The organism is Kosakonia sp. WA-90, assembly GCF_039871955.1.
Taxonomy (GTDB): Bacteria; Pseudomonadota; Gammaproteobacteria; order Enterobacterales; family Enterobacteriaceae; genus Kosakonia; species Kosakonia oryzendophytica.
In genome coordinates this window covers 632043-688011 of record NZ_JBDPLJ010000002.1, presented here as the reverse complement: position 1 = coordinate 688011, position 55969 = coordinate 632043, and the positions used below count along the sequence as shown (strand labels likewise).

Annotated in this window: 52 protein-coding genes, 3 tRNA genes and 2 pseudogenes (1 of these 57 running past the window's edge); 35 read left to right on the top strand and 22 right to left on the bottom strand. The window is 53.0% G+C overall.

All coding sequences use genetic code 11. The annotated features are described in order from the left end of the window. Positions 1–333, bottom strand: a pseudogene (locus tag ABGA49_RS06470) (flagellin FliC); the annotation flags it as partial. A 244-nt stretch (positions 334–577) separates the two neighbouring features. On the opposite strand from ABGA49_RS06470, the gene fliD reads away from it, so the two are divergent. The 4 genes from fliD (at position 578) to amyA (ending at position 4476) form a co-directional block, all read left to right on the top strand. Continuing rightward, complete coding sequence (fliD, locus tag ABGA49_RS06465; RefSeq protein WP_347665320.1) at positions 578–1999, top strand: flagellar filament capping protein FliD; 1422 nt, start codon at positions 578–580, stop codon at positions 1997–1999. A 21-nt stretch (positions 2000–2020) separates the two neighbouring features. After that, positions 2021–2431 (top strand): flagellar export chaperone FliS, encoded by a 411-nt coding sequence (gene fliS, locus ABGA49_RS06460; RefSeq protein WP_061494301.1) that lies wholly within the window; start codon positions 2021–2023, stop codon positions 2429–2431. Then, positions 2431–2790: a flagella biosynthesis regulatory protein FliT gene (fliT, locus tag ABGA49_RS06455; RefSeq protein WP_061494300.1), complete on the top strand. Its 360-nt coding sequence runs from the start codon at positions 2431–2433 to the stop codon at positions 2788–2790. The genes fliS and fliT overlap by 1 nt, the downstream gene beginning before the upstream one ends. Positions 2791–2988: 198 nt before the next feature. Beyond that, on the top strand, positions 2989–4476 hold the full coding sequence (amyA, locus tag ABGA49_RS06450) for an alpha-amylase (protein ID WP_347665319.1): 1488 nt from the start codon (positions 2989–2991) through the stop codon (positions 4474–4476). Positions 4477–4513: 37 nt separating this feature from the next. Here the strand turns inward: amyA and yedD are convergent, their stop codons facing one another. Beyond that, entirely contained in the window at positions 4514–4924 is a 411-nt protein-coding gene (yedD, locus tag ABGA49_RS06445) for a lipoprotein YedD (protein WP_347665318.1), read from the bottom strand. A gap of 194 nt (positions 4925–5118) precedes the next feature. Between yedD and yedE the strand changes: the two genes are divergently transcribed. Together yedE and yedF are read left to right on the top strand one after the other, a co-directional pair. Further along, positions 5119–6324, top strand: a complete 1206-nt coding sequence (gene yedE / locus ABGA49_RS06440) for a selenium metabolism membrane protein YedE/FdhT (protein WP_088237974.1) — start codon at positions 5119–5121, stop codon at positions 6322–6324. Beyond that, a complete protein-coding gene (gene yedF, locus ABGA49_RS06435; RefSeq protein ID WP_061494296.1) occupies positions 6321–6551 on the top strand; it encodes a sulfurtransferase-like selenium metabolism protein YedF in 231 nt (76 codons plus the stop codon). Before yedE ends, yedF begins: the two co-directional genes overlap by 4 nt. A 71-nt stretch (positions 6552–6622) precedes the next feature. Here the strand turns inward: yedF and ABGA49_RS06430 are convergent, their stop codons facing one another. Together ABGA49_RS06430 and fliE are read right to left on the bottom strand one after the other, a co-directional pair. Further along, entirely contained in the window at positions 6623–7018 is a 396-nt protein-coding gene (locus ABGA49_RS06430) for a VOC family protein (RefSeq protein WP_347665317.1), read from the bottom strand. 191 nt (positions 7019–7209) lie between these two features. Further along, positions 7210–7521: a flagellar hook-basal body complex protein FliE gene (gene fliE / locus ABGA49_RS06425; RefSeq protein WP_061494294.1), complete on the bottom strand. Its 312-nt coding sequence runs from the start codon at positions 7519–7521 to the stop codon at positions 7210–7212. Between the two features lie 226 nt (positions 7522–7747). Between fliE and fliF the strand changes: the two genes are divergently transcribed. From fliF to rcsA, 14 genes are all read left to right on the top strand, one after another. Then, positions 7748–9451, top strand: coding sequence for a flagellar basal-body MS-ring/collar protein FliF (fliF, locus tag ABGA49_RS06420; protein ID WP_061494293.1), 1704 nt, complete (start codon positions 7748–7750; stop codon positions 9449–9451). Next, positions 9441–10439, top strand: a complete 999-nt coding sequence (gene fliG / locus ABGA49_RS06415) for a flagellar motor switch protein FliG (RefSeq protein ID WP_061494292.1) — start codon at positions 9441–9443, stop codon at positions 10437–10439. Before fliF ends, fliG begins: the two co-directional genes overlap by 11 nt. Next, the gene (gene fliH / locus ABGA49_RS06410) at positions 10432–11139 is read left to right on the top strand and encodes a flagellar assembly protein FliH (RefSeq protein WP_061494291.1); all 708 of its coding nucleotides are present in this window, start codon (positions 10432–10434) and stop codon (positions 11137–11139) included. The genes fliG and fliH overlap by 8 nt, the downstream gene beginning before the upstream one ends. Further along, positions 11139–12509 carry a flagellar protein export ATPase FliI gene (gene fliI, locus ABGA49_RS06405; protein ID WP_061494290.1) on the top strand — a complete coding sequence of 457 codons (1371 nt, stop codon included), beginning with the start codon at positions 11139–11141 and terminating at the stop codon, positions 12507–12509. The genes fliH and fliI overlap by 1 nt, the downstream gene beginning before the upstream one ends. A gap of 19 nt (positions 12510–12528) precedes the next feature. Continuing rightward, the gene (fliJ, locus tag ABGA49_RS06400) at positions 12529–12972 is read left to right on the top strand and encodes a flagellar export protein FliJ (protein WP_061494289.1); all 444 of its coding nucleotides are present in this window, start codon (positions 12529–12531) and stop codon (positions 12970–12972) included. Further along, positions 12969–14234, top strand: coding sequence for a flagellar hook length control protein FliK (fliK, locus tag ABGA49_RS06395; RefSeq protein WP_347665316.1), 1266 nt, complete (start codon positions 12969–12971; stop codon positions 14232–14234). The genes fliJ and fliK overlap by 4 nt, the downstream gene beginning before the upstream one ends. 103 nt (positions 14235–14337) lie before the next feature. Then, positions 14338–14808 carry a flagellar basal body-associated protein FliL gene (gene fliL / locus ABGA49_RS06390; RefSeq protein ID WP_061494287.1) on the top strand — a complete coding sequence of 157 codons (471 nt, stop codon included), beginning with the start codon at positions 14338–14340 and terminating at the stop codon, positions 14806–14808. A 4-nt stretch (positions 14809–14812) separates the two neighbouring features. Next, positions 14813–15817, top strand: coding sequence for a flagellar motor switch protein FliM (gene fliM, locus ABGA49_RS06385; protein ID WP_061494286.1), 1005 nt, complete (start codon positions 14813–14815; stop codon positions 15815–15817). Beyond that, complete coding sequence (fliN, locus tag ABGA49_RS06380; protein ID WP_061494285.1) at positions 15814–16233, top strand: flagellar motor switch protein FliN; 420 nt, start codon at positions 15814–15816, stop codon at positions 16231–16233. Before fliM ends, fliN begins: the two co-directional genes overlap by 4 nt. A gap of 7 nt (positions 16234–16240) precedes the next feature. Continuing rightward, positions 16241–16615, top strand: coding sequence for a flagellar biosynthetic protein FliO (gene fliO, locus ABGA49_RS06375; RefSeq protein ID WP_061494284.1), 375 nt, complete (start codon positions 16241–16243; stop codon positions 16613–16615). After that, positions 16615–17352, top strand: coding sequence for a flagellar type III secretion system pore protein FliP (gene fliP / locus ABGA49_RS06370; protein ID WP_061494283.1), 738 nt, complete (start codon positions 16615–16617; stop codon positions 17350–17352). The genes fliO and fliP overlap by 1 nt, the downstream gene beginning before the upstream one ends. Positions 17353–17361: 9 nt before the next feature. Beyond that, a complete protein-coding gene (fliQ, locus tag ABGA49_RS06365) occupies positions 17362–17631 on the top strand; it encodes a flagellar biosynthesis protein FliQ (RefSeq protein WP_061494282.1) in 270 nt (89 codons plus the stop codon). Positions 17632–17639: 8 nt separating this feature from the next. Continuing rightward, positions 17640–18437, top strand: a complete 798-nt coding sequence (fliR, locus tag ABGA49_RS06360) for a flagellar biosynthetic protein FliR (RefSeq protein ID WP_061494281.1) — start codon at positions 17640–17642, stop codon at positions 18435–18437. Between the two features lie 275 nt (positions 18438–18712). After that, positions 18713–19336, top strand: coding sequence for a transcriptional regulator RcsA (gene rcsA / locus ABGA49_RS06355; RefSeq protein ID WP_061494280.1), 624 nt, complete (start codon positions 18713–18715; stop codon positions 19334–19336). A 45-nt stretch (positions 19337–19381) separates the two neighbouring features. Here rcsA and dsrB read toward each other — a convergent pair whose 3' ends face one another. Next, the gene (gene dsrB / locus ABGA49_RS06350) at positions 19382–19570 is read right to left on the bottom strand and encodes a protein DsrB (RefSeq protein WP_061494279.1); all 189 of its coding nucleotides are present in this window, start codon (positions 19568–19570) and stop codon (positions 19382–19384) included. A gap of 127 nt (positions 19571–19697) precedes the next feature. On the opposite strand from dsrB, the gene yodD reads away from it, so the two are divergent. Both yodD and ABGA49_RS06340 read left to right on the top strand, forming a co-directional pair. Next, the gene (yodD, locus tag ABGA49_RS06345; RefSeq protein WP_061494278.1) at positions 19698–19928 is read left to right on the top strand and encodes a YodD family peroxide/acid resistance protein; all 231 of its coding nucleotides are present in this window, start codon (positions 19698–19700) and stop codon (positions 19926–19928) included. Between the two features lie 308 nt (positions 19929–20236). Next, positions 20237–21073 carry a mannosyl-3-phosphoglycerate phosphatase-related protein gene (locus ABGA49_RS06340; protein ID WP_088237977.1) on the top strand — a complete coding sequence of 279 codons (837 nt, stop codon included), beginning with the start codon at positions 20237–20239 and terminating at the stop codon, positions 21071–21073. Here the strand turns inward: ABGA49_RS06340 and dgcQ are convergent. The 3 genes from dgcQ to ABGA49_RS06325 all read right to left on the bottom strand — a co-directional run bounded on the left by dgcQ (position 21031) and on the right by ABGA49_RS06325 (position 24023). Beyond that, positions 21031–22722 carry a cellulose biosynthesis regulator diguanylate cyclase DgcQ gene (dgcQ, locus tag ABGA49_RS06335; protein WP_245191390.1) on the bottom strand — a complete coding sequence of 564 codons (1692 nt, stop codon included), beginning with the start codon at positions 22720–22722 and terminating at the stop codon, positions 21031–21033. The two genes, ABGA49_RS06340 and dgcQ, sit on opposite strands and share 43 nt — an antisense overlap. A gap of 127 nt (positions 22723–22849) precedes the next feature. Beyond that, a complete protein-coding gene (locus tag ABGA49_RS06330) occupies positions 22850–23032 on the bottom strand; it encodes a DUF2158 domain-containing protein (RefSeq protein ID WP_061494276.1) in 183 nt (60 codons plus the stop codon). A gap of 79 nt (positions 23033–23111) precedes the next feature. After that, positions 23112–24023 (bottom strand): DUF808 domain-containing protein, encoded by a 912-nt coding sequence (locus ABGA49_RS06325; protein ID WP_061494275.1) that lies wholly within the window; start codon positions 24021–24023, stop codon positions 23112–23114. A gap of 197 nt (positions 24024–24220) precedes the next feature. Here ABGA49_RS06325 and yedA point away from each other — a divergent pair, with 197 nt between their 5' ends. Next, a complete protein-coding gene (gene yedA / locus ABGA49_RS06320) occupies positions 24221–25132 on the top strand; it encodes a drug/metabolite exporter YedA (protein WP_347665315.1) in 912 nt (303 codons plus the stop codon). A gap of 28 nt (positions 25133–25160) precedes the next feature. On the opposite strand, the gene ABGA49_RS06315 is transcribed toward yedA, so the two are convergent. The 6 genes from ABGA49_RS06315 to ABGA49_RS06290 all read right to left on the bottom strand — a co-directional run bounded on the left by ABGA49_RS06315 (position 25161) and on the right by ABGA49_RS06290 (position 36717). Continuing rightward, complete coding sequence (locus tag ABGA49_RS06315; RefSeq protein ID WP_061494273.1) at positions 25161–25643, bottom strand: very short patch repair endonuclease; 483 nt, start codon at positions 25641–25643, stop codon at positions 25161–25163. Between the two features lie 12 nt (positions 25644–25655). Further along, complete coding sequence (locus tag ABGA49_RS06310; protein WP_347665314.1) at positions 25656–26354, bottom strand: phosphohydrolase; 699 nt, start codon at positions 26352–26354, stop codon at positions 25656–25658. Between the two features lie 702 nt (positions 26355–27056). Continuing rightward, positions 27057–32672 (bottom strand): hypothetical protein, encoded by a 5616-nt coding sequence (locus ABGA49_RS06305; protein ID WP_347665313.1) that lies wholly within the window; start codon positions 32670–32672, stop codon positions 27057–27059. Positions 32673–33106: 434 nt separating this feature from the next. Continuing rightward, positions 33107–33748 (bottom strand): DUF4255 domain-containing protein, encoded by a 642-nt coding sequence (locus tag ABGA49_RS06300; RefSeq protein ID WP_088237981.1) that lies wholly within the window; start codon positions 33746–33748, stop codon positions 33107–33109. 27 nt (positions 33749–33775) lie between these two features. Next, the gene (locus ABGA49_RS06295) at positions 33776–35866 is read right to left on the bottom strand and encodes an ATP-binding protein (RefSeq protein WP_061494268.1); all 2091 of its coding nucleotides are present in this window, start codon (positions 35864–35866) and stop codon (positions 33776–33778) included. A 761-nt stretch (positions 35867–36627) separates the two neighbouring features. Then, positions 36628–36717: transfer RNA gene (locus tag ABGA49_RS06290), tRNA-Ser, on the bottom strand. A 93-nt stretch (positions 36718–36810) separates the two neighbouring features. Here ABGA49_RS06290 and mtfA point away from each other — a divergent pair. Next, positions 36811–37605, top strand: coding sequence for a DgsA anti-repressor MtfA (gene mtfA, locus ABGA49_RS06285; RefSeq protein ID WP_061494267.1), 795 nt, complete (start codon positions 36811–36813; stop codon positions 37603–37605). A gap of 100 nt (positions 37606–37705) precedes the next feature. Further along, positions 37706–37781: transfer RNA gene (locus tag ABGA49_RS06280), tRNA-Asn, on the top strand. Between the two features lie 38 nt (positions 37782–37819). Here ABGA49_RS06280 and cbl read toward each other — a convergent pair. Next, on the bottom strand, positions 37820–38770 hold the full coding sequence (cbl, locus tag ABGA49_RS06275) for an HTH-type transcriptional regulator Cbl (RefSeq protein WP_061494266.1): 951 nt from the start codon (positions 38768–38770) through the stop codon (positions 37820–37822). A gap of 101 nt (positions 38771–38871) precedes the next feature. After that, the gene (gene nac / locus ABGA49_RS06270; RefSeq protein ID WP_061494265.1) at positions 38872–39789 is read right to left on the bottom strand and encodes a nitrogen assimilation transcriptional regulator NAC; all 918 of its coding nucleotides are present in this window, start codon (positions 39787–39789) and stop codon (positions 38872–38874) included. 331 nt (positions 39790–40120) lie between these two features. On the opposite strand from nac, the gene ABGA49_RS06265 reads away from it, so the two are divergent. Next, positions 40121–40196 (top strand) — tRNA-Asn (locus ABGA49_RS06265). A 143-nt stretch (positions 40197–40339) separates the two neighbouring features. On the opposite strand, the gene ABGA49_RS06260 is transcribed toward ABGA49_RS06265, so the two are convergent. The 5 genes from ABGA49_RS06260 to ABGA49_RS06240 all read right to left on the bottom strand — a co-directional run bounded on the left by ABGA49_RS06260 (position 40340) and on the right by ABGA49_RS06240 (position 45481). Then, entirely contained in the window at positions 40340–40885 is a 546-nt protein-coding gene (locus ABGA49_RS06260) for a chorismate mutase (RefSeq protein ID WP_347665312.1), read from the bottom strand. Between the two features lie 140 nt (positions 40886–41025). Next, positions 41026–41721, bottom strand: coding sequence for a lactate utilization protein C (locus ABGA49_RS06255; RefSeq protein ID WP_061494263.1), 696 nt, complete (start codon positions 41719–41721; stop codon positions 41026–41028). Further along, positions 41721–43142, bottom strand: a complete 1422-nt coding sequence (locus tag ABGA49_RS06250; protein ID WP_061494262.1) for a LutB/LldF family L-lactate oxidation iron-sulfur protein — start codon at positions 43140–43142, stop codon at positions 41721–41723. Before ABGA49_RS06250 ends, ABGA49_RS06255 begins: the two co-directional genes overlap by 1 nt. A gap of 10 nt (positions 43143–43152) precedes the next feature. Then, a complete protein-coding gene (locus ABGA49_RS06245) occupies positions 43153–43872 on the bottom strand; it encodes a (Fe-S)-binding protein (protein WP_347665311.1) in 720 nt (239 codons plus the stop codon). 55 nt (positions 43873–43927) lie between these two features. Beyond that, positions 43928–45481 carry an L-lactate permease gene (locus ABGA49_RS06240; protein WP_347665310.1) on the bottom strand — a complete coding sequence of 518 codons (1554 nt, stop codon included), beginning with the start codon at positions 45479–45481 and terminating at the stop codon, positions 43928–43930. A gap of 510 nt (positions 45482–45991) precedes the next feature. On the opposite strand from ABGA49_RS06240, the gene ABGA49_RS06235 reads away from it, so the two are divergent. From ABGA49_RS06235 to ABGA49_RS06215, 5 genes and pseudogenes are all read left to right on the top strand, one after another. After that, the gene (locus ABGA49_RS06235) at positions 45992–46180 is read left to right on the top strand and encodes a YjfB family protein (protein ID WP_061494259.1); all 189 of its coding nucleotides are present in this window, start codon (positions 45992–45994) and stop codon (positions 46178–46180) included. A 152-nt stretch (positions 46181–46332) separates the two neighbouring features. Beyond that, positions 46333–47014: pseudogene (locus ABGA49_RS06230) on the top strand (TetR/AcrR family transcriptional regulator). 26 nt (positions 47015–47040) lie between these two features. Beyond that, the gene (locus ABGA49_RS06225; RefSeq protein WP_347665309.1) at positions 47041–48018 is read left to right on the top strand and encodes an MDR family oxidoreductase; all 978 of its coding nucleotides are present in this window, start codon (positions 47041–47043) and stop codon (positions 48016–48018) included. Between the two features lie 138 nt (positions 48019–48156). Beyond that, positions 48157–49611: an AMP nucleosidase gene (locus ABGA49_RS06220; RefSeq protein WP_061494256.1), complete on the top strand. Its 1455-nt coding sequence runs from the start codon at positions 48157–48159 to the stop codon at positions 49609–49611. Between the two features lie 17 nt (positions 49612–49628). After that, entirely contained in the window at positions 49629–51407 is a 1779-nt protein-coding gene (locus ABGA49_RS06215; protein ID WP_347665308.1) for an aminopeptidase P family protein, read from the top strand. Between the two features lie 48 nt (positions 51408–51455). Here the strand turns inward: ABGA49_RS06215 and ABGA49_RS06210 are convergent, their stop codons facing one another. After that, on the bottom strand, positions 51456–52067 hold the full coding sequence (locus ABGA49_RS06210; protein WP_088237985.1) for a hypothetical protein: 612 nt from the start codon (positions 52065–52067) through the stop codon (positions 51456–51458). A 266-nt stretch (positions 52068–52333) separates the two neighbouring features. Between ABGA49_RS06210 and ABGA49_RS06205 the strand changes: the two genes are divergently transcribed. The 4 genes from ABGA49_RS06205 to ydiB form a co-directional block, all read left to right on the top strand. After that, positions 52334–52690 (top strand): YdiL family protein, encoded by a 357-nt coding sequence (locus tag ABGA49_RS06205; protein WP_061499871.1) that lies wholly within the window; start codon positions 52334–52336, stop codon positions 52688–52690. A gap of 59 nt (positions 52691–52749) precedes the next feature. After that, a complete protein-coding gene (locus ABGA49_RS06200) occupies positions 52750–53970 on the top strand; it encodes an MFS transporter (protein WP_347665307.1) in 1221 nt (406 codons plus the stop codon). Positions 53971–54234: 264 nt separating this feature from the next. Further along, positions 54235–55470, top strand: a complete 1236-nt coding sequence (locus ABGA49_RS06195) for an MFS transporter (RefSeq protein WP_061494252.1) — start codon at positions 54235–54237, stop codon at positions 55468–55470. A 38-nt stretch (positions 55471–55508) separates the two neighbouring features. Beyond that, positions 55509–55969 carry the 5' portion of a quinate/shikimate dehydrogenase gene (gene ydiB, locus ABGA49_RS06190; protein WP_061494251.1) on the top strand. 406 nt of this gene lie beyond the right edge of the window, so only the first 461 of its 867 coding nucleotides appear in the window; its start codon is at positions 55509–55511; the stop codon falls past the right edge of the window.

Here is a 55969-nt window from a genome sequence, read left to right as displayed (position 1 = left end):
GATGGAGTCGATGTCGGAAGCAGAGTTGGAGCTGTTCTGCGCCTGAACGGTCAGGTCACGGATACGCTGCAGGTTGTTGTTGACTTCGCTCAGCGCGCCTTCAGCGGTCTGTGCCAGAGAAATACCGTCGTTCGCGTTACGCGCAGCAACGGTCAGACCGTTGATGTTAGAAGTAAAGCGGTTAGCGATCGCCTGACCCGCTGCGTCATCTTTAGCGCTGTTAATACGCAGACCAGAAGACAGGCGCTCAATCGCCGTTCCCAGAGAAGACTGAGATTTGGTCAGGTTGTTCTGAGTCATCAGCGACAGGGTGTTAGTATTAATAACAGCCATGATGTAATTCCTTCAAAAAAAAGTTATCAGATTCAGGCATCTGCCTACGGTTTTCTCACCGTCACCCAGATTATCGACAGCTTGCTGGTAACCTTTAGGAAAAAACATCACTTTTTTAAAGCGGAAAAGAGCCCGCTATTATCTGGCTTTATTCCGCCATTGTTTTTAAAAAAACCCTCTAATCTTTTCGCAGTCGCTGCCGATAATCCCCTCAGTGATTGTCCAAAACTGGAAGGATGAAGATATGTCAAGTATTAGTTCGCTCGGCGCAGGCACCAGCCTGGATCTCAATACGCTGTACGCTAACTTGCAAACAGCGGAAGAGACCAAGCTTAAACCAATTACTACTCAACAGACTTCGTATAAAGCAAAGCTGACAGCATGGGGCGTGGTGCAAACGTCGCTGACGAAGCTGCAGACTGCTGCTAACGCGTTGAAAAATACGTCGAATATCGCAGCAACTAAGGTATCAAGTACCAATACAGCGTTTACCGCCACGCTGGCGAATACCGCCGCAGCGGGTACCTATTCTATCGACGTAACGTCACTGGCTGCATCACAGTCTCTGCTGAGCCCGAAAGTCACCAGCAAAGATACTGATTTAGGTGACAGCAGCATGAGCTCGCGCACTATCACCATTACGCAGCCGGGTCAAACCAACCCGATGACGGTGACGCTGACGAGTGATAAAACCAGTCTTGCTGATATTCGCGATGCGATTAACAAACAGCAAGGCAGCGTCACCGCAAGCGTCATTAAAGCGGATGACAGCAGCTACTACCTGGCGCTGACATCGCGTGATAGCGGCACCAAAAACCAGATGACCATCACTACTGATGATGCGCAACTGGCGCAGTACATTAGCTACGATTCTACAAACCCCAGCAGCACCAGCAACAAGATGACCCAACAGGTCGCCGCTGCGGATGCGAAAGTGAAGATTAACGGGATTGAAATCACCCGTAGCAGCAACACGATCACCGATGCGCCAGAAGGCGTAACGTTGACGTTGAACAAACTGACAACCGCCGGCTCCCCGGAAACGCTGTCGGTAACAAAAGACAATGCGCCGATGACCGCAGCCATTCAGGCTTATGTGGATGCGTATAACTCGCTGCAAACGACTATCGCTAACCAGACCAAATATACAGCGGTGGATAAAGGTAGCGACGCCCAGAGCACGTCAAACGGCGACTTATTAGGCGATGGTACACTGCGTAATATTCAGACGCGCCTGCGTTCAGTATTGTCCGCAAGTCAGAGCGCAACCGGCAGCAGTGTTTCTATACTGTCGCAACTGGGAATTACGCAGGATACTTCCGGCAAACTGACCGTAGATAGCACCAAGCTTGACAAGGCGCTGAATGAAAAATCGGCGGATGTGATCAGTTTCCTGTCCGGGGACGGTAAAACCACCGGTTTTGCAACCCAGGCCAGTAACCTGTTGGCAGACTTTTTAGGTACTTCCGGCTCTGTGCAGAACGCGACTGATGGCATCAACAAGACGCTGAAGCGTCTGTCCGATCAGTACGATCGCACAAATGAGCAGATTACAGCGACGATGGCGCGTTATAAAACGCAGTTCACCAGCTTAAGTACTTTGGTCTCGTCCCTGACATCCACCGGGAACTATTTGACTCAGCAATTTAACGCAATGAACGCATAAACCAGTTAGTTGAGGTTTGACATGTATACGAAATCGGGAACTCAGGCTTATGCACAGGTCGGCGTGGAAAGCGCCGTTCTGAGCGCCAGCCCACATCAACTCGTGGTATTACTTTTTGATGGTGCGTTAAGCGCCATGAAAAAGGCCGCGATCCTGATTGAGCAGGGAGATATTCCCGGTAAAGGACAGGCGCTTTCAAAGGCTATTAATATCATTACCAACGGCTTGCGGGCCGGGCTTGACCACGAAGTTGGTGGCGAGCTTTCCGCAAACCTGGATAGTCTTTATGACTATATGACAAGACGTCTTTTACAGGCAAACCTCCACAATGACATCTCAGCCATTGATGAAGTTTCAACGTTGCTGAACAACATCGCTGATGCCTGGAAAGAGATTGGCCCCAATAATCAATCCGCGCGGGACACTTACTAATGGAAGCAAATTTCGGGTTGCTCCACCACTATCAGCAGCTGTTGGTCGTCAGCCGTACCATGCTTAGCCTCGCGAAGGAAGGGCGTTGGGATGAACTCATTGAGCACGAGATAGGCTATGTCAAAGCTGTAGAACAATTGACTCAATTCCAGGATGCCAGTGAAATTGCGCCTCAGATGCAGGCGCAAATTCGCCCCCTGCTCCAGCAAATTCTGGATAATGAAGTCGTGCTGAAACTCCTGTTGAACCAACGGATGGACGAATTACGGACATTAGTTGGACAGACATCCCGACAACATAACCTGCATTCGACATATGGACGTCTCTCTGGAAACATACTCTTCCCTAATGAGATTTAATTCTCATCCCGGCGGGTGATACGTTTGTCGTCAATCACCCGCCTGGTTTGTTTTGTTCACTCCTCCCCTCTTTTTTGACACGTAATACCACCTGGCTTTGCCTGCGCATCCCTTCCCCGGTTTTGCAAAAATGCGCTTTCTCATTCTGTTTTTAAAATCTCATCCATACTTCCAGAGTCTTACTCTGGAGCACCGAATATGAAAAACCCCACCCTGTTACAGACCTTTCATTGGTATTACCCCGATGGCGGCAAACTCTGGCCGGAACTGCGCGAACGCGCTGCGGGCTTTAACGATATTGGCATTAACATGGTCTGGCTTCCCCCGGCGTATAAAGGTGCATCCGGCGGCTACTCGGTGGGTTACGACAGTTATGACCTGTTTGACTTAGGCGAGTTTGACCAAAAAGGGTCTGTGGCCACCAAATACGGTGATAAAACACAGCTACTGACCGCCATCAATGCATTGAAAGAGAACAATATCGCTGTGCTGTTGGATGTGGTGGTCAACCACAAAATGGGGGCTGACGAAAAAGAAGCCATTCGTGTTCAGCGGGTTAATGCGCAGGATCGCACACAGATTGATGATGAAATCATCGAATGTGAGGCCTGGACACGCTATACCTTTCCGACTCGCGCCGGGCAATACTCGCAATTTATCTGGGATTTCAAATGTTTCAGCGGTATCGACCATATTGAAAATCCGGATGAGGACGGGGTGTTCAAAATCGTCAACGATTACACCGGCGAGGGCTGGAACGATCAAGTGGACGACGAAATGGGCAATTTCGACTATCTGATGGGTGAAAATATTGATTTTCGCAACCATGCCGTAACCGAAGAGATCAAGTACTGGGCGCGTTGGGTAATGGATCAAACCGGATGCGATGGCTTTCGCCTGGACGCGGTAAAACATATTCCCGCCTGGTTCTACAAAGAGTGGATCGAACATGTGCAGGAAGTTGCGCCAAAGCCGTTGTTCATCGTTGCGGAATACTGGTCACACGAGGTAGGAAAGCTACAGCAATATATCGATCAGGTCGACGGTAAAACCATGCTGTTTGATGCCCCACTGCATATGAAATTTCATGAAGCGTCGAAACTGGGGCGCGATTATGACATGAGCCAGATTTTTACCGGCACCCTGGTTGAAGCTGACCCCTTTCATGCGGTGACGCTGGTCGCCAACCATGACACACAGCCGTTGCAGGCACTGGAAGCACCGGTGGAAACCTGGTTTAAACCCCTGGCCTATGCCCTGATCCTGCTGAGGGAAAATGGCGTGCCCTCGATCTTCTACCCTGACCTGTATGGTGCCCATTACGAGGATACTGGCGGTGATGGAGAAACGTACGCTGTGGATATGCCGGTTATCGACCAACTCGATCAGTTGATTCTCGCCCGCCAGCGCTTTGCACATGGGGTACAAACGCTGTGGTTTGATCACCCCAACTGTATTGCTTTCAGCCGCAGCGGCACCGACGACGATCCCGGCTGCGTGGTGGTACTATCCAACGGTGATGATGGCGAAAAGCACATGACGCTGGGCGAGAATTATGGCCATAAAACCTGGCGTGACTTTCTGGGCAACCGCGACGAATGGGTGACGACCGATGAGAGCGGCGCCGGGGTGTTTACCTGCAATGGCGGCAGCGTCAGCGTGTGGATAATCGAGGATGTGCTCTGACGCTGTGCCGGGTGAGCGTGTCACCCGGCCAGTAAACTTAGTGGGCGAGACTTAGCCCGGCATCATCACGCGCCTTCTCACACTCCACGGTGAGTTTATCCACTTTCTTCAGCGTCATGCCATCGACCTCCAACAACGCACCATCGTGTTCAAGACGGTAGATGTCACGATTCTGCGTCACGTTGTACAGTTTGTCGTCATTGCGCATCAATTTACCCGGGACGGCAATCACTCGCTGCCACTGGCGGCAATCCAGTGTATCGCCACCGGGCGTAATAATCAGACTGGCCATCGCCTCCGGGCTAACCAGTTTGCTTTGCGGCCCCACCGACTGCCAGTAGCCCGCCAATCCAGCAGGCGCGGGTTGTTTGACCACCGCCTGATAATTTTCCACCTGCATGCAGCCGCTTAGCAGCATTACCGCACCGAGGATCACTCGCTTTTTCATCTTTTGCCCTGCTCGCGAAGAAAAAAATATTGTGGCATTAAAGCGTTATCGTCGCCACCCTTTCCCCACGCGTAACAAGTTTGATCTGCACCAGGTTTTCACATTATTTCGCATCAGATTTTGCGCAGCCCGTGTATCATCCGACTCTTTTCGCAAGACTATCCACACTCCTTCTGAGTTCAGAGGTTTTTACTATGTCCTGGCAACAGTTTAAGGATCGGTTTTTAATTAAATTCTGGTCTCCTGTCCCGGCCGTTATCGCCGCCGGTATTCTCTCCACTTACTATTTTGGTCTTACCGGCACATTCTGGGCCGTTACCGGCGAATTTACCCGTTGGGGTGGGCAACTGCTGCAACTGGCGGGCGTGCACACGGAAACATGGGGCTATTTCAAATTGATCCATCTGGACGGCACGCCGCTGACGCGTATCGACGGGATGATGATCATCGGTATGTTTGGCGGCTGTTTTGCCGCCGCACTTTGGGCCAATAACGTTAAGTTACGTTTCCCGCACAGCCGGATCCGCATTGCGCAGGCGATCATCGGTGGGATGATTGCCGGTTTCGGCGCACGTCTGGCGATGGGCTGTAACCTCGCGGCGTTTTTCACCGGTATTCCACAGTTTTCCCTGCACGCCTGGTTTTTCGCTGTGGCGACGGCCATCGGCTCATGGTTTGGTGCACGCGTTACTCTGCTGCCGCTGTTCCGCATTCCGGTAAAAATACAAAAAGTCTCCGCCGCATCGCCGTTAACGCAAAAACCGGCTCAGGCGCAGCGTCGCTTCCGCCTCGGCATGCTGGTGTTCGCGGGAATGCTCGGCTGGGCGCTCCTCACCGCCATGAACCAGCCTAAACTTGGGCTGGCTATGCTGTTCGGCGTCGGTTTTGGGTTACTGATTGAGCGCGCGCAAATCTGCTTTACATCGGCGTTCCGCGATATGTGGATCACCGGGCGTACCATGATGACCAAAGCGATTATCTTCGGCATGGCGGCAAGCGCCATCGGTATCTTTAGTTACGTGCAACTTGGCGTAGAAGCCAAAATCATGTGGGCCGGGCCAAACGCCGTGATCGGCGGGTTACTGTTCGGTTTCGGCATCGTGCTGGCGGGCGGCTGTGAAACCGGCTGGATGTATCGCGCTGTTGAGGGGCAGGTGCACTACTGGTGGGTAGGGCTGGGCAACGTGATAGGCTCAACAATCCTCGCCTGGTTCTGGGATGACATCTCCCCTGCGCTGGCAACCCAGTGGGATAAAATCAATTTACTCAATACGTTTGGCCCGCTCGGCGGACTACTGGTGACTTACCTGCTGCTGCTGGCGGCGTTGCTGCTGGTGATTGGCTGGGAAAAACACTTTTTCCGCACTAAAGCGGTTACCCCTGCGAAGGAGGCTGCATGAACATCGTGCCTGATTACCGTCTGGATATGACCGGTGAACCCTGCCCTTACCCGGCTGTGGCCACGCTGGAAGCCATGCCGCAGTTGAAAAAAGGTGAAATACTGGAAGTGGTGAGCGACTGCCCGCAGTCGATTAATAACATTCCTCTTGATGCACGTAACCACGGGTATACCGTACTGGACATTCAGCAGGATGGCCCCACGATTCGTTATCTGATCCAGAAGTAACCCGTACCCGCCCTCTCCGGACCCGGAGGGGGCGAGAATCCCGGCGTCTACCGCCTCCGGTCACGAAAACGTCAGGTTGAAGACCAGTCTCTGTTCTGAATCACAACACGGTAACCGTCTCTGTCTGCGAAGGTTTTACCCTGCACGGCCCAGTAAGGATTAAAGGATTTAACCTCGCAAAATCCGGCTTTCATCATCATCTCGCAACGAACGCCCGCTTCCTGCGTATCCGGATAATAGAGCACCAGTAAATCTTCAGCCGTGTGGGCAGGTTGCACCGCATGCCCGTGGCAATGGGTAAATTCGATGTGCCAGGGCAATGCAGGATCCCCCACCATTACGCCACTGAACCCGTCATGGTCATGGAAAGCGGTGATTTTCTGTAACCCAAGACCGTCGCAATACATGCGGCAAGTCAGTTCAAGATCCGTCACGGGTTTAGCGATGCGCATATGCGTAAAAGTCATCAGACACTCCTCGTCGTTCACAGGTGTTGTGATGACGGACTTTAGCCGCCCGGCGGAAAACCGATGTGATCATCCGTGCTCATGCACAAAGCGTGGGAGCGGCGCATAGTGTTAAGCACCGAAAAGAGGGATAAAGCGAGGAAAAGGAGGATAACCTGCAAATTATCCTCCCTCTTTGAAACGCGGTTCGACTAGATCTGCATGTTCATCACGTCCTGGTATGCCGAAACCAGTTTGTTACGCACCTGAATCCCCATCTGCAATGAGATAGAGGATTTTTGCAAATCGGTCATCACGTCATTCAGCGCCACGCCCGGCTCGCCGAGAGTGAACTTTTCCGCCTGCGTGCGGGCTGCGTTTTGCGTGTCGCTGATGCGATCCAGCGCGGCATGCAGTTGACCGGCGAAACTGATTGTCGGTTCGCTTTCCACGCTCTGATTGCGCGCAATCCCCGCAGTGGCCTGCAACTGACTGACGACGCTTTCAATGCCCTGTATAGCCATGGTTTTTCCCCGGATGGTTTGATACTCGACAAGGTTAACAGCTTGTCAATGAGATAATTGCGGTAAATAGCGATAAAAAACCAGGTTATTTGGGGCATAGAAAATTCGGATTCATCAAATAATGGCATTGCCATGTAAATGGACAATTGTCGAGTTTGCCGACCCGGGAGCCTGTTTTGTTTCTCAACTCAAATAACAATATCCGCCCAGAGTTACGAGGTGTGCAATGAGTGCAACTGCTACAACTGCACCGCAGAATAAATCTCTTGAGTGGATCAACCGCTTGCGCGCGAACCCCAAAGTTCCATTAATGGTGGCCGGCGCTGCAGCCGTTGCCATCATCGTTGCAATGGTTCTGTGGGCAAAAAGCCCGGACTATCGCACGCTTTATAGCAACCTGTCCGATCAGGACGGCGGCGCTATTGTTACCCAGTTAACACAAATGAACGTTCCTTACCGGTTTGCTGATGCCGGTGGTGCTATTGAAGTTCCGGCGGATAAAGTCCACGAGTTGCGTCTGCGTCTCGCCCAGCAAGGTCTGCCGAAAGGTGGCGCGGTCGGTTTCGAACTGTTGGATCAGGAAAAATTCGGCATCAGCCAGTTTAGCGAGCAGGTCAACTACCAACGCGCTCTGGAAGGTGAACTGGCCCGTACTATTGAAACGCTGGGTCCGGTAAAAGGTGCCCGCGTACATCTGGCCATGCCAAAACCGTCGCTGTTCGTGCGTGAACAGAAATCACCGTCAGCCTCTGTCACCGTTAACCTTGAGCCAGGCCGCGCCCTGGACGATGGTCAGATCAGCGCCATGGTGCACCTGGTCTCCAGTGCCGTAGCAGGCTTGCCGCCGGGCAACGTAACCGTGGTTGACCAGAGCGGCCGTTTGCTGACGCAAGCCGGTACTGCAGGTCGTGACCTGAACGATGCTCAACTGAAATATACCGCCGACGTTGAAGGTCGTATTCAACGCCGCATCGAAGCGATTCTGGGTCCTATCGTGGGTAACAGCAATGTGCATGCACAGGTTACCGCGCAGCTTGATTTTTCGAACAAAGAACAAACCGAAGAGCAATACAGCCCGAACGGCGACCCTTCACAAGCGGTGCTGCGTTCACGTCAGGTCAACAGCAGCGAACAGATTGGTGGCCAGAATCCTGGCGGCGTTCCTGGCGCACTGTCTAACCAGCCTGCACCGGCGAATACTGCGCCGATCTCTACGCCGCCGGCCAATCAGCAGAACCAACAGAACCAACAGAACCAACAGAATCAGCAAGGTCAGACGACGTCCACCGCCAGCACTGCGACCGGTCCGCGTAATTCGACACACAACGAAACGTCGAACTATGAAGTAGACCGCACGATTCGCCACACCAAAATGAACGTGGGTGATGTGCAACGTCTGTCCGTGGCCGTGGTGGTAAACTACCGTACGCTGGCCGATGGCAAAACCGCCGCGTTGACAGCCGATCAGCTGAAACAGATTGAAGATTTGACCCGTGAAGCAATGGGCTACAGCGAAAAACGCGGTGACACCCTGAACGTGGTCAACTCGCCGTTTAACGCGAAAGACGATGTGGGTGGTCAACTCCCCTTCTGGCAGCAACAAGCGTTTATCGATCAGCTGATGTCTGCAGGTCGCTGGCTGCTGGTTCTGATTGTCGCGTTTATCCTGTGGCGTAAAGCGGTGCGTCCGCAACTGATACGCCGTCAGGAAGAAGCGAAAGCGATTCAGGAAGCCGCTCAGGCTCGCGCAGAGCTCGAAGAGTCGGTGGAAGTCCGTCTCAGCAAGGACGAGCAGCAGCAACAGCGTCGTACTAACCAGCGCCTGAACGCCGAGGTGATGAGCCAGCGTATCCGCGAAATGTCAGACAACGATCCGCGCGTCGTGGCGCTGGTCATTCGCCAGTGGATGAATAACGAACATGAGCAATAATCTTACCGGAACGGACAAAAGCGTCATCTTGCTGATGACCATTGGTGAAGACCGTGCGGCCGAGGTGTTCAAACACCTCTCCGCCCGGGAGGTTCAGCACCTGAGTACCGCGATGGCCAGCGTGCGTCAGATTTCCAACAAACAGCTGATGGATGTGTTGCAGGAGTTTGAAACGGAAGCGGAACAATTCGCGGCGCTGAACATCAACGCCAACGACTACCTGCGCACCGTACTGGTGAAAGCCCTTGGCGAAGAACGTGCATCCAGCCTGCTGGAAGACATTCTCGAAACCCGCGATACCACCAGCGGCATCGAAACGCTCAACTTTATGGAGCCGCAGAGCGCCGCAGACCTTATTCGCGACGAGCATCCGCAGATTATCGCCACCATTTTGGTGCACCTCAAACGTGCTCAGGCGGCGGATATCCTTGCACTGTTCGATGAGCGTATGCGTCACGACGTGATGCTGCGTATCGCCACTTTCGGCGGCGTACAGCCTGCTGCACTGGCGGAACTGACCGAAGTATTGAACAACCTGCTCGACGGCACCAACCTCAAACGCAGCAAAATGGGCGGCGTGAGAACAGCGGCGGAAATCATCAACCTGATGAAAACGCAGCAGGAAGAAGCCGTTATTACTGCTGTTCGCGAGTTCGACGGCGAACTGGCGCAGAAAATTATCGACGAGATGTTCCTGTTCGAAAACCTGGTGGACGTGGACGACCGCAGCATCCAGCGTCTTCTGCAGGAAGTGGACTCCGAATCCTTGCTGGTTGCCCTCAAAGGCGCCGAACCACCATTGCGCGACAAATTCCTGCGCAACATGTCGCAACGTGCGGCAGATATCCTGCGCGACGACCTTGCCAACCGTGGCCCGGTTCGTCTGTCTCAGGTGGAGAACGAGCAGAAAGCCATCCTGCTTATTGTTCGTCGTCTGGCGGAAACCGGCGAGATGGTAATTGGCAGCGGCGAGGATACCTATGTCTAACGAAATGCCGTGGAAGATCTGGAAGCCGGATGACCTGGCGCTTCCTCTCGCTGCCGAGTTCGCTCCCCTGCTGACGCAGGACGAGCCGATGATCGATGAGGAAGAAGACGCGTTATCTGCAGAACAGAAACAGCAGCAGCAACTGGCGCAAATCCAGATGCAAGCGCACGAGGCTGGCTATAACGCCGGTCTGGCGGAAGGCCGTAAGGCAGGTTATGACGTGGGCTATCAGGAAGGTCTGGCACAAGGACAAGAGCAGGGTCTGAATCAGGCCCGCCAGCAACAAGCCCCGTTGCATGCGCGTATGCAGCAACTGGTCAGCGAGTTTCAGTATACGCTGGATGCGCTGGACAGCGTTATCGCCTCCCGTCTGATGCAGATGGCGCTGGAAGCCGCGCGCCAGGTGCTCGGCCAGGTACCGATTGTGGATAACAGCGCACTGATTAAACAGATCCAACTGTTATTACAGCAAGAACCGTTGTTTAGCGGCAAGCCGCAACTGCGTGTTCATCCGGATGATTTGCAGCGCGTCGAAGAGATGCTCGGCGCGACGCTCAGCCTGCACGGCTGGCGTCTGCGCGGCGATCCGACGCTGCATCCGGGCGGTTGCAAAGTCTCCGCCGATGAAGGCGATCTCGACGCCAGCGTGGCGACACGCTGGCAGGAACTGTGCCGTCTGGCGGCGCCAGGAGTTGTTTGATGACCGCGCGTTTGACCCGCTGGCTGACCACGCTGGATAACTTTGAAGTGAAGATGGCGCAACTGCCGTCTGTACGCCGTTATGGTCGACTGACCCGTGCGACTGGCCTGGTGCTCGAAGCCACCGGGCTGCAATTGCCGCTGGGGGCGACCTGTATCATCGAGCGTCAGGACGGACAGGAGATGTGCGAAGTCGAAAGCGAAGTGGTTGGCTTCAATGGTCAACGCCTGTTCCTGATGCCACTCGAAGAAGTGGAAGGCATTTTGCCTGGCGCTCGCGTCTATGCGCGTAGTGTGATGGGCGACAATTTACACAGCGGCAAACAGCTGCCGCTCGGCCCGGCCCTACTCGGCCGCGTTCTGGATGGCGGTGGCAAACCGCTGGACGGACTGCCATCGCCGGATACCGGCGAAACCGGGGCGTTGATCACGCAGCCGTTTAACCCGCTGCAACGTACCGCAATCGAGCATGTACTGGATACCGGGGTACGCGCCATCAATGCGCTGTTAACCGTAGGACGTGGGCAGCGTATGGGCCTGTTCGCCGGTTCCGGCGTCGGTAAGAGCGTATTGTTAGGCATGATGGCCCGTTATACCCAGGCAGATGTGATTGTTGTCGGGTTGATTGGCGAACGTGGCCGCGAAGTAAAAGATTTTATCGAGAACATCCTCGGCGCAGAAGGTCGCGCGCGTTCGGTGGTTATCGCCGCACCTGCGGATGTCTCTCCTTTGTTGCGTATGCAGGGCGCTGCGTATGCTACGCGCATAGCTGAAGATTTCCGCGATCGCGGTCAGCATGTGCTGCTGATTATGGATTCTCTGACGCGTTATGCCATGGCGCAGCGTGAAATCGCACTGGCTATCGGCGAACCGCCAGCTACCAAAGGTTATCCACCGTCTGTCTTCGCCAAATTACCGGCGTTGGTGGAACGTGCAGGCAACGGTATTCACGGTGGGGGTTCCATCACCGCGTTCTATACTGTTCTTACAGAAGGGGATGACCAACAGGATCCTATTGCTGACTCAGCGCGCGCGATCCTCGATGGACATATCGTTTTGTCACGCCGTCTGGCGGAAGCAGGACACTACCCGGCAATCGATATCGAAGCGTCTATCAGTCGTGCGATGACAGCATTGATTACTGAAAAACATTACGCAAGAGTTCGTAATTTCAAACAGTTGCTATCGAGTTTCCAGCGTAACCGCGATCTGGTTAGCGTTGGCGCTTATGCGCGAGGTAGCGACCCCATGCTGGATAAAGCCATCGCATTGTGGCCGCAACTTGAAGCTTTCTTGCAACAAGGTATTTTCGAGCGTGCCGGGTGGGAAGATTCGATGCAGGCACTAGAGCTGATCTTCCCGACAGCATAATGTAGTGGAGGCTGACTTCATGACGCAAAATAGCGCATTGACGACGCTTAAAGATTTGGCAGAGAAAGAAGTTGAAGACGCGGCGCTGCGGCTTGGTGAGATGCGTCGGGGCTGCCAGCAAGCAGAAGAACAATTAAAAATGCTGATCGACTATCAGCATGAGTATCGTAGCAGTCTGAATAACGATATGAGCCAGGGCATTGATAACCAGCGCTGGCAAAACTATCAGCAGTTTATTCAGACGCTGGAAAAAGCTATCGAGCAACACCGCCATCAACTGGCGCAGTGGACCCAGAAAGTCGATGTCGCGCTGGGTTGCTGGCGGGAGAAAAAGCAACGTCTGCAAGCCTGGCAAACATTGCAGGACAGGCAAAGTGCCGCAGCGTTACTGGCGGAAAACCGTCTCGATCAGAAGAAAATGGATGAGTTTGCACAGCGAGCGTCCCTGAGGAAAACAGAATGATCACCTTGCAAAAACTGCTAGTTACAGAATCCGATGCCACCACCGGCACGCAAACAGGCAAGGCTGGCGGTGATGCCGCTCAGGACTTCCTCGCCCTGCTCACTGGTGCAATGTCCGGCGCTGGCGCGCAAGGGCAAGAGGGCGATGCCCCCCTTACCCTTGCCGACCTGCAAGCGGCCGCGTTAAGCGGCAAGCTGGCGAAAGGTAAGCTGGCCGCCGCATCCGGTGAAGCGGCGCAAACCCCGGCACAAAAACTGGCCGATATGCTGGCGCGCCAAAGCGTGAAAATGGATGCCAAAACGGCCGCTGAAAGCAATGCCGATATGCAGAACCTGCTCTCCGGCTTGACCCCTTCCGCCCAAACGGATGTGCTGGCTGCGCTGACGAAAACGGCAAAAGCGGCCGATGAGAAAACCGACTTAAGCGACGAAGATCTCGCTAACCTCAGCGCGCTGATGGCCATGCTGCCACACCAGCAGACGCAGCAAATGACCGCGACACAGCCGCTTACCACGACCAGCACCGCCACCAGCGCAATAGATGTGGGGGCGGCGGCAAACCGCGCGCTGAACACCAACCCATTGACTACCGACACGGGCGCCGATCTGCCGCGTACCACCACGAAAGGCACGCATGACGCCACCGCCAGCACGCTTCAGGTTGCCGATGATTCACAGCAATCCACTACCTTTGCGGCCGCACTGGCATCACGTAAAGAAACGGATAATGCCGTGCAGCAAACCACCAATACCACCGCAAGCATTGCGCCGGTCACCACAACCACCAGCGCAGCGCAGGCCAGCACCCCGGTAGCCGCACCAGTTATCAGTGCGCCGCTGGGTAGCCATGAGTGGCAGCAGAACCTGAGCCAGCACGTCACGCTGTTCACCCGCCAGGGCCAGCAGAGTGCGGAACTGCGCTTACACCCGGAAGAGTTGGGCCAGGTGCAAATTTCCATCAAGCTGGAAGACAACCAGGCGCAATTGCAAATGGTTTCAGCGCATAGCCACGTTCGCCAGGCGCTGGAAGCTGCGCTGCCGGTGCTGCGCACCTCGCTTGCAGAAAGTGGCATCCAGCTGGGTCAAAGCAATATCAGCAGCGAGAGCTTTGCAGGCCAGCAGCAACACTCTTCTCAGCAACAGCAGGCATCACGTTCAGGATCCGGCAACCTGTTTGGCAGCGATGATGATGAAGCGTTAGTCACTCCTGCAAGCCTGCAGTCCGCTGCTCGCGGTAACGGCGCTGTCGACATCTTTGCCTAAACGTCCGAGGTAGCATGATTATCCCCGTCTTTTCCGCGCTTTGGCGGAAGCAAGACACGGGATAATCAGCTCATAGGCAGTATTAACAGGAAGCTCGTAACAGATGACTGACTCCGCTATTAACAAAAAACGCAAGCGCAATATCTGGATCCCGCTGCTGGTGTTAATCACCCTCGCAGCATGCGCCATCGCTGGCTATAGTTATTGGCATATGCAGCAGAAACCTGCGGCCAGCGCCAAAGCGGAGCCACCTCCGCCGCCGCCGGCACCGGTCTTCTTCGCGCTGGACACCTTTACTGTGAATCTGGGTGATGCCGATCGTGTGCTGTATGTCGGTATTACGCTGCGTCTGAAAGATGACGCAACGCGTGCCCGACTGAGCGAATACCTGCCGGAAGTGCGCAGCCGTTTGCTGTTGCTGTTCTCACGTCAGGACGCGACACAGCTCGCCACCGATGAGGGTAAACAGAAACTCGCCACTGCGATTAAAGAAACACTCGCAACGCCGTTAGTGCAAGGACAACCGAAGCAGGAAGTCACTGACGTCCTTTATACAGCTTTCATTTTGCGGTAATAACATGGGCGATAGTATTCTTTCTCAGGCCGAAATCGATGCGCTGCTCAACGGAGACAGCGATAAGAGTGATGATCCGCAACCGGGTATGGCGGGCGACAATGAAATTCGCCCCTATGACCCGAATACGCAGCGTCGCGTGGTACGTGAACGTCTGCAGGCACTGGAGATCATCAACGAACGTTTCGCGCGTCAGTTCCGTATGGGTCTGTTTAACTTGCTGCGTCGTAGCCCGGATATTACCGTCGGCGCGATCCGCATTCAGCCCTACCATGAATTTGCGCGTAACTTGCCGGTTCCGACCAACCTTAACCTGATCCACCTGAAACCGCTGCGCGGTACCGGCTTGTTTGTGTTCTCGCCAAGCCTGGTATTTATCGCCGTGGATAACCTGTTCGGTGGCGACGGGCGTTTTCCAACCAAAGTGGAAGGTCGTGAATTCACGCACACTGAACAGCGCGTGATCAACCGTATGCTGAAACTGGCGCTTGAGGCCTACAGTGACGCGTGGAAAGCGATTAACCCGCTGGACGTGGAATACGTGCGTTCTGAGATGCAGGTTAAGTTTACGAACATTACCACATCGCCAAACGACATCGTTGTTAACACCCCGTTCCATGTGGAAATCGGTAACCTGACGGGTGAATTCAATATCTGTCTGCCGTTCAGCATGATTGAACCGCTGCGTGAAATGCTGGTTAACCCGCCGCTGGAAAACTCCCGCAGCGAAGACCAGAACTGGCGTGATAACCTGGTCCGCCAGGTGCAGCATTCAGAGCTGACTTTGATCGCTAATTTTGCGGATATTCCCCTGCGTCTGTCGCAGATACTTAAGCTCAAACCCGGTGATGTACTGCCGATTGATAAACCCGATCGCATTATCGCTCATGTGGACGGTGTACCGGTGCTTACCAGCCAGTACGGCACAGTCAACGGACAATATGCGTTACGCGTAGAGCATTTGATAAACCCGATTTTGAATTCGCTGAATGAGGAACAGCCCAAATGAGTGATATGAACAATCCGTCCGATGAGAACAGCGGAGCACTGGACGATCTGTGGGCTGACGCGTTGAACGAACAAAAAACCACGACGACGGGCGGTAAGAGCGCAGCTGACGCTGTGTTCCAGCAGCTCGGTGGTGGTGATGTTGGCGGCAATCTCCAGGATATCGACCTGATTATGGATATCCCGGTCAAACTGACCGTTGAACTGGGCCGTACCCGGATGACGATTAAAGAGCTGCTGCGTCTGACGCAGGGTTCCGTGGTTGCGCTGGACGGACTGGCGGGTGAACCGCTGGATATTCTGATTAACGGTTATCTGATTGCGCAGGGTGAGGTGGTGGTCGTTGCCGATAAATATGGCGTGCGTATCACCGATATCATCACGCCTTCCGAGCGTATGCGCCGTCTGAGCCGTTGAGGCACATATGAGAACACAGGCCACGGTTAGCCAACCTTCCGCCGTTCCCGGTTCGCCACTGCTGCAAGTCAGTGGCGCACTGTTCGGCATCATTGCCGTGATCCTGATTGCCGCGTGGCTGGCGAAACGGCTGGGTTTTGGTGGTCGAACCGCTGGTACCCGGGGGTTGAAAGTCAGCGCCAGTACAACCGTCGGTCCGCGCGAACGCGTGGTGATTGTCGATGTTGAAGACGCACGCCTGGTACTGGGCGTCACCCCAACCCAAATCAATCTGTTGCACAAGCTTCCTCCCGCGCCTGCCGAAAGTGAAGTCGTGAACGAGAAAAATGCGGACTTTCAGTCTGTGATGAAGAATTTGCTTAAGCGTTCCGGGAGATCCTGATGCGCCGTTTGTTATCCTTTGCGCTGGCCGGGCTGTTTCTGTTTGCGCCAGCCGCATTTGCTCAACTCCCCGGTCTGGTCAGCCAACCGCTGGCAAACGGAGGCCAGAGCTGGTCGCTGCCGGTGCAGACGCTGGTATTCATTACCTCCCTCACCTTCCTGCCTGCCGTTTTGCTGATGATGACCAGCTTTACCCGCATCATCATCGTCTTTGGCCTGCTGCGAAATGCGTTGGGGACGCCTTCAGCACCGCCCAACCAGGTGCTGCTCGGCCTGGCGTTGTTTTTGACTTTTTTCATTATGTCGCCGGTGATCGACAAGATTTACACCGACGCCTATCAGCCGTTCAGTGAAAACAAAATTTCTGTGGATGTGGCGCTGGAACGTGGCGCGCAACCCCTGCGTGAATTTATGCTGCGCCAGACGCGCCAGGCCGATCTGGCTCTGTTCGCCCGGCTTGCTAATACGCCGCCGATTGAAGGTCCGGAAGCCGTACCGATGCGCATTTTGCTGCCCGCCTATGTGACCAGCGAGCTGAAAACCGCCTTCCAGATCGGTTTTACCATTTTCATTCCGTTCCTGATTATCGACCTCGTGATCGCCAGTGTGCTAATGGCGCTGGGGATGATGATGGTGCCACCAGCAACCATTGCCCTACCGTTCAAACTGATGTTGTTTGTGCTGGTAGATGGCTGGCAACTGCTGGTCGGTTCGCTGGCGCAGAGTTTTTACAGTTAGGAGTGAAGCATGACACCTGAATCGGTCATGATGATGGGCACCGAGGCGATGAAAGTTGCACTCGCTCTTGCTGCCCCCCTGCTGCTGGTCGCCCTGGTTACCGGGCTTGTGATCAGTATTTTGCAGGCGGCGACGCAAATCAACGAAATGACGCTCTCCTTTATCCCGAAAATCATCGCTGTGTTTGTGGCGATTGTGGTTGCCGGGCCGTGGATGCTGAATTTGCTGCTCGATTATATGCGCGGTCTGTTCAATAACATTCCCTATATCATCGGGTAATCCCGCTTATGCTGAACATCACCAGCGATCAGTGGCTGCAATGGCTTAATATGTATTTCTGGCCGTTGATGCGTGTGCTGGCGCTGATAATGAGCGCACCTATCCTCAGCGAATCGCGCATTCCTCGCCGCGTAAAGCTGGGTTTGGGGATAGTGATTACCGTCGTGATTGCCCCGACGCTCCCGGCCGTGCCGAATGTGCCTATCTTTTCTGTCGAAGGGCTGTGGGTGGCGATGCAGCAAATGCTGATAGGCATTGCGCTCGGTTTTACCATGCAATTCGCCTTTGCCGCTATCCGCACTGCGGGTGAACTTATCGGCCTGCAAATGGGCCTCTCTTTCGCCACCTTTGTCGATCCCACCAGCCACCTGAACATGCCAGTGCTGGCGCGTATTCTGGACATGCTGGCGCTGTTGCTGTTCCTGACCTTCAATGGCCATCTGTGGCTGATCTCAATGCTGGTCGATACCTTCCACACACTCCCGATTGGTGGCGACCCGGTAAGTGGTAATGCGTTTCTGGCCTTGACGCGCTCGGCGGGACTCATTTTCGTCAATGGACTGATGCTGGCCTTACCCATCATTACCTTACTGCTGACCATTAACCTCTCCCTTGGCCTGTTGAATCGCATGGCGCCACAGCTATCGGTGTTTGTCATCGGTTTTCCCATTACGCTTAGCGTTGGGATTTTACTGATGGCAGCGATGATGCCGCTGGTCGCCCCCTTCTGCGAACGATTATTCAGCGAGATTTTCAATCTGTTAGCTGATATCGTGAGTGAACTGCCTCAAAATACAAAACCATGACGTTAGCATTGCCTTTTTGAGGATAATCCTAAAGTTAAATTTGCAAAACATCTTCCAGGATATAACTGGCGCGGCTTATTTGTTTTTAACGGTCTCACAGAACGCAACATTTACTTTACTTTAAGATGATTCCTGGCAAATTATACGTAACTTTACGGGATAGTGGGTTCGCCTGAAGTTTCGTGTCGCACTTCAGTAATATCAGTTTTTCCTGTATGGCTTCTGAAGCTTCCGGCGGTGGTGAATTATCGTTACGCATTGAGTGAGGGTATGCCATGTCAACGATTATTATGGATTTATGCAGTTATACCCGGTTGGGATTAACAGGGTATCTGACAAGTCGGGGGGTTAAAAAACGAGATATCAACGATATAAAAACCGTTGATGAACTCGAATCAGCTTGCGCCACATTCCAGCCATCCGTGGTGTTTATTAATGAGGACTGCTTTATCCATGACCCAAGCAGCAGTCAACACATTAAGCAAGTCATTAATCAGCATCCCCGTACACTGTTTATCGTATTTATGGCAATTGCCAACATCCACTTTGATGAATATCTATTGGTACGTAAAAATTTATTGATTAGCTCTAAATCAATCAAGCCTGAGTCGCTGGATAATATTCTGGGGGACTATCTCAACAAAGAGAAAAAAAGCGTTGGCACCATTAATTTACCCACGCTTTCATTGAGCCGGACTGAGTCCAGCATGTTAAAAATGTGGATGTCAGGACAGGATACGATTCAAATTTCCGATCAAATGAATATTAAAGCCAAGACGGTGTCATCACATAAGGGGAATATAAAAAGAAAGATTAAAACGCATAATAAACAAGTGATTTATCATGTTGTGCGTCTGACAGACAATGTCACGTCGGGTATATTTGTTAATATGCGTTGATACAATGGGTATGTATTCACCCTCCCTCGCAGGAGGGCGAAGAAATTAATCTGCCTTTTCGACGAAAACCCCGTCTGGGTGATCTTTTTCATTAAAGAACCAGATTCCGAGCGGGTAATCTTCCAGTGACACCAGGTACATTGTACCTTCATTGAACGCTTCAACAGCCAATACCACCCCCGGACGGCGTGGACCTCCGTCCGTTTTGACCGTAACCCGATCGTTAACCTTCATATTTACCCTCCTGTTGCATTTACGCCAGTGTAGAACAAAAGCCTCGGGCTGGCAGCGCCCCGACGTTTAGCTGGCGATTTTTTCTACCGTCTATACTTAGCCGTGGGACTGCGAAAGAGGTGACGGCATGAAAACGGTGAAAGAGTACAGCGAAACCGCCAAACGCGACGTCAACGTTGACGTAGACGCCCTGCTGGCGGCAATTAACGAAATTAGCGAAAGTGAAATCCATCGGATTAACGACGAGGATGGTCAGCGCGTGAGCGTGGATGGCAGGGAATACCATACCTGGCGGGAACTGGCGGAAGCGTTCGAACTGGATGTGCATGACTTCAGCATCACCGAGGTGAACCGCTAAAGAAAACTCCCGGTTGCAGCAGCAACCGGGAGAAAACTTGCTTGCGCAAGAAGCACTTAAAAATTCGTACACCAGGGAATCTGATGTAAGTGAAACTCTAACGACAAACACCCATTAAGACAAGAACTATCGATAAAACAAATAATTAGATAAACAAGTGTATTCTATTGGATACAAAGCGCTACCGCCGAGGACGTTCAGTGCAGAGGACAAAATGACAAAAAAATCGCGCTGAATGTGCGAATGGCCTGCGCCAGGCAAGAAGATGCTTAACTCCCCCGTCTTTTGAAAAACGAAAGGAGCGAAATATGCCGGGTCTGGACTCACCACTGCTGGTTTTTACCGATGTCGATGGCACCCTGTGCGATAGCCATACCGGTGACTGGCACGCTGCTGCCGGGTGGCTTGAGCGACTTCGCCTGCACCATATCCCGGTTATTTTATGCAGCAGTAAAACCGCCGCCGAAATGATCGACCTGCAAAAAACACTCGGACTTCAGGGGCTACCGTTTATCGCCGAAAATGGCGCGGTGATCCAGCTTGATGAACGCTGGCAGGATCATGACAGCTTCCCGCGGATTATCACCGGCTCGCCCCATGAAGAAATCGCCAGAGTATTAAATCAGCTACGACAAAAACAGGGCTGGAAGTTTACCACTTTTGATGAACTCGACGAGCGCGTACTGGCGGAGATTACCGGATTGCCTCCGGCGCAGGCCAGCCTCGCGCGCCTGCAGGAAGCATCGGAAACGTTAATCTGGCGGGACAGCGATGAACACATGGCAGCGTTTGACACCGCCCTCGCGGGGCTGGGGTTATGTTTTGTCCAGGGCGCGCGTTTCTGGCATGTGCTTGATGAGCGCGGCGGTAAAGATCAGGCGGTTAACTGGTTAACCCGTCAATACCGCCATTACACCGGAAAACGCCCCTTCACGATTGGGCTGGGCGATGGTCCTAACGATGCCCCGTTGCTGGACAGCGTCGATCACGCGATCGTCGTGAAAGGCCTGAACCGCCAGGGCGTTCGACTGCGTAACGATACGCCAGACCGAGTGTATCATTCGCAATCCGAAGGAGCCGCTGGCTGGCGTGAAGGTCTGGATCACTTCTTTGGCTTTGGCGCAGCATCTTCCGAGCAAACCTGATTACGCCCGCTGTTTTTCGCCCGGTATAATCGGCTGTCAGCAATGGATTGCAAGGTTTCAAAATCATAACTGCCACTCTCCAGTGCGCCGCTGACACCGAGCGAAGCGCTGATGCGAATGGTCGTATGCTTGTGGACCAGTATCTCCTTACCACGAATGCGCGCACGGATACGTTCGGCCACGCGAACGGCTTGTTCAAGTGTACTGCCCGGCAGTAAAACACAGAACTCCTCTCCCCCTACGCGCCCGGCCACATCCTCACTGCTTATCGTGCTGCTAATCAGTCCCGCTGCATGTGACAGCACCAAATCGCCCGCCTGATGGCCATAGCGGTCGTTAACGTTTTTAAAATGGTCGAGATCGATCTGAATGACGGCAAAAGGTTGCTGCGACACACGCGCTTCTTCCGTTAAGATTTTCGCCCGCTCAAACAGCGCACCGCGATTACACAGGCGGGTAAGCGGGTCATACCAGGCCTGCCATTGCAGGGTATTTTGCATGCTGTACATGTTGTTGACCATCCGGCGGATCACCGCCCAGGCAAACAGCAGCATGGCGGTAAAGAGCACCCACAACAGCGCCAGCGCAACGCTAATGCTGCCAAAATCCCCTTGCAAACCCTCGCGCAGGGTTTGAATGCGCAGCATGAAGCCATCAAAGTGCCGCAGTTTTTGCCAGCTCACATAACGTGTCCCGAAACGCAGTCCACCGCGGGTGTCTTGCGCCATTCCCTGTGCCAGTCGGGCATGTTGTTCCGCATTGAATACCGGTTCTGTGTGGCTGACGCCCGGTGCGAGGGTTAATAGCTGAAACTGGCTGTTATAAAGCTGGTATTCCCCCTTATTTTGCCCTTCCTGCGCATCTTTCAACTGTTGCGCAATTGCTTCCACAGGGAAACTCATCGCCAGCACACCGAACCAGTAATCCTCGTAGTCCAGAGGGACGCTGGCGATAACAAATCCCTTATCACTTTTCCCGCCATCGGCCTGATCGGTGAACCAGCGTACCGTGCGGGAGCGATTTTCATGTTCACTCTGACCGGTAAACCAGGGCCGCATCAGTAAGTGATAATAAGTCGGGATAATTTGCTGGTTATTTTCCAACGGATACGTAGCGACAAAAAAGCCAGCGCGGGAGACATAATAAGCACGGCGCGGCAGCATCCCTCCATTGGCGGAGAGACGGAACAGATAACCCAGTTCCATGGCGGCCGTCAGCTCATTATGCAGCAGTGGGTGGTCACGGTTGAGCAGTTCGCTCTGATCGACAAAAAACTCGGAAACACCATACAGCGGCAACGTCCGGCGGTTATCCAGTTTGATATCCCACTGGGGTAGCCGTCGTTGCTGCTCAAACCCATTTTGCACATTGCGCATAACGTCTAATGTGAGCGGCGTCTGTAGTGCGGACTGCATGCCATTGCGAAAAAAGAGCAAGCGATCCACACCGACCTGCATATGCCTGTCCAGCGCGTTGCTGACATTTTCCAGCATACTGCGCTGGCTGGCGACATACGCGCCTTCCAGGACGATAACTTCACGCCAGGTGAGAATGGTGGAACACACCACCACGATGACAAAGCACAGGTTAACCACCCGCGCCGGGTAGAAATACTTCTTTAGGTTTCCAAGCCGCCTTTTTTCTTTCACGACATTTTCCTGCCGCATACAGGAGCCCTGATATGCGCTGTTTCGCTGTGCTTTAGTCCCGCAACTCACGTCCTCACCCGGTCTGCGGGCAATAAAAACGCCCGGCATTGCCGGGCGTTTACAGGGATTACACCTCCTCGTGAATCCTTTGCCTGTCGCCAGGCATCAGCTCATCTTCACGAAAGGCTTCCCGTTTGACGCCGTAGCCGTCATACCACCGACACTCCACCATACCGCTGGCATAGCCGGTGACGATCATGCGCGGACCACCATTTTTGGGTATCACTTCATCACTGACCAAAAAGACCATTACTGCCTCCTGTATCAGGGCGAAACTTTTTCACCTTAGACGAAGTTTGTTTATTTTGCATAATGCCGGCCGTAAGATTTTATTCAGCAGCACCCCGCAAACGCGTTATCCCTTTCATGACGGCAACGACCAGCGCGCCAATCACAAAGCCCAGCACGAGGTTCGCCAGTACCGGCGTAAGCGCCTGCAATACAGCATTCTGCCCGGCGGCGAAATGTTCAACGGCATGGTGCAACGGCGCAATACCGTGCACCACAATGCCGCCGCCGACCAGGAACATGGCCAGCGTGCCAACCACCGACAACATTTTCATCAGCCAGGGCGCAGCAAACAGCAATCCTTTCCCCACGCCCTGCGCCAGTACGCCCTTTTTCTCCACCAGCCAGTAGCCCATATCGTCGAGCTTGACGATGATGCCTACCAGGCCATAAACGCCCACCGTTACCAGCACGGCGATGCCCGACAGGATCAGTACCTGGTTGAGCAAGGGCGCGTCTGCAACAATGCCCAACGTAATCGCGACAATTTCCGCCGACAGAATAAAGTCCGTGCGCACGGCACCTTTGATTTTGTCTTTCTCAAACTGTTGCGGATCCTGCGCCGCCAGGGCTTCCAACCGCTGTTGGCGCGCTTCAGGACTCTCTTTATGTTTCCTCGCCTCAAAGGTATGCAGCACTTTTTCCACACCCTCAAAACAGAGAAATGCGCCCCCCAGCATCAGCAGCGGCGTGATGGCCCACGGGATCACTGCGCTGATCAACAGCGCCAGCGGCACCAGAATTACCTTGTTCAGCAGTGACCCTCTCGCCACACTCCACACCACCGGCAACTCACGGTTCGCACGCACCCCAGCGACTTGTTGCGCATTGAGTGACAGATCGTCGCCGAGCACACCAGCGGTCTTTTTCGCCGCCAGTTTTCCCATCACCGAAATGTCATCCAGCAATGTGGCAATGTCGTCGAGTAAGGTCAATAAACTACTTCCTGCCAAAATATCCTTCCTTATTGATTATGTTGCACAAAAGCGCGCAGGTACTGTCGCGTTCCCTCAGTATGCGGTAAAAAACGATACGCGGAAACGCCCTGCAGGTGTCAACAAAAATTTAACACTTTCTTCGCAATTAACCACTCGCCAGCACGATAGTTTTGACGTTAACTATAAGCCTCTTATTTTTTCCTGGGTGGGTTATGCGTTTCAGGCATGTTTTACCGCTGATTGGCGCGCTTTTTGCGCTCTACATTATTTGGGGTTCCACATACTTTGTTATCCGCGTTGGCGTTGAAAGCTGGCCGCCATTGATGATGGCTGGCGTCCGTTTCTTCTCTGCTGGCGTCGTCCTGACAGCCTGTTTGTTATTGAGTGGGCATAAACTGCCCCCTCTGCGCCCGATGCTGAATGCCGCATTACTTGGCGTGCTGCTGCTGGCCGTCGGCAACGGATTCGTCACCGTCGCCGAACATCAAAATGTGCCTTCCGGTATCGCGGCGGTTGTGGTCGCCACCGTGCCGCTATTTACCTTGTGCTTTAGTCACTTTTTCGGCATTGCTACGCGAAAACTTGAGTGGTTTGGTATCGCCATTGGTCTGGCGGGGATTATTTTGCTCAACAGCGGCGGAAACTTAAGCGGCAATCCGTGGGGGGCATTGATGATTCTGGTGGGGTCGATGAGCTGGGCCTTTGGATCGGTTTATGGCTCCCGAATCGCACTCCCCGTCGGGATGATGGCTGGCGCTATCGAAATGCTGGCGGCAGGCATCGTGCTGCTGGTGGCCTCGGCGCTAACCGGTGAGCAACTGACCCGGATGCCTTCGCTGCAGGGCTTTATGGCGGTAGGGTATCTGGCGCTGTTCGGTTCAATCATCGCGATTAACGCCTATATGTACCTGATTCGTAATGTCTCTCCGGCCGTGGCGACCAGCTATGCTTACGTCAATCCGGTGGTCGCCGTGCTGCTGGGCACCGGCTTTGGTGGCGAACACCTCTCGCCCATCGAGTGGCTGGCACTGGGAATTATTATTATGGCAGTGGTGCTGGTCACGCTGGGCAAATATTTGCTGCCGCAACGCCCTGTCGTCACCCCGTGTGAAGCGGAAAAGTAATAGGGAAATAGCTGCCTTCAAAGGGCAGCTATTCACCGATATCCACGACGGCATGGATCCCTTGCGTATCAATCTGCGCGAACGCACCGCCTTCGCAGACCCACTCTTCCAGGCGCTCGCTCAGCGCCGGGTCGCTCAACTTCAATTTTCCGCGCAGCGCACATTCCCAGACAATTAACACCCGCCATCCCTGCTCACGCAGCAAACCACAGTCGCGCTTATCGCGCGCCACGTTTTTGCCTATCTTCTCTAGCCAGAAATCGGTGCGCGTCGCCGGGACTTTAAACAGATGGCACCGATGGCGATGCCAGAAGCAGCCGTGAGTAAAAATCACGCAACGGTAGTTATCCAGCACGAAATCAGGGCGCCCCGGTAAAGCGGCATCCTGTACACGAAAATCCAGTCCCAGTGATTGCAGGCAACCTGCAAGTCGCTTTTCGATGGCTGTATCCCGTGTAGCGATTGCGCGCATGTTCTTGCTACGGGTCGCTTTGTCGTGCACATCCGCCATTCTTTTACTCCGCTACAGGGCGTAAGAACCAAAGCGACGCAACACATCATCGTCAATGTGCTGAAAATCGCCCTGTAATTCGGCGCTCAACTTGGCCATGTAATGCACCAGAAAATCGGCGTTACTGCGCGCCAGTTCACGCCCCTTTTCCGTTTGCATCGTGGCGGGAAGCTTTAGCAGTTTGCAACGAAAGTGATCGAGGGCATACGCGCGGTCATCCAGTTCCCGCTGCGCCGCGAAAGGATCGTCGCCATCGAACAGTGCAACGCCCAACGAGCCAGAAACGGCAAACACCCGTGCCAGCCCAATAGCACCTAATGATTCCAGTCTGTCGGCATCTTGCACAATTTTCGCCTCCAGTGTCTGCGCCGCAATCCCGGCACTGAAACTGTGCGCTTCAATGGCGTGGCATACCGCTGGTATTGTATTTTGTGGGTAATCAGGAAAATCCTTGCCCAGCACATCAGCGGTTTTCTGCGCCGCCATCACTGAAGATAAGTGCCGCTGCGGGTGGTTCTTCGGCAGACTGACAATGTCGTGGAAGTAGCAGGCGGTCAGGATCACCAGCGCATCCACCTGTTGCCCCTGCATCAGGGTTTGCGCCGTTTTCCATACGCGGCGAAAATGCGAGACGTCGTGCGCAGCATCTGCATGATTAAAGTGGTGGCGGATCCATACGTCAAACCGGTGCTGCCAGTCATTGATAGTCATTGTTGCTCCTGGTTAAAACGATAACGATAGCATCGTACGGATTATAACGAGCAATTATCGCACAAAAATGACATTCGGATATTAAACTGTTTTATGGTTACAAGCAAAATATACCCCAAGAAAATATTAATATTAAAATAATACGTATATTTCCCCGACAGCTATTTATTTATCAGGTTAATTGTGCCATGATGCTTTCGTCTTATTAATAACCTCTCTGAGTTTTAATTATTGTCACTATTTGACAAGGTATCCTGGCATTATCTGTCAGGATATTTTTATTTTCATTAAAAACAACAAATACAAACAACAAGATAAATAAATCCCTATATATTTACTAGTGCGATGTTATTATTTCAAGGAATATTCCAGTCGATATCATATTCATCAGGTTCGAGATCCGTCAGCCGATCCTCTTTCGCAAGCCCCCACTCTGAAGGACAAAAGCGGATAATGCGCTGCCATTTCTTTCTCTTTTAATCGACCGAACCATTGGATGAATCGATCCATTCTCGTATACCGGGTATCTCTCAGTGGAAAACTTTCCTGCGGCGCAGCCAGACTATATTTACCTGCAGGTTGCGACCCGGGTTTAAGAATACCGAATAACGTTTTCGCCTTGTTCCCTTCTTTCGCCTCATCATAGCGTTTGGCCCAATACGCCAGCCCGGCCGCAGACTGTTTTCTACAGCAGGGCATGGATTACGGGTTAGTGACGTCGTCGGAAGGGGTGACCTGTGTGGGAGTGACCTGTGTGGTGCTGGCCAGTTCACTGATGACAAGGCCAAGTGTTTTTATCTCCTCCTCGGTCAGGATATCATCGACCGTAAACTCACTGGCCTGGAAAAGCGCCACGTTAAGGAGATGCTCCGTATATTCCTGTACAACCAGCGCTTCCTGCTGCGATAACGCCGGGGTTTCCGGTGTTGCAGTCGTCGCTTCCGGCAGATCGACAGGCTCTGTTATATCGCGTTGATCCGGCACATCGCGTTTTGACCGTGCAACCGCGTCCTCAACAGGTTTAATACGCCAGAGGTACGTATCTGTTCCGGCAACAGGTACTTTCTCAAACTCAAAATTATTAAACAGCGCGAGAAACAGGATCACCTGCGAATCAGCGTTACCCATTTTCGCATTTGCCCTCTCCATCGGCAGAAATCTCACCCGCGCCTGTGCCAGGGCGCGATCGTACTCCGATACCGGCTTAAGGCGTTCAACCCCGGTGGTGCCATAAGACTGACCGGCACGCCCCAGCGGCACATGTGCGCTGTCCGGCTCAAACGGGTAGGTACCGAATGAGACGTGATGTGCAAGGAACGGCGTATATTTTTTGGGAATATCACTGATATAGACAAAATCCTCCGTGCCGGTCGCCTGATGGGAGATCTCGTGAATAATCGTGTCGACAACCGCTTTATCCTCGAAGATATCGGGTAACACGACCATGATACGGGCGGTGGGATCTTTTTGATAAACATACGCAAAAACAACCGGCTCTGAAGCATCGACCTTCTTCACGAGGACAACGCGTCCGAGTTTCGTCTCCTCGACATGATAGCGGGCAAACGTCTGGAGCCGTTCACCAAGAATACTCAGCCGCTCATAAGCCTCGCCGAGAATTTTGCTGTCGGCGGTATTGAGGAATTTCGCCAGTATCACCAGAATCCTTTCATGCAAGGCATTATTATTTTTGGCTTCAAGAAGGAGTGCCTGCACTTTATCCGCGATGTCATGTACCTGGTTAAATGCCTGCTCGATAATGTTTAACTGCGCCATCGATACTTTGCCGCCTCCGTTATTCGCCTTCAATCGCGGGAAATCCGACGAAATCACTTTAAAGTTCGGATCGGTATGCAGTGATTTTGTATAAAATGACTTAAGCGCCTCACTCAGTTGGGGATTATTCTGTCTGAAAGGCAGGTCCTTAATTAAAGGCCGGAAGTGGGTGATATCAGGGCCGAGATCTTTTATTTCCTGGATCCGTTTCATCAGTTGCGCATCTTCGGGGTCGGACGTTTTCCATGCTTTCGGTATGTCGTCTAACTGTGGGACCCGCCGTAATGTAGTCTGTAAGTCATCACTTTCTTCAATTGCATTTTTGATAATAGTCGACAGGCTATTTTCTCCGGCCGGGCTTTGCTCATGAAGATGTAACTGATCGAGGAATTTCTGTATCGCTTCGAAACTCACCCCCTGTTTGGCCACACTGTCTTTATAGGCCTGTGACGCGTAGATCAGGACCCCTTCCTGCGGGTAATCTTCCAGGGGGAGTTCACTGTTTAGCTGCGTCAACGGTTTTAACTGCCCTTTACTCCCCCAGGATATGTCCGCTGTACTGTCCAGATCGTAATATGCCAGCAACCAGTCATCTGACTGCTGAGCCTTATTCGCCATGATTTGTAGCCACTCATCCTCATCAAAATAGATATAAGATAAATCACCTTTGTCAGAGAATAGCTGAACCACCACCCGGTCCTGCCTGCGCAGCCCGCGGATATAATAGCTGTTCGTAATTTCATGGGTTGTGCTGCCTTTTTTCCAGGCAGTCACAATGCGCACATTCGATTCGAAGCGCATTTTATCCATTTCACTAATAACATCGGACATCGCCATCATTCTTCCCTGTAGAGCCTGTTCCTCCTGAACCCTGGCGGGAGGAGCGAGTCGGCCGGAGGGACCCGCAACAGGTTCAGACTCGACAGGCGGCACCACATCTGGCGCAGATTCAACAGGAATATCTTTTGGCACGGGTGGCGGCGCGGGCTTTTTGAGCGTCCTCACCATCTTGTCCAGATCCTCGAGCCCTTCCTGGCTTATCGACGTGGTCACGCCTTTTCGCAACCGTAAACGTCGTACCCCCGTTTTTTCGATCACCTGCAGCATTTTATTTTTTAGCAGCTTATACATGCCAGGCAGCGTGTCCGGTAGCGCGGTGACGGCAAGACGTGTAAGCCGTGAAACACCCCGGAGCGTCTGTTCCAGCATTACGCCCGCCAGATTGCCCCCCATCTCAAATGCCACGGCCATTAACAGGGAACGCATATACACTTTGCGCTCTTCATCGTCATCCGCCTGCGAATAGAGCACGATAGTTGGCACCACCTCCAGCAGCAGTGTGGTCGCCATTGAGGCCGCAATCCACGGCAAGGCCGGCCCGCCAATCACAATCCCTCCCACCATCAGCAGCAACCCGGACATCACGGCTAACGTATTCACCAGCTCGTGAACAACCGCCCGCAAATGTTCAGCGGGTGTATTAATCAGCTCATCATACAGATCGGCAAGGTCGTTCTTCTGCCGCGCAATCAGCGTGTCGATCAGCGCCTTACGGCTTCTGGAGGTGGTGGTAAACGGAGGATTATAAAGGCTATAGCTGGTCTGAAAGTTAATATCCGTGTGCTGTTCCGGCGCATCATGGTGATAAGGCAAAAAATCGAATCTGTCAGGAATATTCTTCAGGGCTTTCCCGGTGCCGATTGTCCGGTATTTTTCGATAAAGGCCCTGAAGTCAGACCTGTTTTCAACGATGAGCAGCGGGGGATTTTTTCTGCCCGGCCCTTCTTTTTTTTGCTGCTCACCCAGACCCGGCCAGGGAACCTCATAGTAGTCGGTATCCCAGAGTGAGAGCATCACCCCGATTTTCTTATTACCCAGCACACCAGAGGACGGAACCGGAATGAACATCAGATTAGTGAGCGTGCTGCCATGCCACTCCACGGTTTCGGCCTGCGTTTTCCCCTCCAGGAACTGTTTTACCGCATCAATATAGTGTTGATGGTATTCTCCCCCGGTTCCTCCGGGTGTCGTTTTTTTCTTGTTGAGATAGGCCAGCGCGGCCCGTGTGGTCATCACTCTGTAAACATTTTCGACCCGTGATTTGCCCTCGCCAAACACCGTATTCAGTTTCCGGTCGACAGAAAGATCTATTTTCAGCAGCCTGTCGCGCAGCTGCTGGCTGAAAGCGTCAGGCCAGAGAATATTGCTGTCGGAATAGGCCGTGCCAAGTTCGTTGCGTGGTACCCCGCGCACAATGTCGCGAAGGGAATAGGTATGGGGAATCGTCTCGTGTATTTCTGCGGCCCGCCCGCCGGACAGATGATAGATAATTTCCTTGACGGTGATTTGGCTTTCCGGCGACCACTTCTGGTCCTGCTGATGAATACGCAACGATTCACGGGTAAACGCATCAATATAACTGTCGGGGTTTAAAATACCCTCATCAAGAAAGCCGGTCATGTCCATTAAAAAATCATCCAGCTTTCCTTTAAGCTCGCCCAGCATACGTTCACTGAGACTGAAATGCTCCGGTAACGGCGGCATGGCTTCCATTTGCCTGCTGATTTTTTCCCAGTCAACGCTGTTGTCAGCTTCCAGTGCCGTTGCTGTAGAGGCGGTTGTGGTGGTGTTGTCCGCCGTGGCAGACAACGCAGTGTCGGTTGTCATTGCGGTATTATCCGGTAAGCGCTTCCCAAGCAAGGCATCCAGTAGCGGCTTAATATCTCTCCTGGCAGTGTTGTATCTGCCCAGATATGACTTCAACATTGGGATATTCCAAATCCCGGCAATATTCTCCCGAATAATGCGACTCACTTGCTCATCCAGCACCGCATAGTTGTAGGCATCCTCTCCCTGTTTCTCCTCCAGAGCCGTTATTAGTCGCTCCAGGGTCAAGATACCCAGATTGGTATAAAAGCCAACGAGATCGAACGTATTTCCCCTGCCCTTTATAAAGTTAATAAGAGAAACCACGAAAGACCGCAGGACGGGATGAAATCGCGGCGTAAATTTTGCCAGGTCGATTTTATCGAGATAGGACAAACTGTAGTGTCCCCAAAAGACTTCCGTTGTAGGGATAATTGGACTGAATACCAGCGTTTCATTTTTCAACGTATCAGACAACGATTTATGTGCGTGGAATGTACGTAATTGCTCAGTCCGTTTCCTAAGCTGCTTATCCCTGTTGGAGAGCGTATCCAATGCGGTAGTATTTATCACCCTGTCATGAAATTCGCGATTAAGATCTGTCGTCAACTCCTGAAGCCGCCCTACCAGTACCTCGCTTTTTTCAGCATCGTCCACTGCCAGGTTAAGAATGAAATTCGTCCACAGCGACATCACCTTCTGGTAGAACAACAAATAGTATTTCCCCAGATGCAGCCATGAGTCATCAGGCAGGTTTGCGATACCCGCTTTAACCCCCGGAGCTTTGGCTGCATCGCGAGATGCCTCCTCAATTTTGTTACGGAATTCATGCGGAAATTTGTCTAATTTCAGTCTATCCATCCGGGTTATCCAGGTGTCCTGCAACGGAAAGCTCTCTCTCGGCGCCGCCAGAATATCCCAGTGGGATTTTTCCGGCTCGGTACGGAGCAAATCGAAAAAGAATTTTTCCGGGGAATCTTCCGCCACTTCTTCATAGCGGCGCGCCCAGTATGCCTGCCGGGTTTCCGACATGGCCGTCGTAGGCTCGGGTGGCGGTGTGGTGGTTGTGGTTGTCGTCGTGGTGGTGGTAGTGGTTGTTGTAGCAGGCTCTGCTCTAACTGGCGCTTTTGTGGTGGTGGTCGTTTTTTTTGGTGGGTTATACACACTCAACCCACCTATGCCCCACCGTTTCACCCGGACGTGAGGCGCAGATGTGACGGCAGCGCCTTCGAATTCAGCGTCCAGTTCCTCGGCTATCTGCTCCAGTTCGGCTATCTCGCTGGCATTAAAGGGATAGAGAGCCTCTTCAGGTTTGCTCACCAGCGCGTTGTACAGGTGGGATAGCTCGTCAACCAGCGCACGCTCTTCGTCAGTCAGGGCACCGGTCAGCTCAGCCAGTTCATCAAGACTGAGTGGGCTACCGCTCTGCTCACCGTTCTTTTCACCAAACAGCAAATACCCGGCATACGCAAGACTTCCCAGCAATGCCGAAGCACCCGCCGCAATCCCCGCGCCTTTTCGGGTCATCAAGGCTGAGGTTCCGGCCATTAGCAAACCGCCCGTACGGGCAATACCAGAAAGACGGTCGCTAATGCCCTGTGGCCCTGCCTGTGCGGCCGCTGCGCCGCCTCCTAACATCGTCAGGGCAATATAGTCATACTTTGGACGGTCTCCGGCCGAGGTGACTCCGGACGCCTGCCCGGTAGCGGCGTATTCCGGCAAAATCAGCTCACCGCCGGACGGCAGAGTCAACTCAGACACAGCAGTGCTTTCGGGCACATCTTTGTCTTCGGGCGTATGTTCGTATTCGTACGTATGTTTGTTTTCGTACGCATCTTTGTCTTCATATGCACGCCGGAACATCGCATAATTGCCTACCGCTGGCTGAAATTCCATCCCGAAGACATGAAGAGCATACAACATCAGCGTAACGCGCTCAGCCAGATTCCTCGCCCTGAAGACAGGCAGGGGAGGCAGCCTCTCTTCTGCGGGCCCGTGTGCCAGTCGGGTGTTCCGTGCATCAAATTCATAGCGAATCCACTCCTCCACCGAATCAAAGCCGGGGATGCCTACAGGCTCTTCCGCCCTCGCCCTTCTGCCACGTTTATGGCTCCGCTCACCGCGCTTCTTCTGATGGGCATATTTCGCTCTTCTGACTTTTTCATAGGGAGGTGCATGCCTGGGCATCATTTCACTCCTTCAGTGCCGCATGCACTGCGTTGAAGCAGGAACAGCGGCGGGTCATCTTGCCACGAAACTTGCCTCGCTCACCTTTCAACGTTGGACACGATTATGGGCCTGAGGCAACCGCATTGCTCACCAGCCAGGGATTAGCTCTCACTGGTTTCCGTCGCATCATCATTTGACATATGCGCGGACTGAACGCTGGTGGTGCTGACTGGCGTGTACGTCGTTTGCAGGTCAGTCAGTTTCAGCGGCACAGTGACCATATAACTGAGGCATAGCCGCGGCGTATTACCGACCGCCTGCCAGAAGTTTCCCAGACTATTGAGTTGCTCAGAAGGAGGAATGACGCGCAAATATGCACCAGGCAATGAGGAGAACGAACGGTGATTAACCAACGCGTTGAGTACATTATTAATGATGATCAACGACTGGCTATTGGCCTGGCTAGACGGTGAGTCACTGCTGCTGCTTTGTGCCACCTCAAAATACGTGACCAGATAACAACAGCGGATGTTGACATACCCCGGCACAAACTGCCCGGTGACAGAGACGTACTGCCTGCGCTCACCGACCCGCAACTGTAAATCTTCCTGGATGTCATAGAGAAACACGCACACGGTAGGAACATCGGGTGTTGAATCTTTCGGCGGCAGGTCGAAACGGATGGCGACATCCGGTGGCAAATACTGACGTAATGCCGCATCAATAGCGACATTGAGTTCAATCAGTGTAGTATCAGACGCAATGGCAGGCGCAGTTGCATCAGTATCAGTAATATCTGACATAGAAGTTCTCCGGTAGAGAGTGCGGGTTCAGACGACACGTCCCATCTTGGCGAGCTCACGTTGCAGCGCACGTTCGATATGTTTTTGTTCCACACATGTCGATTGATTGTCAGCAGCAAGCCAACTTGCCAGCAATGCAATATTACGAATGTTAGCGCCGGTGATTTCAGCCCGTCGGGCCAGCGCGGCAAAGTCCACATCCTCCGCCACGCGTATTTCGGCAGGCCAGATGCCTCGCCACATTCGTTCGCGTAGTGTGATATCGGGAAATGGAAAACGGATAATAAAACTCAGCCGACGGGTGAATGCCTCATCCAGGTGTGAGCGATTGTTGGTGGCAAGAATGACCAGTCCGGTATAACTTTCAAGACGCTGCAATAAATAGGAGATTTCAATATTCGCGTAGCGGTCGTGAGAATCCCGGGTTTCACTCCGTTTGCCGAATAACGCATCGGCTTCATCAAAGAACAGTAATCCGGAATCCGCTTCCGCAATATCAAAAATGCGCGCCAGATTCTTCTCGGTTTCACCGATGTATTTATTAACGACAGTGGCAAGGTCGATTTTGATCATATCAACACCCAGCGCACCGGCTAACACTTCCGCCACCAGTGTTTTCCCCGTTCCGGAATCGCCATGGAATAACGCGCTAACACCGGTTCCATAGGCAATCTTGCGGGCAAACCCCTGAGCGAGCATCTCCTCACGAAACCGGACGGCGGCCAGCACCTCCTCCAGTTGCTTGTTGAGGCTATCTGCGACGATAAGATCGTCGAATGTACGCTGTGGCTCAACCCTTGTGGCCAACCCGCCAAAAGCCTGCTGAGAACGCTGCCGGAAAGCCCGACAGAGGTCATCGACAGAGAGTGCATCCGCTCCCCGCAATTCCCGATAGGCATCCGCATCGCTGAGCGACTGGAGCAGCGTATCCGGAGGGGGTCTGAATCGGCGAACCAGCATCTGCGTGTCCACATCCGCTTCAACCCGATAGCGTTGCAGGAAACGGTCTAGCAGTCGTGCTTCATCCTGGGTCGAACTCTGCGGCATTTCAATGAGCACCTGGGCAACATCCGTCAACGGCACCAGTGGAATACCTGTTTCACTCAAACCAAACAGCGGGAAACGATGTTCACGAATGCGGTCACTCATCCAGTTGCGTAAATCAGCATGGTTTTGCCAGGCCTGGTGCAATCCATGAAGGACAAGACCTGCGGCATACAGCGTGGACTCCCGCAGCACATCCACAAAACAGCGGCAAAATTGCGTCTCGTCTGTGGGAGCTTGCTCCATATCAAACAACAGCAGTTTACGGCCTGCGATATCGGCTGCTCGCGACAACACCATCTGCCGAGAGCCCGCGCTTCCTTTTGCCAGAGAAATCAGCAATGCGGGGGCCGGATGATAAACATAGTGGAGTACTTGTTTCGTCACGCCGGGAAATAAATCCACCTCCGTTGGCGGTTCCAGCCAGCGACAACAAGCCTGCCCGAGCGGCGAGTCTCTGCCGGATAAATAGCGATAAATATGCATGCTTCCTTGTAAGAACGAGGCTTGATCGTTATTACTCTCCGGGTCACCGCTGAACACCAACGCATACCGTACCAGTGGGGAAAATGGGGATAAACAGGCCTGCATATCCAGACGCTCTATGGCGTCACGGCAGAGAAGATTAAGAATCAGTTCCGGACCAGGCCAGCTTTCGTGCGTGTCGTTCTGTAAACAAGCAAACAGGAAACCGGCATTTCCATTCGCCAGCGGCATCAGCGCCAGTAACAACGCATCCCGCTCAAATTGATTGAGTCCAAAACGCGCTATGAGTAACGCCAGCCTGCTCTCAGACGGGATCACCGCGCGTTCCGCTTCGCGAAAACTTTGCTGGCACACCGGGATATCACAAGCGGGAATTTTTGTTTGAAACCGCACGAACATATCCATTTGCAGCGTGGAGAGCATCGTCTCTTGCGTTTTATGTGAATACTCCTCCACTCGCTGATGCACAGCGCGTAGATAACGTTGGAGTGAATTTTCGATACGTTCAAACTGTTCGCGCAGTACGGAGTAATTCCACTCCTGTGTCGTATTCTCATCGACACCGTCGCAGGATATTTCTTGCGTCATATCGTTTGTCGCTCCTGAATTATTTATTACACCAACGCTTACCTGCCGTTAATTAAATCAATTGATTATAGGGTTGTTATTACGAAAGGCAGGCTACCGCACTTTCCTGATTTAACGCGATTAACAGAGAATGTGGTGAGTATCGTGACATCACTCTATTGACAATAAAAAGCTAGGCAGTCACCCTGCGAAATGCAAATTATCCCGATAACCTGTAGCGGCGCCTGCCTGACGATTAAATGCATTAGTCCACTTGAGATAACAAATGAATATCTTGCTGTTTTTATTAATATTAAATACACAAAAACAATAACAAATGGTTAATTCAAAAAATATCTAACAGTGTCAAAAACAAATAGAACTGGCGCAGGAACGCGGATATTACAATCGATTCAAATGCCTGCAAAAAGCCGCATGAAAAATCTTATTCAGAAATACCTGGCGTTATTTCATTACGTTGTGATGAATAAGGGCCCCGCGTTCATCCGCCCCCAGTAAAAATCCATCTGCTCAATGTAACGGAGGAAAACAGTCTAGACGTGTATGAAACGGAGTCAGCCGTGATGCATCCAGGGTTACGACCTGGTTCACAAAATGAATGACATCGTCGCAAAGCGCTACCCGGAATGGCAAACGGGGTGATAACGTATCCGCGTTGTGCTGCCTTAGCCTTAAACACCACAAAAAAGTCAGGTGGTTACGGTATGCTCAGACGTTCAGAGGCGGATGAAAAAGGGCGATAACGCGAGGGGTAAAGGAAGTGGCGGAGAGAGGGGGATTTGAACCCCCGGTAGAGTTGCCCCTACTCCGGTTTTCGAGACCGGTCCATTCAGCCGCTCTGGCATCTCTCCGTACAGACAGTTGCCATGATGCCAGGTAATTTGGCATTTTAACAGACCCTGTCCCGTTAATTTGGTTCAAGTGGCGAGTTTGCGAGCAAAGCGATGATAAAGTGGCCCTGGAAAACGAAAGGATCCGCCGACGAGGCGGAGTTCCCGTGGGAAGAAGCGTTAAACGCCCCTGTGCTGGCGAATTTATTACCGGATGAACAGATCAAACTGGTTCAACTGGCGGACCGCTTTTTACAACAAAAAAGGCTGGTTCCTTTGCAGGGATTTGAACTGGATGCGCTAAAAAGCGCACGCATCAGTCTGCTGTTTTGTCTTCCGGTCCTCGAACTGGGTCTGGAGTGGCTGGACGGTTTCCATGAAGTGCTGATCTACCCTGCCCCGTTTGTGGTTGATGATGAGTGGGAAGACGATATCGGGCTGGTGCATAACCAGCGCGTGGTGCAGTCCGGGCAGAGCTGGCAACAAGGCCCAATCATTCTCAACTGGCTGGATATTCAGGACTCGTTTGACGCTTCCGGTTTTAACCTGATCATTCACGAGGTCGCGCACAAGCTTGATACGCGCAATGGCGATCGCGCCAGCGGTATTCCACTCATTCCGCTGCGCGAAGTTGCAGGCTGGGAACACGACCTGCACGCGGCAATGGACAATATTCAGGATGAGATCGATCTGGTGGGGGAAAGCGCGGCCAGTATTGATGCCTATGCAGCAACCGACCCGGCGGAGTGTTTTGCGGTCCTCTCCGAGTATTTCTTCAGCGCGCCGGAACTGTTCGCCCCGCGTTTCCCGGCGCTGTGGCAACGTTTTTGCCAGTTTTACGGCCAGGATCCGCTCAGTCGTCTGCGCGGTCAGTCTGGCTACGGCGAGAACCTGAACAGAGTGCATTAAAACGGCAGCCTGCGCTTTAATTAGCCAATTGAATCAGTAGGTTAAATTTAGTGTTGACACAGCAGATCGGGGCCAGTAGTATGCGCCCCGTTCAGACAATTCCTCTGTAGTTCAGTCGGTAGAACGGCGGACTGTTAATCCGTATGTCACTGGTTCGAGTCCAGTCAGAGGAGCCAAATTTAAAAAGCCTGCTTTCGAGCAGGCTTTTTGCTTTTCAGATTTGATAATCAATCACCGTTTCGTCCGGCTCCATCACCTGCCGCTTGATATCTTCCACCGACAGCCCGGCATTACACAGTTCGATAAATCGCCAGACATAATTGCGCTGTAACTGACCGCGTTTCAGCCCTAGCCAGACGGTATTGGCATCAAACAGATGTTGCGTATCCAGGCGCACCAGCTTCCCTTCTTCATTCTCGCCGCTTGACTGCTCCGCCACCAGCCCGACACCTAACCCCAGCTCGACATAGGTTTTAATCACATCGGAGTCCTGCGCACTCAGCACCACGTCGGGAATTAATCCTTTGCGTCCAAACGCTTCATCAATGCGCGAGCGCCCGGTGATCCCCTGACGATAAGTGATCAGCGGCCAGCGGCTGATCTCTTCCAGCGTCAGCGGAGAGCTCTGCGCCAACGGGTGATCGCTGGGTACCAGTAAGCTGTGATGCCAGCGGAACCACGGAAACGCCGCCAGCGTACTGTCGTTGCTCAGGCGCTCACTGGCGATACCGATATCCGCCCCGCCGTTATGCAACAGTGATTCGATCTCCTGTGGCGTGCCCTGGATCAATTCGAGACGCACTTCCGGAAACAGCGCACGGAAAGCTTTGATCACCGAAGGCAGGCTGTATCGCGCCTGCGTATGGGTGGTCGCAATGGTTAATACGCCGGAGGTATCGTTAGTAAAGAGATCGGCAAGCCTGCGCACGTTGCTTGCTTCATTAAGGATACGCTCGGCAATGACCAGCAGGGCTTTACCTGGCTCAGTCATGCCGAGCAGTCGCTTGCCACGACGGATGAAAATTTCTATCCCCAGCTCTTCCTCAAGCTCACGGATATGACGACTCACACCGGATTGTGAGGTGTAAAGCATATTGGCAACTTCAGTCAGGTTGTAATCCCGCCGCGCCGCCTCGCGGATAATTTTTAATTGCTGGAAATTCACCCTTTCCTCCAGGCTCATCAGACATGACGCTATTGTTAAAGTCTGTGGCCTGGCAGAACAAATAATAAAAACCAGCATCTTATTCCATTAAGGAATAATAATTAGCTCACCAACTGAAGCTCGTGGCTTTCCATTGCCGGGCGGCTAACCAATGACATCAAAATATCTTTTACCGCCTGTGCCTGCGGCGACAATGCCCCCCGTGCCGACACATTCAGCGACAGCGGTAAATTCATTGACGGTGTGGTGATGCGCGACATCCAGCCGTTTGTTGCGCCGCACAGCGAACGCGCCGCCGACTCAGGTAACACCGTCACGCCCATTCCGCTGGCAATCGCGGCTGTCAACGTGGCGATGGATTCGATCTCACCGATAATTTTTGCCGTCAGACGGCGCAGTGAAAAGGCTTCATCCACACGTAAACGCACCGCACTGTAGTCACGCGGCAGGAACAAATTCATTTCAGCGACCGCCGTCAAATCCACACTCTGCCCCGGACAGTCGCGCGTACCAACCAGGTAAAGATCTTCTTTCAGCAACGGCAGGCTGTTAATGCCTGCGCCCGGCGCGCGCTCATACAGCACCGCCATATCCAGTTGCCCGCTCAGCAATTTATCATTCAGCACTGCACCGCTGTTTTCATGCAGATAAACGGTGACGTCCGGCAGCTCCGTGCGCACCGCCTGCAATAACGGCATGGTGATGGACGATGCCGCCGTGCCCGGCGCAAGGCCGATAGACACCTGACCACGCAAGCTTTGCCCCACACTGTTCACTGCTAACTGCGCCTGTTCGCACTGGCGCAAAATGGTTCGCGCATGGGTATAGAGAATTTTCCCTGCTTCCGTCGGTGTCACTCCCCGTTTGGTGCGAATCAATAACTGCTGATCCAACTCACCTTCCAGAGTGGCAACCTGCTGGCTCAGCGCCGGCTGTGCAATATGCAATACTTCGGCGGCCTGCGTCAGGCTTCCAATATCGACGATTTTTACGAAGTATTTCAGTCGTCTTAAGTTCATTTTGCCTCCTGTTACGGATTACCGGGCCAACACCGGATGTTATGTCGTCGGAGGAGTTGCAATATGCTTGCCAGTTTTAGTCAGGGAAGAGATCGCAGCCTAACAGGCTGGATAATAAGTGTTTCTAATTACCCCTTGGGTAATTATTACTAAAACAGTGGTTTGACATCTGCCCCATAAGGGGTAATTTGCACCAAATCAGTGCAAATGCACCGGTAAGTGCTTATCCCGCCATCAGATTGCCGAAATTGTCAGCAAACGATCGGCTTAAGGCCATCCAGCCTTTGACAAGCCCGATGGCCGCCGTTAATATGCGCCCCGTTCACACGATTCCTCTGTAGTTCAGTCGGTAGAACGGCGGACTGTTAATCCGTATGTCACTGGTTCGAGTCCAGTCAGAGGAGCCAAATTTAGAAAAGCCTGCTTACGAGCAGGCTTTTTGCTTTTCTGCGTCAACGTAAATTCTCATCGCTCTATTTCCCGTCTCGGGAAAAACTCAGGCACATCTTATCCTGTTTCAGTACTTCCTTTTCACCACGCTAAAGAGACATCAGACCGCACGCCGGATCTGCGTTAAAGCATGAAGCAAATTGTCGATATCCGCCTTACTGAGATTAGGGGCGTTGAGCTGGCTTCCCAGCCAGGTGAGGTCATCGCGGCTAAATGAACCGGTGAGTAAATACTGGCTTAATGTAGTCATTAATTGCTGATCCAGTTGCTGGATTTGCTCACGTGAGGAGGCCAACGTCTGCGCAGATGCGCCCTGTTGTGGCGTCGCCAGCCAATCAGCCAGATAACGATACTGGATAGCTTTGCTCGCATTCATTAACGCGTGGACAAAAGGTTCAACGGTTTGTGGATCGAGCCCGGCCTCTGCGGCCTCGTTCCTGGCAGCGGAAACCACATTGTCTTCCCGTGCCAGATCCTCAACCGGCAGATGATGAACGGCTTTAAATTCGGCTACATCCCGCATGAGCACCATGCGCTGATTCAGCGTAGAGGACAACGTGCTGAGTGAAACATTGCTCACTGAACCGGCGTAAACAGCGCTGCACATAAAGAGTGACGACAAGAAAACGGCCACATAATGAATCATGACTAACCCTCACCTCGGTTGGAAAATATCATGATTACCTTACTTTGTTATAATTAACCTAATGTTACTATTGTGTTTTCAGGATATTTCTAATGTTAACAAAAAGACCAGCCTGACGGCTGGCCTCTCTGTTTACGACATCAACAATCTTCAATGATTACATAGGCTGCGTTGACCGGGCCGTGAACACCCACCACTTTTATTAGCTCAATATCGGCCGTGGAGCTGGGACCGCCAATAATATTAATGCAGGAAGGCATGCGTTTACCCTGCTGCGACAGGGCGTGTAATTGCGTCGCCAACTGTGCAACACGCGGCAGGATCGTGCTTTTACGCAACACAAAAATGGAGGATTCCGGAAGCAGGCTGATGGCGCGACCGCGTTCCGCCGCAGAAAAGAGCACCACTCCCCCCGATTCCGTCAACCCGTAATCGGCAAACACCACCCCCACTTTTGCCTGCTCCGCCAGGCGGATATTTTGCTCACCTGCCTGCGGATCCCACACGGTCGCGCGGCAAGCTTCCTGTAAACGGGCCGTAATGCCCGTCGCTGCCAAACGTGCATCGCCACTCACCACCACCGGCTGTTGACCATATTGTTCACATAGCCGCAGCACGGCAGCCGGCGCGTCTTCTTCGCGAGTCAGTTCGCACTGAACCAACATGACCGTCGAAGCCACGTCGATAAACGCATCACAACGCTGCTGCTGGCTGAGCTCAGTCAGTCGGCTCTGCGCATAATTATGGGCTGGTGCAGGCCGGGCGTCCGGGGTATTACGGGGCCCGCGCCCCAAAGCCTGCGCAATTGTCGCCAGAAACGCGGTTCGGTTATCCATTATTTTTTCCCCTGCGCCTGATGTTTTTTAAACCAGCTACGGAAGCTTTCGCCGTCGGCATCCGGGAGATCCCGCGCCTGCGTCCAGCTGCTGATGGCGCCAATATTTATCGGCGCTTTGCCCTCTTTAATCAACCAACTGGCCGCACGGGCACCGGCGATCATGCCAACTTTCCATATCCCCGGATGACTGTTGGCGTAAGCAAACATTTTAATCACCCGTTGCTCTGCTTTTGGCGTGATCCCCTCTTCCGCCATCACTCTGCGGTGGCGCAAAATCAGTTTGGACAGCGGGATTTTCACCGGGCAGACCGTGTCGCAGGCCGAGCAGAGCGAGCAGGCGTAAGGCAGATCTTTAAAATCCTTATAGCCTCCCAGTAACGGCGAAATGACCGCGCCGATGGGGCCGGGATAAATAGAGCCGTAACCGTGTCCGCCAATGTGCCGATACGCCGGGCAGGTGTTAATACAGGCACCGCAACGGATGCAGCGCAGCACGTCACGAAATTGCGAGCCAAGTACCGCTGAACGACCATTATCGACTATCACCAGGTGGAACTCCTCGGGACCGTCAACATTGTCCGCCTCCCGGGGCCCCGTCAGCCAGGTGTTGTAGCCAGTCAGTCGGGCGCCAACGGCGCTTCGCGCCAGCATGGTGATGAGCACGTCCACCTCTTCAAACGTCGGTGCAATGCGCTCCATCCCCATTACGGCAATATGCGTTTTGGGCAACGTAGTGCACATTCGCGCGTTCCCTTCATTGGTCACCAGGCAGACAGACCCGGTTTCGGCCACAGCGAAATTGCAGCCGGTAATGCCCACTTCCGCACTGAGGAAATCCTGGCGGATTTTCTGGCGGATAAAGCGTGTCATCGCTTCGGGGGTTTCCGGGCCGCTATAGCCCAGATGATCAGCAAGCACCCGGCGGATCTGGTGGCGATCTTTATGAATGGCCGGTACCACAACATGCGAAGGCGGGTCCTGATCCAGTTGCAGGATATACTCACCCAAATCGGTTTCGATGACCTCAATCCCGGCCTGCTGTAAAACCGGATTCATGCCAATCTCTTCCGTTACCATGGATTTGGACTTGACCACTTTTTTGGCATTTTTTGCCTGCGCAACCTTCAGGATGTAGCCCGTGGCCTCTTCTTTCGTTTTCGCGAAATAAACATGGCCGCCGTTTTCGGTCACCTTCTCCGACAATTGATACAGGTAAGCGTCCAGATTTTGCAGCACATGGTCGCGGATCTGGCTGGCATGATCGCGCCAGGCTTCCCAGTTCCCCAACTCGTCCACCATTTTCTGACGGTTGCCGCCAATTCGCTCCTGCGCATTCGCCACCGCTTTACGCATGATGGGATCATCAATCTGCTGACGGATACGCGTTTTAAATTCGACCTGACTGGTTTTTAAAAACATGACATTTCCCTCAGCGACTCATCAGGACTTCAGCAATGTGCATCACTTTTACCGGTCGGCCTTCACGTTGCAGACGCCCACCAATATTCAGCAAGCAACTGACATCTGCGCCAATCAGGTAATCCGGTTGCCCCTCCATCAGGTGCACACTCTTCTCTTTCACCATTTCGCCGGAAATTTCCGCCATTTTGACGGAAAACGTCCCGCCAAAACCGCAGCAGGTTTCCGGGTGGCTGAACGGAAGCAACTCCAGCCCCTGAACATGATGTAAAAGCGCTAACGGCTCCTCCTTCACGCCCATCTTACGAAACAAGCTGCACGACGGGTGGTAAACTGCCTTCCCTTGCAAACGCGCGCCCACATCCACGACACCCAGCGTATTTACAATAAACGACGTCAGATCATACATTCGTGCGGCAACCTTCTCGGCGCGGGCGGCCCATTCGGGTTCGTTCGCCAGATAACCGGGATAGCTTTTCATCGCGTACGTACAGGAACCGGCGGGGGAAACGATGGGGTAATCATTGTCCTCCAGCGCGGTAATAAGGTTTTTCATGCCCGGAATGGCTTCATTGATATAACCGCTGTTAATGGCCGGCTGACCACAGCACCCTTGTTTCTCAGGGAAACTTACCCGACATCCTAACTGCTCTAACAGCAAAACCGTATCACGCGCCATACGTGATTTAATGGCGTCACCAATGCAGGTGACAAAAAAGTTAACATTCACGGTTAGAACTCCATTGCCCTATTTGTTGTTGGTTTCGCGCTGTATTGCGCACTCATCATGCCATGACCCAGTAATAATAAAGGCCGATTTCAAGACCAAGAATGAGAATATAAGCAGCACAGTATTTCATCGTGCCTGCCATAATATGGCTGTCCTGTCCTCCCATTCGCGCGGCGGAAACCGCAATGGCGATACTTTGCGGCGAAATCATTTTTCCGCCTGTGGCGCCTGCGGTATTGGCAGCCGCCAGCCAGGTAGGATCAATATTCAGTTTTGCCGCCGCCATGGTTTGCAACTTACCGAACAGGACGTTTGAATTGGTATCACTGCCGGTTACAAACGTCCCCAATGCGCCAATAATCGGTGAAATAAAGACGTAGCTACCGCCTGTTATATTCACCAGTACATGTGCAAGCGTGGAGATTAGCCCGCTAACATCCATCACCGTGGCCAGCGCAACGATAGCCATAATGGCAATAATGGAATTTCTAAGCTGCAGCACGGTTTTTACAAATACGTGTAGCATGCTGCTCATCGGAGCGCCCTGAATACATCCTCCGATAACCGTTGCCAGAATGATGAGTACGCCAGGGGTCGCTATCCACTCAATTTTAAGTGTGAGCGTGGTGCCATTTTCCAGCGGGAAATGCAGTACTGACGCAACCGCAGAAACAGCCGATTTAATTCCCGGAAACAGCGGCGAACACAGCAGGATAAAAATAAAAATCAGGATATAGATGGAACATGTTTTCAGTAGCACCGCCGCGGTACGTGCCGGTCGCTCGCTCTCAGGACGGGTTTCGATAAGCCAGGCGGGATCTGTCTTTCCGTTACGGATGCGTCCGGCAATCGCCACGGCAATCAGGCTCACAAGGCTCCCGGCGAAAGCGGGTAACTCGGCACCCAAGTGCACCGCCACAAAATATTGTGGGATCAAAGTCGATATACCGCACAGAAGCGTAATGCCAAAAACGCCGCGAATGGCTTTCAGGCCACCGCCGATAATACAAATAATGACGAACGGCAAAAGAATGTTAAACAGCGCCAGTTGCAAAATGATCGTACCACTGAGGGTATTCACCGGCAGATTCACCTGCTGCGCAAGAATAGACACGGGGATCCCCACTGCACCGAATGCGGTAGGCACGGTATTTGCGACCAGTGATGCAATGGCTGATTTCAACGGCGGGAATCCAAGCGCCACCAGAATGCCGATGGGGATCGCCACCGCCGTACCGTAACCCGCTGCGGCCTCGAGAAAACCGCCGAAACACCAGGAGATAAGCAGAACCTGAATGCGCTTATCATCGCTAATACTGGCCAACACTTCGCGCAAAATATCCATCGCTCTGGTCGCCTGCATCAGGTTATAGCTGTAAATGGCGCCCAGAATAACGATGACAATAGGCCATAAACCTTTTAACGCACCATAGATGATGGCTGATTCAAGCGTCGGCATTGGCGTATGCCAGAAAAATAACGTCAGTAAGTACGTCAACGCCAGGGTAATCAGAACAGAATAGTGGACGGGCATTCTAATTTTTAGAATTAAAAAAACCATTAATAACAGGGGGATAAGCCCTACTATAAACAATAAGTACTCGTGCATTGTGTGTCCCTGATGAAATAGCGCAATCGCATTTATATGACAAATGGGAAATGTTTTATAACTTACCGTCAATTCGAAAAAGAGTGGCTGGATCGCTTCAGTGTAAATTATATTTTTGCACAATCCTAAAAAGATAAAAGAATGTACACACGATGTTATTTTTGCTTTGCAAATAAATACCCCCTCAATTTAAAAAAAGAAAAAAGGGAGTATCTTGCATTTTTTCATTATTTCTTCTGATACTTTCCGTCAACGCTGTCAATACCCTATTGGGAGTGCACTTTTCCACGTAAAGAATTATTCGCGTTAGAGCGCTTGTCCTGTTTTCCAAAAAATTTTAAAGAAATGCTTTATGAGGAAAATCTCATTAATCATCGCTAACAAATGAAGCCACTGAATACCTGCGTCCTGCACTACGCTTAAAGTTTGAGCAAAATCTGCCGATAATAGTGTGCAGCTATAATTTCAGCTGCTATCAGGTTGTTTTGTTCCATAACGAAGGATGAATGCATGGATCCAATACAAATCTCATCATTAGCCAGCAGTCTTGATTCCTATCAACTCAGCAACCAGGTCAACACGCTGGTGCTGAAAAAGGCGCTGGATAGCCAGCAGTCAATTGCAACGGATCTTATTAAACAGATCCCGCAATTACCCTCCAACCCGGCAATCGGTCGTAACATCAACACGACCGCCTGATCCGGTTTGCCCTCCAGCGCTCCGCCCTACCGCGTTGGTGGGCAAAAATGAATCCAGGCCCGCCTCGTGCGGGCTTTTTTTGTTTCTCTTAGCTTGCTTAGCACGTCAAATCGGCGTAGCCTGCCCCCAATTAAAACCAATCGGTCTAAATTATGAATGGCGAAACAGTCGTGCAGCACAAGCCCCGTCGTGGGCGGCCGCCGAAAGTAGAACGCGAATTCACCGATATCCGCAAAGCGCTAATTCGTTCGGGCCTCGAAGTGATCACCGAAACGGGCTATCTGTCGGCGGGCATTGATGCGGTGATCAAAAATATCGCGGTCCCCAAGGGGTCTTTCTACCACTGTTTTAAGAGCAAACAGGAATTCGGCACCGCAGTGCTAAACGCCTACGGTGCATTTTTCGCCCATAAACTGGACTCTTTTTTACTGAACGATCAGCTCACGCCCTTACAGCGCATGGAAGCCTTTGTACACCATGCGGGCCAGGGCATGGCGAAATATGATTTCCGCCGTGGTTGCCTGGTGGGCAACCTGCTACAGGAAACGCCGCTGTTACCGGAAACCTTTCCCGATCAGTTGAAAGCAATCCTTGAAGAGTGGGAAACCCGTGTCAGCCACTGTCTGATGGCCGCAAAGCAGTGCGGCGAGTTACCGCCGACTGCCGACACCGGCGAACTGGCGCGGGTTTTCTGGTCCGGCTGGGAAGGGGCGGTGATGCGCGCCAAACTGTTCCGCTCCGTGGAACCGCTCAATCAGTACTGGGCCTTCTTCCGGCACAGCATTACAACGAAATAAACACCTGCACAGGACGGCATAACCCGCCGAAAATTAACCTCATCCGACGAGGAAAACGCAGTCATGAAAGCATTAGTTCTGGAACAGCAAGAGAATCAAACCCTGGCGGAAGTCAAAGACATTGAGCTCCCCCCACTGGCGGAGGGCGACGTCCGGGTCGATATAGACTGGTCCAGCCTTAACTACAAAGACGCGCTGGCCATCACCGGCAAGGGCAAAATTATCCGTCAGTTCCCGATGGTGCCGGGCATCGATTTTTCTGGCCGCGTTAACGAAAGTCGCGACCCGCGTTTTGCACCCGGCCAGGCCGTGATCCTCACCGGCTGGGGCGTGGGTGAAAACCACTGGGGCGGTCTGGCAGCTCAGGCCTGTGTGAAAGGCGACTGGCTGGTTGCACTGCCTGAGCATTTAAGTGCCCGTCAGGCGATGATCATTGGCACGGCAGGCTTTACGGCAATGCTGTGCGTCATGGCACTGCAGGATGCAGGGCTGAAACCGCAGGATGGCACGATCCTGGTGACTGGCGCGAGCGGCGGTGTCGGCAGTACAGCGGTGGTATTGCTTAAAGCGCTAGGCTACCGCGTAGCCGCGGTTACCGGGCGTGAATCCACCCACGATTTCCTGCGTCAGTTAGGGGCCGATGAGATCCTGCAGCGCAGTGATTTCGCCCAGACCCGTCCACTGGAAAAACAGCTGTGGGCAGGCGCAGTGGATACCGTTGGCGGCGCGGTACTGGCCAAAGTCCTGGCGCAAACCAACTATGGCGGCTGTGTCGCGGCCTGCGGTCTGGCAGGTAGCTTTGAGCTGCCGACCACGGTGATGCCGTTTATTCTGCGCAATGTCCGTTTACAGGGCGTGGACTCCGTTATGGTACCCACTGCACAGCGCGGCGCCGTATGGCAACGTCTGGCGGAAACGCTGCCCGCCAGCTATTACCAGCAGGCCGCAACAGAGATTACGCTGGCGCAAGCCCCTGCTACCGCCGCCGATTTTCTGCAAAACAAAATCCAGGGACGTACGCTGGTTAACATCCACGGCTGATCCCTGCCCCGGCGCGCACCGTCGCGCCGGGTTATCCCGCGTCACCCGTTTCTTCTGAATCCCTTCGCACCCGGCTTTCGTTTCCCGAACCTGTGACATACTATCGGGTACAGCCGTAGAGCAGATAAGGAGATAAAGATGAACAATATGGGTGCACACCTGACCCCGGAAGAGGCGCTGGATCAGCTTGAAGCGCTGTATGACCGCTCGGTTACCGCCTTGCGCGACGCCATCGCGCTGTATATTGAAACCGGTCAGCTTCCCGACGCTGAAGCCCGTGCGAATGGGTTGTTCGTCTATCCGTCGCTGTCGGTAAGCTGGAACGGTAGCGCGACCAATCCCCCCAAAACCCGCGCCTATGCCCGTTTTACCCATTCGGGTTGTTACACCACTACCGTGACCCGCCCGTCGCTGTTTCGTCCCTATTTACGCGAACAACTTACACTGTTGTGCCAGGACTACGGCGCACAAATCGAAGTGGGCCTGTCAGCGCATGAGATCCCCTATCCGTATGTGATTGATGGCTCCGCCCTGACGCTGGACCGTTCAATGAGCGCCGGGTTGACACGCTTCTTCCCTACCACTGAACTGGCGCAAATTGGCGATGAGACTGCCGATGGACTGTTCCATCCCACGGAACTCTATCCGCTGTCCCATTTCGATGCGCGCCGCGTCGACTTTTCGCTGGCGCGACTGCGCCACTACACCGGAACACCGGTCGAACATTTCCAGCCCTTCGTGCTGTTCACCAACTACACGCGTTATGTCGATGAGTTTGTGCGCTGGGGCTGTAGCCAGATCCTCGATCCGGAAAGCCCTTACGTTGCGCTCTCCTGCGCCGGAGGCAACTGGATCACGGCCGATACGGAAGCGCCGGAAACCGCCGTTTCAGACCTCGCATGGAAGAAACACCAGATGCCAGCGTGGCATTTGATTACCGCCGATGGTCAGGGTATTACGCTGATTAACATTGGTGTTGGACCTTCGAATGCGAAAACTATCTGCGACCATCTCGCGGTGCTGCGCCCGGATGTCTGGCTGATGATTGGTCACTGCGGTGGGCTGCGTGAAAGCCAGGCGATTGGCGATTATGTACTGGCACACGCCTATCTGCGCGACGACCATGTTCTGGATGCGGTGCTGCCGCCGGATATTCCTATTCCGAGCATCGCCGAAGTGCAACGCGCCTTATATGACGCCACCAAAGAGGTGAGCGATATGCCGGGCGAAGAAGTGAAGCAACGCCTGCGTACCGGCACCGTGGTGACCACCGACGATCGTAACTGGGAACTGCGCTACTCCGCTTCTGCGCTGCGTTTCAACCTGAGTCGCGCCGTGGCGATCGATATGGAGAGTGCCACCATTGCCGCGCAGGGTTACCGCTTCCGCGTCCCTTATGGCACCTTATTGTGCGTGTCTGATAAACCCCTGCACGGGGAGATCAAACTCCCCGGCCAGGCTAACCGGTTTTATGAAGGGGCGATTTCCGAACATTTGCAAATCGGCATTCGGGCTATTGATTTGCTACGCGCGGAAGGCGACCGTCTCCATTCCCGCAAACTCCGCACCTTTAACGAACCGCCGTTCCGCTAATGACAAAAGGATCCCACATGCAATCCCCTTCACCGCTGCAAGCATTACGTGACCAGGTAGTTGCACTTGAGCTTGACGGCATCATCGTCCCACGCGCCGATGCTCATCAGAGTGAAAACTGCGCACCGCATGACAATAAATTGCAGTGGCTGACCGGTTTCACCGGGTCGGCGGGCATGGCGCTGGTGTTGCGCGATAAAGCGCTTCTGTTTGTCGATGGCCGCTACCAGGTGCAGGTGCGCAACGAGGTGGATCTCAGTGCGTTTGACATCCATCATTTGCACAACGAGCCGCTGGATCAGTGGCTTAATGCTTCACTGCCCGCCGGGAGCCGCATCGGGTTTGAGCCGTTACTGATGGTTAACAGCCAGTATCAGGCGCTGAGCGCGACGCACTGCCGGTTAATCGCGTTAACCACCGATCCGTTTGATGCTATCTGGCACGATCGCCCGGCAGCTCCGTGTGGGGCTATCCGCGAAATGCCGGTTGCGATCAGCGGTGAAAGCAGCGCCGACAAACGTGCGCGAGTTGCCCGTGTGCTGGCGGAAAAAGGGGCGGATTTTCTCGCTATCACCCTGCCGGACAATATTGCCTGGCTGTTGAACATTCGTGGATCGGATATCGAGATGAACCCGGTGGCGCACTCTTTTGCCCTGCTGAGCCGCGACGGCGAGGTGGAGTGGTTTGTGGCGCCACCCAAGACAGCCACACTTTCCGCCGCGCTCATCTCCACGCTGACGCTCAACGATGTTGACGCCTTCCTGCCCCGTTGCCAGCAGGTTGCGGCGGGCAAAAAGATCCTGCTCGACGGCGATTTCGCGCCTGTCGCACTACGTTTCGCCATTGAACAGCACGGCGGTGAGGTGCTGTGGGGCGCCGATCCGATTACCTTTATCAAAGCGCATAAAAATGCGGTTGAGCTGGCGGGTTACCGCGAAAGCCATCAGCAGGACGGCGCTGCATGGGTTAACTTTCTGGCCTGGCTGGCGCAGGAAGTCCCGGCCCGCGAAGCAGCCGGCAACCCGGTGACGGAACTGGAAGCTCAGCAAAAACAGCTCGAGTTCCGCCAGCGGCAGCCCGGTTTTATTGAGCAAAGCTTCAGCACCATTTCCGCCTCCGCCAGCAATGCCGCCATGTGCCACTATCACAGCAGCGAAAAAACCAACCTGCCGATTACCCGAGCTCATCTCTATCTCAATGACTCCGGTGGTCAGTACCAGAACGGTACAACCGACGCCACGCGTACCTTGTCATTTGGCCCGGTAGATCCCCAGCAACGCCTGCACTATACCGCTGTTCTGAAAGGCTTTTTGTCGATGTTTACCCTGCAATTTCCGAGCGGTACGCACGGGCATCAACTGGATGCCTTTGCCCGCCGTGCCCTCTGGGATTTAGGGCTGGATTTTGATCACGGCACCGGCCATGGCGTGGGCCACCAGTTGCTGATCCACGAGCAGCCACAGCGTATTGCCAAAAAGGTCAACCCATGGCCACTGTCTGCGGGCAATATCATGACCATCGAACCGGGTTATTACCTGGCCGATCGCTACGGTATTCGCATCGAAAACCAGGTGGAAGTGGTGGAAAGCCAGCCGGGTTTCTGCCGCTTTGCGTCGCTGACGCTGATCCCTATCGATTTAAGCCTGGTCGAATGGAATCTGCTCAGTGAACAAGAGCAGCAGTGGCTGGATGATTATCATCAGCAGGTTCGCGACACGCTATCGCCGCGGGTCGACAGCGAGGCCCGCCCGTGGCTGTTTGCCGCCACCGCGCCACTGCGCGTTCAGGCCGGGTGACGCCGCCATCAACAGATAAAGGGGCGCGGATGCGCCCTTTTTTTACGCTCATGCCTGTTCTTTAGCGCCGCCCCACCCCGCTCTTTCCTGCGCAAGAAACCCGGTGGCGACAGCATGACACAACGCCGCTTCCTGCCCGATCCCGGTATCGTCATCGTAGTAAATACCGGAGAGCCCCAGTCCCATCAGACACAGCATGTGCAACACGCGCAATGCGCGCACCTCCGGCGTGGCATCAGGATGAACAACAATACAGGGCGCAGTGGCGAACGCTATCACCATCCCCTGAGGATCTTCCCCCGGACGCTGCGGTATTCCCTCCTGATCCGGTTTAACCACGCGAATACCAAGCGCCCTGATATGCTGCACCAAACACTCAAAATAGGATTCGCTATCCACATGCTTCGGCTCCTCATCCACCGCCAGATAGCACCGGAGCGATTCCACAATCGCCTGCGCGTTACTGTCGGCGCACAAAGAGCCGACAAACGGGTTTGCACGACTCTCCGGTTGCCGCAGTTGTTCAAGGCGCTGAAGCTGCGACTGATACCACGGGTGGCGCTGCATGTCAGACAACAGTTCATGAAAACTCGCCGCCCCCATGTCGCCCCGTTGCATAAACTCTCGCATTTTTTCCGTCACAAATTCACTGTTCTTCATGGTGATTACCTTCCTGTGGTCATCAGATAAAAAGAGTATTGTCATAGCAGAAATAACCCTATTAATTTCATCGCGCTGTGGCAAATATCTTCGCATTGCACTGCGTAATAAAGGCAAATTCTTCGGCCTTGCTTCCAGAATCCAGCGTTTTAATTTACAGGCTGATAACAAATAATATTGCACAAGATCCTGTGACTCTGTTCAATATGCGTTCTGTGTATTCATGTTATTTATGCGTAATCGTTTTTACATGAAGCAATTAAATGATGAACGCATATGAATTGCAGGCATTACGCCATATTTTCGCCATGACCGTTGAAGAGTGCGCCATCTGGATAGCACCAGATAACACCACAGCGGAATGGCAGGCATGGGAAAATGGTGAGAAAGCGATCCCGGCGGATATTGTTGCAAAATTACTGGAACTGAGAAAAAAAAGACAAACTCACATCAACGCCCTTATCAGCCGAATAAATAATCGTATTGGCAATAATACGATGCGTTTTTTCGCGGATTTAGCCGCTTTTCAGACAGTATATCGTGATGGCGATTATCTGGACTGGAAAGTTTATCAGTCGGTGGCTGCCGAACTCTATGCACACGATCTGGAACATCTGTGTTAACGCGTTTGGTCCGCTCACGCCACTGACGATTCATTTTACCGTCACGCAGTACACACAAGATGAAAAATACCTATCTCTCTACTGCATTGGGTCTCTATCTGAATTACCTGGTGCATGGCATGGGGGTCATTCTGATGAGCCTCAATATGTCCTCGCTCGAACTCCAGTGGCAGACCAACGCGGCCGGTGTCTCTGTGGTGATTTCGTCGCTCGGTATTGGCCGGTTAAGCGTCCTGTTTTTCTCCGGTGTCTTGTCCGATAAGTTCGGTCGACGACCGTTTATTATCTTTGGCATGATCTGCTACCTCACGTTTTTTCTCGGCATCATTAATACACACAACATTCTCGTGGCCTACGCCTTTGGCTTTGTCGCCGGGATTGCCAACAGCTTTCTGGATGCCGGAACCTACCCCAGCCTGATGGAGGCATTTCCACGCGCACCCGGCACCGCGAATGTGCTGATCAAAGCGTTTATTTCCGCAGGACAGTTTCTGTTACCGCTGATCATCAGCCTGTTGGTGTGGGCAGAACTGTGGTTTGGCTGGTCCTTTTTGATTGCCGCGGCCATTATGCTCCTCAACGGCGTTTTTTTGCTGCGCTGCACGTTTCCTCCTCACCAAGGGCGTCAGGTTACAGCCGCCAGACCGGCGCCAGACTGCGCGGCGCCGCCTGTTAAACACCGCTGCTCGGTTATCGATCTCGCCAGCTATACGCTGTATGGCTATGTGGCAATGACCACGTTTTATCTTATCAGTCAGTGGCTTGCACAGTACGGCCAGTTTGTGGTGGGTCTGTCTTATACCGCATCCATCAAACTGCTCAGCGTGTACACCTGTGGATCGCTGCTCTGCGTATTGATTACTGCTCCGCTGGTACGGAAAACCGCCAGAACCATGGCCCTGTTAATTCTGTACACCTTCATGTCGTTTGTGGCGTTATTGACGGTGTGCCTCCATCCCAGCGTATATGTGGTGGTGATTTTTTCGTTTGTCATTGGCTTCTCCTCGGCAGGCGGGGTCGTGCAGATTGGCCTGACGCTGATGGCAACCCGCTTTCCGCATGCCAAAGGCAAAGCCACCGGTATTTATTACAGCGCGGGAAGCATCGCCACCTTTACCATCCCGTTAATCACGGCACGCCTCTCGGAGCACAGCATTGCCGATATTATGTGGTTTGATACCGCCATTGCCGCTGTTGGTTTTCTGCTGGCACTGTTTATTGGTCTGCGCAGCCGGATGGAATCCCGGCGTTTAGTCCATATATCACCGCTCGCGGAATAACCTGCCGGGTTGCCCATGCAATATTGTTGAGGCTCTTCTGCAAAATAATACGGACGTTATTTACCGTCTTAATCGCTCACGCCGGAAACCGCATTAAAGGCAATTCACATCACATTTTACCCTGCAATAAACCTGGCAAATTAAACGCCATGCTATGTATGTCCGGCCACAGCAACCACGTACAGTAATCACTAAACTCGCTGCCAGATATCACAGTGACAGGCGCGGGAGAACAAATTTAAAATTAGCATGGAGCTGTGAAAAATGTCTCAGAATAAGGCTTTCAGCACCCCTTTTATCCTCGCCGTTATCTGTATCTATCTCAGTTATTTTTTACACGGGATAAGTGTTATCACGCTGGCTCAAAATATGACGTCGCTGGCGGCAAAATTTTCCACCGACAATGCAGGCATTGCTTATTTAATTTCCGGCATCGGTCTTGGCCGACTGGTCAGTATTCTCTTCTTTGGTGTAATTTCCGACAAGTTCGGCCGCAGGGCGGTAATTCTGTTAGGCGTTGTCTTATATATGTGTTTTTTCTTTGGTATTCCCGCCAGCCCGAACCTTATGGTGGCCTTTGTTCTGGCCGTCTGCGTCGGTGTCGCCAACTCGGCACTGGATACTGGCGGCTACCCAGCGCTGATGGAGTGTTTCCCGACAGCCTCCGGCTCGGCGGTGATCCTGGTGAAAGCGATGGTCTCCTTCGGGCAGATGCTCTATCCCATGATCGTCAGCTATATGCTGCTCAATCATATCTGGTACGGCTATGGCGTCATCATTCCGGGCGTGCTGTTTGTGCTTATCACCCTGCTGCTGTTGAAAAGCCGCTTTCCCGGTCAGCAGGTGGACGCCAGTGTCGCCAAAGCATTACCGCAAATGAACAGCAAACCGCTGCCGTGGCTGGAAGGCGTCGCGTCGGTACTGTTTGGCGTTGCCGCCTTCTCGACATTCTACGTCATCGTGGTGTGGATGCCGAAGTACGCCATGGCATTTGCCGGCATGGTGGAATCCGACGCACTGAAAACCATCTCCTACTACAGCATGGGATCGCTGCTGTGCGTGTTTATCTTCGCCGTGCTGTTGAAAAAAGCCGTGCGCCCTATCTGGGCTAACGTCTTTAACGCCGGCCTGGCGACGCTGACCGCAGCGGTTATCTATTTATACCCGTCGCCGCTGGTGTGTAATGCCGGTGCTTTTGTTATCGGCTTTTCCGCCGCGGGCGGCATTCTGCAACTCGGTGTGTCCGTCATGTCGGAGTTCTTCCCGAAAAGCAAAGCCAAAGTCACCAGCGTTTATATGATGATGGGCGGACTGGCAAACTTTGTTATTCCGCTGATCACCGGTTACCTCTCAACGATTGGTCTGCAATACATCATCGCGCTGGACTTCGTTTTTGCGCTGCTGGCCTTCATCACCGCGCTCATTGTTTTCGTCCGCTACTACCGCGTATTCAATATTCCAAAAAACGATGTGCGGTTCGGCGAACGCTATTTTCAATAAACAGCTTCGATTCACGATAAAAATTCAAGGAGTCTATTATGGATGTTACTGCTAAATATGAACTGATTGGGCTGATGGCCTACCCCATCAGACACAGCCTGTCTCCGGAAATGCAAAATAAAGCGCTGGAAAAAGCCGGACTGCCTTATACCTATATGGCATTTGAAGTCGATAACACGACCTTTGCAAACGCCATTGCCGGGTTAAAAGCCTTAAAAATGCGCGGTACCGGGGTTTCCATGCCCAATAAACAGCTGGCATGCGACTATGTTGATGAATTAACCCCGGCGGCAAAACTGGTCGGTGCCATTAATACCATTGTTAACGATGATGGTTACCTGCGCGGCTACAATACCGATGGCACAGGACATATTCGCGCCATCAAAGAGAGCGGTTTCGATATCAAAGGCAAAACCATGGTGCTGCTGGGTGCCGGGGGCGCGTCCACTGCGATTGGCGCGCAGGCGGCTATTGAAGGCATTAAAGAGATTAAACTGTT

Bases quoted from the DNA above. Each gene is read 5' to 3' on its own strand.
- fliD (WP_347665320.1), top strand. From the start codon at position 578: ATGTCAAGTATTAGTTCGCTCGGCGCAGGCACCAGCCTGGATCTCAAT.
- fliS (WP_061494301.1), top strand. From the start codon at position 2,021: ATGTATACGAAATCGGGAACTCAGGCTTATGCACAGGTCGGCGTGGAA.
- fliT (WP_061494300.1), top strand. From the start codon at position 2,431: ATGGAAGCAAATTTCGGGTTGCTCCACCACTATCAGCAGCTGTTGGTC.
- amyA (WP_347665319.1), top strand. From the start codon at position 2,989: ATGAAAAACCCCACCCTGTTACAGACCTTTCATTGGTATTACCCCGAT.
- yedD (WP_347665318.1), bottom strand. From the start codon at position 4,924: ATGAAAAAGCGAGTGATCCTCGGTGCGGTAATGCTGCTAAGCGGCTGC.
- yedE (WP_088237974.1), top strand. From the start codon at position 5,119: ATGTCCTGGCAACAGTTTAAGGATCGGTTTTTAATTAAATTCTGGTCT.
- yedF (WP_061494296.1), top strand. From the start codon at position 6,321: ATGAACATCGTGCCTGATTACCGTCTGGATATGACCGGTGAACCCTGC.
- ABGA49_RS06430 (WP_347665317.1), bottom strand. From the start codon at position 7,018: ATGACTTTTACGCATATGCGCATCGCTAAACCCGTGACGGATCTTGAA.
- fliE (WP_061494294.1), bottom strand. From the start codon at position 7,521: ATGGCTATACAGGGCATTGAAAGCGTCGTCAGTCAGTTGCAGGCCACT.
- fliF (WP_061494293.1), top strand. From the start codon at position 7,748: ATGAGTGCAACTGCTACAACTGCACCGCAGAATAAATCTCTTGAGTGG.
- fliG (WP_061494292.1), top strand. From the start codon at position 9,441: ATGAGCAATAATCTTACCGGAACGGACAAAAGCGTCATCTTGCTGATG.
- fliH (WP_061494291.1), top strand. From the start codon at position 10,432: ATGTCTAACGAAATGCCGTGGAAGATCTGGAAGCCGGATGACCTGGCG.
- fliI (WP_061494290.1), top strand. From the start codon at position 11,139: ATGACCGCGCGTTTGACCCGCTGGCTGACCACGCTGGATAACTTTGAA.
- fliJ (WP_061494289.1), top strand. From the start codon at position 12,529: ATGACGCAAAATAGCGCATTGACGACGCTTAAAGATTTGGCAGAGAAA.
- fliK (WP_347665316.1), top strand. From the start codon at position 12,969: ATGATCACCTTGCAAAAACTGCTAGTTACAGAATCCGATGCCACCACC.
- fliL (WP_061494287.1), top strand. From the start codon at position 14,338: ATGACTGACTCCGCTATTAACAAAAAACGCAAGCGCAATATCTGGATC.
- fliM (WP_061494286.1), top strand. From the start codon at position 14,813: ATGGGCGATAGTATTCTTTCTCAGGCCGAAATCGATGCGCTGCTCAAC.
- fliN (WP_061494285.1), top strand. From the start codon at position 15,814: ATGAGTGATATGAACAATCCGTCCGATGAGAACAGCGGAGCACTGGAC.
- fliO (WP_061494284.1), top strand. From the start codon at position 16,241: ATGAGAACACAGGCCACGGTTAGCCAACCTTCCGCCGTTCCCGGTTCG.
- fliP (WP_061494283.1), top strand. From the start codon at position 16,615: ATGCGCCGTTTGTTATCCTTTGCGCTGGCCGGGCTGTTTCTGTTTGCG.
- fliQ (WP_061494282.1), top strand. From the start codon at position 17,362: ATGACACCTGAATCGGTCATGATGATGGGCACCGAGGCGATGAAAGTT.
- fliR (WP_061494281.1), top strand. From the start codon at position 17,640: ATGCTGAACATCACCAGCGATCAGTGGCTGCAATGGCTTAATATGTAT.
- rcsA (WP_061494280.1), top strand. From the start codon at position 18,713: ATGTCAACGATTATTATGGATTTATGCAGTTATACCCGGTTGGGATTA.
- dsrB (WP_061494279.1), bottom strand. From the start codon at position 19,570: ATGAAGGTTAACGATCGGGTTACGGTCAAAACGGACGGAGGTCCACGC.
- yodD (WP_061494278.1), top strand. From the start codon at position 19,698: ATGAAAACGGTGAAAGAGTACAGCGAAACCGCCAAACGCGACGTCAAC.
- ABGA49_RS06340 (WP_088237977.1), top strand. From the start codon at position 20,237: ATGCCGGGTCTGGACTCACCACTGCTGGTTTTTACCGATGTCGATGGC.
- ABGA49_RS06330 (WP_061494276.1), bottom strand. From the start codon at position 23,032: ATGGTCTTTTTGGTCAGTGATGAAGTGATACCCAAAAATGGTGGTCCG.
- yedA (WP_347665315.1), top strand. From the start codon at position 24,221: ATGCGTTTCAGGCATGTTTTACCGCTGATTGGCGCGCTTTTTGCGCTC.
- ABGA49_RS06315 (WP_061494273.1), bottom strand. From the start codon at position 25,643: ATGGCGGATGTGCACGACAAAGCGACCCGTAGCAAGAACATGCGCGCA.
- ABGA49_RS06310 (WP_347665314.1), bottom strand. From the start codon at position 26,354: ATGACTATCAATGACTGGCAGCACCGGTTTGACGTATGGATCCGCCAC.
- ABGA49_RS06305 (WP_347665313.1), bottom strand. From the start codon at position 32,672: ATGGAATTTCAGCCAGCGGTAGGCAATTATGCGATGTTCCGGCGTGCA.
- ABGA49_RS06300 (WP_088237981.1), bottom strand. From the start codon at position 33,748: ATGTCAGATATTACTGATACTGATGCAACTGCGCCTGCCATTGCGTCT.
- ABGA49_RS06295 (WP_061494268.1), bottom strand. From the start codon at position 35,866: ATGACGCAAGAAATATCCTGCGACGGTGTCGATGAGAATACGACACAG.
- mtfA (WP_061494267.1), top strand. From the start codon at position 36,811: ATGATAAAGTGGCCCTGGAAAACGAAAGGATCCGCCGACGAGGCGGAG.
- nac (WP_061494265.1), bottom strand. From the start codon at position 39,789: ATGAACTTAAGACGACTGAAATACTTCGTAAAAATCGTCGATATTGGA.
- ABGA49_RS06260 (WP_347665312.1), bottom strand. From the start codon at position 40,885: ATGATTCATTATGTGGCCGTTTTCTTGTCGTCACTCTTTATGTGCAGC.
- ABGA49_RS06255 (WP_061494263.1), bottom strand. From the start codon at position 41,721: ATGGATAACCGAACCGCGTTTCTGGCGACAATTGCGCAGGCTTTGGGG.
- ABGA49_RS06250 (WP_061494262.1), bottom strand. From the start codon at position 43,142: ATGTTTTTAAAAACCAGTCAGGTCGAATTTAAAACGCGTATCCGTCAG.
- ABGA49_RS06240 (WP_347665310.1), bottom strand. From the start codon at position 45,481: ATGCACGAGTACTTATTGTTTATAGTAGGGCTTATCCCCCTGTTATTA.
- ABGA49_RS06235 (WP_061494259.1), top strand. From the start codon at position 45,992: ATGGATCCAATACAAATCTCATCATTAGCCAGCAGTCTTGATTCCTAT.
- ABGA49_RS06225 (WP_347665309.1), top strand. From the start codon at position 47,041: ATGAAAGCATTAGTTCTGGAACAGCAAGAGAATCAAACCCTGGCGGAA.
- ABGA49_RS06220 (WP_061494256.1), top strand. From the start codon at position 48,157: ATGAACAATATGGGTGCACACCTGACCCCGGAAGAGGCGCTGGATCAG.
- ABGA49_RS06215 (WP_347665308.1), top strand. From the start codon at position 49,629: ATGCAATCCCCTTCACCGCTGCAAGCATTACGTGACCAGGTAGTTGCA.
- ABGA49_RS06210 (WP_088237985.1), bottom strand. From the start codon at position 52,067: ATGAAGAACAGTGAATTTGTGACGGAAAAAATGCGAGAGTTTATGCAA.
- ABGA49_RS06205 (WP_061499871.1), top strand. From the start codon at position 52,334: ATGAACGCATATGAATTGCAGGCATTACGCCATATTTTCGCCATGACC.
- ABGA49_RS06200 (WP_347665307.1), top strand. From the start codon at position 52,750: ATGAAAAATACCTATCTCTCTACTGCATTGGGTCTCTATCTGAATTAC.
- ABGA49_RS06195 (WP_061494252.1), top strand. From the start codon at position 54,235: ATGTCTCAGAATAAGGCTTTCAGCACCCCTTTTATCCTCGCCGTTATC.